This window comes from Neoluteolibacter marinus (genome assembly GCF_014904755.1).
Classification (GTDB): Bacteria; Verrucomicrobiota; Verrucomicrobiia; order Verrucomicrobiales; family Akkermansiaceae; genus Haloferula; species Haloferula marina.
Window position 1 is genome coordinate 1 of sequence record NZ_JACZFQ010000087.1, and the last position, 45,803, is coordinate 45,803.

Genomic DNA, 45,803 nt, shown 5'->3' on the forward strand with positions numbered 1-45,803 from the left:
GCAAGGTGATCGTCACCGACGACACCGCGTTCCCGCGCAAGGCGGCGATCTTTGCCGAGACGCCGCTGGACCTGCTCAAGGCCTGGGTGGTGTGCGGTTTGGCCGACGGTTCGGCGTCCTTCCTTTCGAAGGCCTTCGTCGACGCGGACTTCGAGTTCAACCAAAAGACGCTGTCCGGTCAGCCGGCGCCGGAAGACCGCTGGAAGACCGCGGTCGGGATGACCAACGGGGTGCTCGGCGAGGAGGTCGGCAAGGTCTACGTGGCCCGCTATTTCCCGGAGGAGTCGAAACGCCAGATGCTCGAGCTGGTGGACAACGTGAAGGGTGCCCTTTCGAAGCGTCTCGACCGCCTCGACTGGATGAGCGACGAGACCCGCAAGGCGGCGCACGAGAAGCTGTCGAAGTTTTCGGTCAAGATCGGCTACCCGGACGAGTGGCGCGACTACTCGGGCCTCGAGGTGAAGGCCGATGATCTCTACGGCAACATCGTCCGCAGCTCGGTCTTCTCGTGGAACCGCGACGTCGCGCGCCTGGACCAGCCGGTCGACCGCAGCGAGTGGGGCATGCCGCCGCAGAAAGTGAACGCCTACTACAATCCGACGATGAACGAGATCGTCTTCCCCGCGGCCATCCTGCAGCCGCCCTTCTTCGATCCCGACGCCGATCCGGCGATCAACTACGGCGGCATCGGCGGCGTGATCGGCCATGAAATCAGCCACGGCTTCGACGATCAGGGCCGCAAGTCGAACGGCGACGGCGTGCTCAAGGACTGGTGGACCGAGGAGGACAAGGCGAAGTTCAACCAGCGCGCCGAGCGGCTGGGCAAGCAGTACGAGCAGATCGAGGTGATGCCGGGCCAGCGCATCAACGCCCAGCTGACGATGGGCGAGAACATCGGCGACATGGGCGGGGTGAACCTCGCGCTTGAGGCTTACCTCGCCTTCCTCGATGGCAAGGAAGCGCCGGTCATTGACGGCACCACCGGCGTCCAGCGGGTGTTCCTCGGCTGGGCGCAGTTGTGGCGGCAGAAGATGCGCGACGAGGCGCTGCTGCGCCAGATTCACTCCGACCCGCACGCGCCGGCTTTGGCCCGCGTCAACGGCGTGGTGCGCAATATCGACGCCTGGTATGAAGCCTTTGACATCCAGCCCGGCGACAAGCTCTACGTGAAGCCGGAAGAGCGGGTGAAGATCTGGTGAGCCGCGGATTCCGGTCGCGGCGGCGTCCCGAAAAAGAATGTCCGATTCATTGGAATTGCGGACATATGGGATGAATGACGACGGCCACGGCAGATGATCGCCAGCTCCTCGACGCCTATGTGCGCGGCGGGGACGAGGCGGCCTTTGCCGAGTTGGTGCGGCGTCACCAGGCGATGATGCGTTCGGCGGCGCAACGCGTTTGCGGCGATCCCGAGGAAGCGCAGGATGCGATGCAGCGGGCGCTGATCGCTTTCGCCCGCCGGGCCGGCGAGATCCGCGCGGACCTGGGCGCGGGCCCGTGGCTGCATCGGGCGGCCACGCTGGAGGCGATGGCCTTGCGCCGCCAGCGGCTGAAGCGGCGCGCCCGCGAGCAGGATGCGGTGGCCCAAGGTCGGGCCGAAGCCGGAGGCATGCCGCCGGAGCTGGCGGCCGAGCTGGATGTGGCGATCGATCGCCTGGCGGCAAAGGACCGGACGGCGATCGTGCTGCACTACTTCGAGGGCCACAGCTTCCGCGCGATCGCGGACAAGCACGGCGGCACCGAGATGGCCTGGCAGAAGCGCGGCGTCCGTGCGGTGGCCAAGCTCGCCGCGATCTTGCGCCGTCGCGGAGTGGCTGCGAGCGCCACCGCGCTGGGCGGCTTGCTGGCCGCAGGTCGCGCCGAGGCCGGTGCCCTGCCGGCGGTGCTGCAGGAATCCCTGCGGCAACCCTGGTCCGCGGCCGCACCGATGCAGGGCCATTCCCTTGTTCTCCTGATCATGAAGACGAAACTCACCCTCGCGCTTTGTTTCCTCGGCGGGGCCATCCTGAGCTACGCCTGGACCGAGGGGCCGGCCCGGTCCGGTTCCCTTGCCGCGGCAAGTTCCGCCACGGCCCCGCAAGCCACCCGGATCGAGCGCGACGATCGCCGCGAGGTCCTGGTCTTCAATCTCGACGGGCTGGCCGCCGCGATCCGTCGCTTCGACGCGCTCGACGAGGATGATCCGTCCCGCGAGAGCCAGTTGCGGGCGCTGATGTTCAGCTTGCCGGCCGATTACCTGGCGGCGGTGCGCGAGCTGCTCGGCGGCGTCCGCCGGACCGAACGTTTCCAGGCCATCGCGGCCTCGTTCTATGCGCGCTGGGCGGAGCTCGATCCCGAGGCGGCCTGGCTCGCGGCGGGGGAAGAGGAGATCTTCAAGAAGGCAGCCCGCCGCGGGGTGCTGCTGACCTGGCTGAACGTCGCCCCGGACGTGGCGCTCGAGCGCTTGCTGGAAGCGCCGCAAGACGGGGACTTGGCGATCTTGCAGGAGTTCATCGGCGGCAAGTCGCAGCACGCGCCGCGGGACGCCGCCCGGCTGGTCGACCGCTTGACCGGAAGCTGGCCCGAGGCCGACCGGCGCCTGTTTCCCCAGGTCGCCCGCGCCTGGGCGCTAAAGGATCCCGCGGCCACCGGCGATTGGGTGGCGTCCTACGGCGACCGCGGCGTGCGCAACCAGTTGTTGCGCGAGCTTTCCCAAAATGTCGCCCGCTCGATGGGACGCCCGGGGATCGCGCTTGCCGACCGGATCGACGACCCGCCGATGCGCACGGCGGCGCGGCTCAATGCCGCCCGCTGGTGGGGCATCTCAAATGGCGCGCCCGCGCTTTCGGGCAAGACCCGCAACCCGGACGTCTGGCTGGACGGACGCTTCCCGGGCGACTGGAGCATCGACGAGATCCGCGCCTTCTCCCTCGGCACGATGGCGAACTTCGCCAAGTACTACCCGGAGCTGATCGCGATCGCCCGCGGCGGGGCGCAGCAGCAGGCAGTGTATGAAGGGGTGATCGGCGGCGCCAGCTTCAGCCAGCCGGCGCTGGTGGCGGATGCGGTGGAGAATGTCGACCCGGCCTTCGCCGCGACCGCCTCCGGGCGCAAGAGCCTGACCGCCTTCATCCTCCGCTGGACCGAAACCGAGCCCGCGGCCGCCGGTGAGTGGCTGGCCGCCCAACCCGCGAATGCCAAGACCGCGCTGATGCGCGAGGCCCTGAACCGATGACTCCCCGGATCCAACAAGCCTCCCTCTGGCTCGCTGCCGTTGCCCTCGGCGGGGGCTGCGGATGGATGTTCCATACTCTAACGGAGCGTGATCGCGCGGTGGATGTGGACGCGAAGCAAGAAGCAGGGACCAGCACCAGCCGGGCCGCCGCGGCCATGCTTTCACCCGCCGGCCGTTACCTGTGGCGGGAAACGGCCGCGCTGCGGGACGCGGAGCATTTCGACGACGAGGTCGAGAAGCTCCACCGCGAGTCGCGCAGCCCCCTGCGGGCGGAGTCGATGCTGAGCTACCGCATCCACGACAGCAGCTTCGACGAGTGGGAGTCGCTGATCGCCGCTGGCAAGGTGAAGCGGATCGAGTTTCTCGGCGAACTCGGCGAGCACCTTGCCCGGACCGACACCCGGCGGGCCCTGCAGTTGATGTTCCATGGCCGCTACGGCTTCGAGAATCTCGACCAACTTTATGCCTTCCGCGATCCGCTGCTGCGCACGGCGACGGAGATCGATGGCGAACTGGTGCTGGAGACCCTGCAGGCGATGAAACGTGGCGGCAGCCAGATGGATGCCTCGCTCTACTTCAGCGCCCACTGGGCGAAAACCGATCCCCGCGCCGCTGCCGGGCATTTCGCCGAGCTGGTCCGCCTGCGGAACATGAACATGGACGGATCCCCCGACATGCCCGACGCGACCTACGCGAACATGATCCTCAAGTCCTGGTGGCAGAAGGCGCCGGAAGAAGCCGAGGCCTACATCACGACCTTGGATAAGGGGCCGACCCGCGAGGCGCTGGAAGCGGCCCTGCGGCAGCTTGTCCCGGAGGGCTAGCGGTCAGGTGGCGGAGGATTGCTTCGCCAGTGCCAGCAATTCGTCGACCGACCACTTGTCATCGGCGAAGCGGCCGTATTTCACCACGGCGATGCTGCCATCGGGCCGGATCAGGAAATCCGCCGGCAGGCCGAGCGGCGACTCGCCTTTGCCTGGGACGGCGAAGCTGCCGCTGAGCATGCCCTTCAAGGCCGGCCACCAGGACCGCGGGTCGGCGACCGCGGCCAGCGAGGTCTCGACGCCGAATTCGCGGTAGAGCTTTTTTTCAGGATCCGGAACCAGCGCGAACGGCGCGCTGGCGTGGTGCTTGAGCAGGTCCTCGCGGGAAGAATGGAAGACCACCACCTCGGCCAGGCCGCTGCCGTCGATTTCCTGCCATCGCTGGATGAAGGAGCGCAGGTGCAGGTGGCAGATCGGGCAGCCGGCGAAGCGCCGGAATTGCAGGTGGGTCAGCTTTTCCGGGTGAGGGAGCAGGATCTCGGCGGCTTCCAGGGTGGGAAGGCTCCGCGCGGTGATGAGGTCGCCGGGTGACAGTTTCACGGGGTGGAAGGACGGTCGCGAGGTGGCGGCTCCTGGCCAATCCGCCCCGCAGGTGCGCACTGCGTCGCACGGGAATTTTCGGGAGCAACCGGAATCGGCGGGATTGTCAGCCAGATGCGTTGATTTCAAGCGGTGATCCCGCGATGATCTTCCTTCCGAGTGCGGGGATGCAGCCAGGAAATGTCGGCAGCCCACGCCTGCGGACCTTCCCGGATCCGTGGAAGAATGCTTGAGCTCGGTCTCAAAAAACGAGACTCAAGCCGTCAGGAAGAGATATTTTTGTCATTTAAAGACAAGAAATCAGTGTATTTCTGACGTATTGAGACCTCAATGGCTCGCCTTCGAATCACCATGAACGCCCGACGCCTTACCTGCTGCGGGGCTGCAAGCATCGTTGCAGCCGCGGCACCGCTCCTTCTCGTTTCCCCGTCCCGTGCGGCGACCGCCGGGGAAAGCCATCAGGCCGAGGCCGCGCTATCCGTGGTCGCGGCCCGGCGGGTCGGCCCGACTGGCATCGAGTTCGAGCTCAGCGGCCAACGTCACATGACCCTGGATTTCTACGGCGAGGGCATCTTCCGCTGGTTCCGGGATGACCAGGGCGGGGCGATCCGCGATCCGGAGGCCGATCCGGTCGCGAAGATCCTCGTCGACGAGCCGCGCGCGAAGGTCGCTGAACCGGGGCTTGAGGAGCAGGACGGGAGGTTCATCGTCACCACCGCCGCGCTGCGGGTCGAGATCGAGAAGGGCAGTGCGCGGCTGAAGGTGATCCGGACCGCCGACGGCAAGGTTCTCGTGGAGCAAGCCGGCGACCTCCGGATGGACAAGAACCAGGTCACCCTGACGCTGGCCGCGGAACCGGACGAATACTTCTACGGCGGCGGCGTCCAGAACGGGCACTTCTCCCACCGGGGACGGTCCATTGCGATCGAGAACCAGAACCGCTGGACCGACGGCGGCGTGGCTTCGCCGAATCCGTTCTACTGGTCGACCCGCGGCTACGGCCTAATGTGGCACACCTTCAAGAAGGGCCGCTATGACTTCGGCTCGGACGACCGCGGCCGCGTCGAGCTCAGCCATCAGACCGGTTATCTCGATGTCTTCATCATCGCCGGCAAATCGCCGGGCGAGCTGCTGGGCGGTTATTTCCAACTGACGGGCAAGCCGGTCCTGCTGCCGAAATTCGGTTTCTATCTCGGCCATTTGAACGCCTACAACCGCGACTACTGGAAGGAAGACGAGGAGGCGGGCGTGCTGTTCGAAGACGGCAAGCGCTACAAGGAAAGCCAGAAGGACAACGGCGGCATCAAGGAGTCGCTGAACGGCGAGAAGGACAACTATCCCTTCTCCGCGCGGGCGGTGATCGACCGCTACGCCGCGGCGGACATGCCGCTCGGCTGGTTGCTGCCCAACGACGGCTACGGTGCCGGCTACGGCCAGACCGACACCCTGGAAGGCAATGTCGCGAACCTCCGCGAGTTCGGCGACTACGCCCGCAAGCACGGGGTGGAGATCGGGCTGTGGACCCAGTCCGACTTGCATCCGGATCCGGAAGTCAGCGCGCTGCTGCAGCGGGACCTCGTCCGCGAGGTCCGCGATGCCGGGGTGCGCGTGCTCAAGACCGACGTCGCCTGGGTGGGTGCCGGCTATTCCTTCGGACTCAATGGCATCGCCGACGCGGCGGGGATGATGACCGACCACGGCGACAACAGCCGCCCCTTCATCATCACCCTCGACGGCTGGGCGGGAACGCAGCGCTACGCGGGCGTCTGGACCGGCGACCAGACCGGCGGGCAATGGGAATACATCCGCTTCCACCTGCCGACCTACATCGGTGCCGGCCTTTCCGGGATGTCGAACATCTGCTCGGACATGGACGGGATCTTCGGTGGCAAGAATCCGGTCATCAACACCCGCGACTACCAGTGGAAGACCTTCACCTCCATGCAACTCAACATGGACGGCTGGGGCGCCAACCCGAAATACCCGCAGGCGCTCGGCGAGCCGGCGACCTCGATCAACCGCTGGTACCTGAAGATGAAGTCCGAGCTGATGCCATATACCTACAGCATCGCCCGGCAGGCCGTCGACGGACTGCCGATGGTCCGCGCGATGTTCCTCGGCGAAGCCAATGCCTACACCCTCGGGACCGCGAGCCGCTACCAGTTCCTCTACGGGCCTTCCTTCCTGGTCGCCCCGATCTATCAGGACACCCGCTCCGACGAGGATGGCAACGACGTCCGCGACAACATCTACCTGCCGGAAGGCGAGTGGATCGACTGGTTCAGCGGCGACCGCTATCAGGGCGGCCGCGTCATCAACGGCTACGACAGCCCGCTGTGGAAGCTGCCGGTGTTCGTGAAGCGCGGCGCCATCATCCCGAAGGCGGCCCCGCACAACCACGTGGGCGAGATCGACCGTGCCGAGCGCCTCTACGAATTCTATCCGTCCGGGAAATCCTCGTTCACCGACTACGATGACGACGGCCGGACCGAGCGCTACAAGCAAGGCGCCGCGACGACCACCGCGATCGAGTCCGAACTCGACAGCGGCCGGGCGGTGATCCGCATCGAACCGACGCAGGGGAGCTTCGATGGATTCGTCAAAGACAAGTTCACCGGGCTGCAGGTCAACGTCACCGCGCGTCCCGCCGCGATCACCGCGAAAGTCAACGGCGAGACCGTCGCCCTGACGGAAGCGCCGTCGCTGGAAGCACTCCACACGGGGGAGAACGTCTATTTCTACGAGGCCGCGCCGAACCTCAACCGCTTCGCCACCCCGGGCAGCGGGATGGCGGACCTGGTCGTCACCCGGAACCCCGTGGTGCACCTCAGGCTGGGCAAGCTGGACACCACCCGGAGCCGGATCGAGGTGATCCTCGACGGCTACCGCTATGACCCGGCGCCGCCGCTCCTCGCCACCTCCGGTCCGCTCGCCGCACCGGTGGCGTCGATCCGCGACGAAGACCGCGGCCCCTACTCGCTGACGCCGGGATGGCAGGCCGTGAAGAATGCCGATTACTATGAGATCGAGTACGACGGCGTGCTCTACTCGACCATCCGGGAGCAGCGCTTCCTGATCGGCGACCTCGAACCGGAAACCGGCTACTCGTTCAAGGTCCGCGCGGTCAACAAGGACGGCGCCTCCGCGTGGACGGACTTCGCCGGGAGCACCCTCCCGAATCCCTACGAGTTCGCCATCGAAGGCATCGCCGGCAAGTCCAGCGCGCCCGACCAGGGGGGCTCCGCGATCAAGAACCTCTTCGATCACGACCCGTCCAACCTCTGGCACACCAAGTGGGGCCGGGAGGCGGTTCCGTTCGAGTTCGTCGTCGACCTGCGTTCGGTGAACACCCTCGACAAGCTCCAGTACCTGCCCCGCGAGGACGCGGCCAACGGCACGCTCTTGGAAGGCAGCATCTTCCATAGCATGGACGGCAGCGAATGGACCAAGGCCGGCGACTTCACCTGGGAGCGCAACGGCGACACCAAGGAGTTCGCGTTCCAGGACACCCCGCAGGCCGCCTACCTCAAGTTCGAGATCACCGCGGCGGTCGGCAATTTCGGCTCCGGCAGGGAACTCTACGTCTTCAAGGTGCCCGGATCCGAAAGCTACATTCCCGGCGACATCAACGAGGACAAGCGGATCGATGCCAACGACCTGACTTCCTACGACAACTACACCGGGCTGCGCAAAGGCGACGCCGATTTCGAAGGCTACATCAGCAAGGGGGACATCAACGGCAACGACCTGATCGACGCCTACGACATCTCACGGGTGGCGACCCGCCTCGAGGGCGGCGCCGAGCCGGATCCGGAGGCGAAGCCGCTGGCCGGCGAGCTGGTCCTCGACCTGGCGAAGCACGACTACAAGGCCGGCGAAAGCATCCGGATCACGGTCGCCGGAAAGGACCTGGAGTCGGTGAATGCCCTCAGCTTCGCGCTGCCCTACGACGCGGGCGATCTCAGCTTCGCGGGGATCGAGGCGCCCGGGATGAAGTCGATGCAGGAGTTCACCAAGGACCGCCTCCACACCGACGGCAGCAAGGCGCTCTACCCGACCTTCGTCAACGTGGGCGACCAGGAGACACTGGCGGGCAGCGGCGAGCTCTTCGTCATCAAGTTCACCGCCAACCGCGACCTGCATCTCGAGCTGAAACCACGGGACGGCCTGCTGGTCGGGAAGTCGCTGGCGTCGAAGGCGCTCTGGGCCGAGTGATGCGGCCACTTCGGGGCTTGGCCGGAGCGCCGTGCAGGTTCTATGTTTGCGACAAACCATGCACAGCAGCGAGTTCCGCAAGAGCATCGGGGATTTCAGCCGCGCCATCGAGCAGGGGCGCGCCGCGGTCTACCGGCGGAATTTCGACTCCCGCGCCTACGAGTACATGGGCCGCTACATCAAGGAGCTCACCGGTTATGACCAGACCGAGTTGACCCCGGAGCTGTGGGATTCGCTGATCGTCCACACCGAGCGCAAGGGCGAGCTGGCGGACCTCGGCCTGGAGGAGGCCAACCGCCGGGTGCGCTCCGGGCAGGTCGAGCGCTGGCAGGCCGATGTCCAGATCCGGACCCGCTCCGGGGAGACCCGCTGGGTCACCGACATGTCGACGGTGCTCCGCGACGCCGGCGGCCAGTGCTTCGGGTGCCTCGGGGTGCTGCAGGACATCACCGAGAGAAAGGCGGCCGAGCAGCGGCTGGCCCGGCTGAGCGAGGAACTCCGCCGGCGCAACGAGCAGATGGAGGCCGAACTCGCGATGGCGCGGGAGGTCCAGATGGCCCTGCTCCGCGGCATGCCGGAGCGCTTCCCCCAGGGCGCTGTTCCCGGCGCGCCGTGGCTGAGCTTCCTGAAGCGCTACATGCCCGCCGAGATGCTGGCAGGCGACTTCATGGAGATTCTCCCGACCAGCGGCCACGAGGTCGGGGTGTTCATCGGTGACGTGATGGGCCACGGGGTCCGGGCGGCGCTCGTGACCACCTTCCTGCGCGGCTTGATGGAGGAGCTGGTGCCCGTCATCAGCGATCCGGGCCGCCTGGTCTCGAAGATGAACCAGAGCTTCCGCTCGGTCTTCGGCAAGGGCGACGACCTGGTCTTCGCGACGGCGATCTATCTCGTGGTCGACGTGCAGACTGGGCGGACCCGCTTCGCCAACGCCGGCCACGCGAAGATGCTGCACCTGCGGCCGGGCGCTCCCGACTCGCCCATCCTGAAACATCCCGCGGGCTCGTCGCAACCCGCCCTGGGGCTCATCGACGACTACAGCTACCGGACTTCCGAGCTGTCGCTCGGCGGCGGGGAGTCGATCCTCCTCTACACCGACGGCCTGTTCGAGGCCTGCGATGGCGGGGGCGAGATGTATGGGCGCGAGCGCATGACCGATTTCCTGGAACAGCATCTCGGGCCGGACACCGATCCGCTGCTCGACGCGCTGATCGGGGACGTCCGGCGCTTCACCGGCACCGAGACATTCGAGGACGACGTGTGCCTGCTCAACATCCATCGCTGCCTGGCATGATCGCCGGCCGGTGAGATGGTTGGTCCGGAACGGGGGCGGCGGAATCAGGGTGACAGACGGGGGATCCCTTCCCAATCTGACGATACCGATGCAGCTTTGCATGAATCCCCCCACCACTCCCTGCGACGAGCCGCTGTTCATCCTGGCCTCCGCCCAGCGCTGCGGCAGCACCTTGTTGCAGCGGCTGCTGAACTCCCGCGCCGACACCTTGATCTGGGGCGAGCACCAGGGCGTGCTCAATGGCTTCGCCTCCCTCCACAAGGACCTGATGGCCTGGGAGTCGAGGTTCGCGGGGAACCGCAAGGAGTTCCTGATGACCGGCTGTGACCTGTTCCTCCCCAACATGGTGCCCGAGGACCACGAGCTGAGGAGCGCGGCGATCGCCTACGTGCTGAACCTGTTCGGCGTGCCGGCGGCCCGTCTCGGCAAGTCGCGGTGGGGCTTCAAGGAGGTCCGCTACGGGGCGGACGTGCTGGTGTTCCTGAAGGGCTTGTTCCCGAAGGCGCGGTTCATCCATCTCACCCGCGATCCGGCCGCCTGCTTCCGCTCGATGAAGCACTGGGAGCTGGGTGAGGACGACTGGGACCGCGCCCAGACCGAGCGCTCGATGTGGGATTGGCAGCGGATCAACTGCGGCCTGCTCGAAATGCGGGAGTACATCCCGCGGATGATGTTCGTGCGCTTCGAGGACATGGTCGGGGACCCCGCCGCCTTCATCGAACGGTTGGCCGGCTTCCTCGGGGCCTCGCCGGAGGAGTTCGATGCCGGGGTTTTCGAACGAAGGCTCGACGGCAACTTCGGCAAGCCGGTGGCGGACGGGCGGCTCGACTTGACCGCTGACGAGGCCGCCTTCCTGGCCGATCCCGCCATTGCCGGTGTGGCGGAGCAGCTGGGTTATCCGCCGGGCGCCGCCGGCCGGGCCTGACCGGCAGTTGCCGCCAGGATTCCGGAGCGCTGGAGCCCCCGGGGCGGGGGAGTTGGTGGGCTTCTTGCCCGCATGCCAAGTGTGGTCTACCTTCCCTACCCCACCACCCCACCCCGAGCGTGAAATGCGCCACGAACTGACGATCACCCGCGATATCGATGTCCCCCGCGAAAAGCTGTTTCGTTGCTGGACCGAAGTCGGGCTGTTCGACCGGTGGTTTTGCCCGAGGCCTTGCCACAGCCGCAATACCGTCCTCGAACCGTGGATCGGCGGACGATTCGAGACAGAATTGGTCGGACCCCAGGGCGAGCTTTACTCGAACGTCGCGGTCTTCCTCGATGTCATCCCCAACAAGCGGCTCGTGTGGAGTGATTCCTTTCGCGGCGGCGATGAACCGAGCCCCGGCCTGTGCTACCTCGGCATCGTCACCTTCAAGGACCTCGGCGACGGCCGGACGCGCTACACTGCCCGGGCGCGTCACTGGACGCGGGGCGCGCGGGACAAGCACCTCGCGCTGGGCTTCGAGGAAGGCGCGGCCAAGTCGCTGGATCAACTCGAGGAAGTCGCCGGAGCCCTGTGACCGGACCCGCGGGGAAGGGGGAAAGGAAGCCTCCTTCCCGCCGCGTAGAGCCATCCATGTTCGACCTCCGCCTCGTCCGGTCCGCCGGTGCCGCCGGTGCCGCCGTGTTGTCCTGTCTCTTCCCCGCGACCGCCGCTCGCGCGGCGGGTGATGAGGCACCGCCGAGTGCGGAGGTGACGGAAGCGCTGCAGCCCTATCTGGACGCGCACAAGTTCGCCGGCTACATCGGCCTGATCGCCGACCGCGAGGGCACGGTCCGCTACCGCAACCTCGCCGGCCACGCGGATGTCGAGGCAGGCAGGGCGATGGCCGGGGATGAGGTGTTCTGGGTGGCGTCGATGTCGAAGATGTTCGTCGGCGCGGCGGTGATGATGCTGGTGGACGAGGGCAAGCTGAACCTCGGCGATCCGGTGTCGAAGTTCATCCCGGAGCTCGGGAAGTGGATGGTGGTGGCGGAGAAGGATGAGGATCATGTCCAGCTGGTTCCGCCGTCCCGGCCCGTCACCCTGCGGCACCTGCTCAGCCACACCGGCGGGCTGGCACCGCTGTCGGAGGTCCAACAGGTGACCGGAGCGGATCGCATGCCGCTCCGCGCGCTCGCCCTGCCCTCGGTGACCGGGCCGCTCCAGTCGCAGCCCGGGGAGCGCTTCGCCTATGGCAACCAGGGGATGAATCTGGCCGCGAGGGTCGTCGAGATCGTCAGCGGCATGCCCTACCAGGAGTTCCTGCAGCAGCGCTTCTTCGACCCCCTGGGAATGGCGGAAACCACCTTCTGGCCGGGCGAAAGCCTGCTCTCCCGCCTTGCCGGTGCCTATGGCCCGGACGCCGGCGGTGAGTCGTGCGTCCGCGGCGAGATCACGTTCCTGACCCGGCCGTACGACGACCGGGACCATCGTCATCCGGAGGCGGGCGGCGGGCTTTTCTCCACCACCGCGGATGTCCTCCGCTACGGCCGGATGCTCGCCAACAACGGCGAACTCGACGGCAAGCGCTACCTGTCTCCCGCGGCGATGGACGAGTTGCGGAAGGAGCAGACGGGATCGACCAAGGTGAACTACAGCCTCGGCTATCACCTCCGCAACGGCATGTTCGGCCACGACGGGGCCTACGGCACCGACTTGTCGGTCAATCCCCGGACCGGCATGATCGCGATCTTCATGGTGCAGTGCACCAGCGGCGACCAGTGGCGGGCGCGTGACCTTTTCCTGCGCACGGCCACGGAAGTGTTCGGCACGGCGGAGTGAGCGCGGGCGGCCGCGGCAGCCGTCTCCGATCGATTTTCCGGTCAGCGGAGCCGCTTGAGTTCGAACTCCTTGCCGTCGAGCGCGTCCTTCACAAAGCGGCCCCAGAACGGGGTGGGGGTGTAGTTCCAGTCGACGAGGATGCGCGGCGAGGCCTTCGGGTGGAACGACCAGCCGGTCCAGTGCAGGTGACGCTTGCGGATCAATCCCAGCATGTCCGGCACCCAGGTATACGGATCCTCGTGCTGGTCCGGGCCGAGGAAGGACATCGGCTCCTCCTCGCCGCCGAGCTCGCCGATGAACAAAGGGTAGCGGTCGGCCAGGGCGAGGAACTTGCTCTTCCAGTCGCGCTTCCAGGGATAGACGTGCGACGAGTAGATGATGCCGCGCCCGTCCCGGTCGGCGAGCCCGTGGCCTTCCAGGATCCCGGAGAGGTCGTAGCCCCAGTCGAGTCCGCCGACGATCACCGGATTGCGCGCGCCGGTGCCGCGGACGGCGTTGAGCAGGGCCTGCATGCCGACCGACTGGAAACCTCGTAGTTCCTCGCCGTTCTCGGCGACGACGTTGCCGGGGCTCTTTTCATCGGCCACCGCGCCGCCCTTCTGCCAGACTTCCCAGGAGATGTCGTGCGGCTCGTTGAAGAGCTCGAAGAGCACGGCGGGATGGTTGGCGAATTTCTTGGCGGCATCGCGCCAGAAGCGGATGTCCTTTTCCTCCGGTGCGCGGAAGCGGTGAAGATCGAGCACCAGATAGACGCCCTTGGCGGCGCACAGGTTCACGGCATCCTCGACCAGCTGCCGGTAGCGGGCGCCGCCGTCGTTCTGGTAGGGGCCGGTTCCGGCCCAGAAGTGCTCGCGGACGGGGAGCCGGATGCAGTTGGCCTTCCAGCCGTCGATGGCGACGCCGACCGACTCGAGGATGTGCTCGCCGCCGGCCGACCATTCGAGGCTGGGGATCGAGATCCCCTGCAGCCAGATGTCGGTGCCGTCGTCGGTATGGATCCGGTTGCCGGCGACCCGCAGCGCCGGCGGCATCTTGTCGGCCGCCGGCACCGGCACCTGCGGCTTCACCTGGGCGGCGCGCCGCTCGACCTCGGCGGTGCGGGCGGCCTCGGCGGCCTTTTGTCGTTCGGTCACCGGCCCGGCGGGGATGGCGGTCAGGGTCAGGTCGTCGAGGTCGAGCGAACCGCCCTTCACCTGGAACAGCGCCGGGGTAATCTCGAGGCGGACCGCGCCGGCGGGAACCAGGAATTCCATCGATCGGGTGACCCAGCCTTTCGAGCTGCCTTTGAAATAGGGTGGCGACGGGCTCGCGAGGCGCTTCCCGGCGGAGTCCTTGAAGTCGAGGATGATCCGGCCGTCGTGCCAGGGCTTGTCGCCGGGTGCGATGTCCCGCCACCGCGCGCGGAACGAGAAGGAGTAGGCCTTCTGGTCGTCACCCACGGCGACTTGGCGCGGGGTGGAAAGGAATTGGTCCGGCCCGTTGAACTGCAGCCGGAGAAAATGATTTCCCTCCTCGTCCCCGATGCTTGCGCCGCCCGGCTGCGGCCAACCTTCCGCTCCACGTTCGAAATCACTGTTGGAAATCAGCGACTTGGAAGCTTGCTCCGCCGACGCGAGGGGGCCGAGGAGGAGGGCGAGGAACAGGCCGGTGGCGGGCGGGAACAGGCGCATGGTCCGGACCATACGACCGATCCGCCGGCTCGTTTCATGGCTCCGGGCGTTCTCGCGAGGTCGCCCAACGGCCATTGCCGCTGCGATGCGCCTGGTTTTGAGTTTGACTGAATCATTCATTCAGTAATGTTTTGCGGGTATCCGCCGGCAGCGATCGCGCTGCTTTCGGTGTGGTGACCCTTCTGGCATATTCCCCGATTCCCGATGAACGTATCTGCTCTCGTCCTCCACTTCTCCCCGGGTTTCATCGAACTGGCTGGCGGCATGAGCGTCGCGCTTGCCATTCGCTACGCCCTCACGGCGGGCCTCGCCTGGTGTCTCGGTTACTGGCTGTTCAAGAACCGCTGGTTTCACCGCAAAATCATCGCCCGCTTCCCGGCATCGTCCGATGTCCGCCGGGAAATGGCGTACTCCGCCTCCTCGGTGGTGATTTTCGCGATCATCGGTGCCCTCACCGTGCAGGCCGCGAGGGCCGGGTGGACGCAGATGTACTGGCGGATCGAGGACCGTGGCTGGCTCTGGTTCGGGGCGTCGATCCTCTTCGCGATCCTGCTCCACGACGCCTACTTCTACTGGACTCACCGCCTGATGCATCACCGGCGCCTGTTCAAGACCTTCCACCGGGTCCATCACCTGTCCCACAACCCGACGCCCTGGGCGGCCTACTCGTTTGCGCCCGCAGAAGCGGTCGTCGAGGCGGGGATCTTCCCCCTCGCGATGTTCGTGATGCCGATGCATCCCTTCGCCTTCGCCATCTTCATGGGCTGGCAGATCACCTTCAACGTGGTCGGGCACACCGGCTACGAGATCTACCCGCGCCGGATGATGGACACCTGGCTCGGCAAGATCCTGAACACGCCGACCAACCACGCCATGCACCACGAGTCGATGCGGGGAAACTACGGGCTCTACTTCAATTTCTGGGACCGCCTGATGGGCACCAACCACAAGGACTACGAGCCGAGGTTCCGCGAGGTCACCTCGCGCCAGAAGGCCGGACGCAAGGACCCGGCCGGAAAGGCGGTCGTCTCCTGAACGGCGGGCATTCCTGCCGTCAGTCCGTTTCCCGCGGAGGAACGGGCAACCGGATCCAGTCGTTGCGCCGGAGCGGACGGTAGGACGGATCGAGACGGGTGAAGTCGGGTAGGTAGAGGAGCGTCTGGGTTTCGGACTTGCGGTCGAGCTGTTGTTCCATCACGAGGGCAAGTCGGTCCGGGTGATAGCGCCGGACCAGCTCGCGGCCGTAGTGATAGTAGAGGTAGGGGTCGCCGCTGATCCGCATTCGCGCCAAGTTGAAGTAGTCCGGGTTGAAGATGATCTGGTCGCCGTCGAGGATCGGCCGCGTGACCTCGAATTGCTGGAGCGGCTGGTTTCCCTCCTGGAACACGCAGCTGATCCAGTTCTCGACCGGCGCGCCGCCGGGTTTGACGGGCCAGTCGCGGAACACCTGGATGATCCAGCGCTTGTCGCCCTTCTCGATCGTGCTTTCGAAGCGCACCGAGTGGCGGGCATCGAACATGAACAGCCCGAGGTAGCGCCCCTCCGCGGTGAACCGCACGTCCCCGGGGATGAGGAAGTGGAGGAGGCTGCCCAGCAGGGCGACCGCGCAGTGGGCGAAGGACGCCAGGTGGCGCCGAGTGTAGCGGTAGCCCGCGAGCAGGGGTTCGTCGAAGCCCTGGAAGGCGGCGAGCACCAGCGGCAGCATCAGGGTGGTGTACCAGAAGCCGACGATGACGCCGGAATAGAGGTGGAACAGCACGAAGGCCGCGAAGGTCAGCTGCCGGAGCCGTCGGAACTGGCTGAACCAGAACAGGGGACCGATCAATTCCAGCGCCGTGACCCCGATGCAGGCGGCGCTCACGACCCAGTCCTGCTTCGGCAGGAAAGGTAGCTTGCCCGGGAAGGAATTGAAGTAGTCGCCGGCCAGCCAGGACGGCGACAATTTCACCAGGCCGGACATCACGTACGAGACCGCCAGGGTCAGGCGGAAGAAGCGCAGCTTGTCGCGGGCCACCAGGAACGCGAGGCTGTAGAAAAGGTGGAAGTGGTGGAAGTTGGCGAACAGGCGGAAGTCGCAGAGGTAAAAGTAGAGCTTGTTGACGAACAGGAACGCGAGGGCCGCGAGCGGGAAGCGGCTGTCTCGCGAGACGACGAGGGAAAACAGCCCGGCGAGGCTCAAAAGGCCCAATCCGTAGAGGTAGGACTTCGTTTGGAGGAGATCCATGAAGACCACGCCGGTGAGATTCCCCAGTAGCGGTGCCGGCGCATTGAGAAACAAGCGGTCGCCCGCGGTGCAAAGCGACAAGGCCTGGTCCCACCACTCGTGGAAGGTCATGTGGAAAAACAGCAGCAGGCAGCCGCACAGGATCCTCAGGCGTGGATCGCGATCGACCTCGCCGCTCGCAAAGAGCCTGCCGAGGGCGTTCCAAGCGGAAGCAAGCCGGGAATCGGGCGATGGGTCCGCCAGCGGTAGCGACCCGTGCGCGGACCTTGGCTGCAGCTTCCAATGCACAGGGTGTTGTCTAGGGAGGGCGGTGGTACGGGTCAAGGATCCTGCGGAACCTCCGCGGGCACGACTCCGCGGCGATTTCCCAAAACCTCCCGGCATTTGCCGTGTTTCAGAACGGCCCCGTCCGGCCCGGGTCTCCCCCCAAATTCGGCCGTCCACTACACCGCGACCTCGCTTTCCGCGTTAATAATCCCCGATGTTCCCCAAAAACCTGCCTTACGGACTCACCGCCAGTCTCTTGCTTGCATTTGCCGCCGATGCTTTTGCAGTAAATTACCAGTATTACCGGTTCAGCACGGAGCGGACCCGGAGCGGCAGCTCGCGGAACCGGACGGTCCAGCTTTCGGAGTTCTCATTTTTCTCGTCAACGGGGCCGGTCGCAGCGGTTCCGGCGGTCAGCAATCCCGGTGGCAACAATCCGGACGGGGAAGGGCCGGCCAATCTGGTCGATGGGAACGTCAACACCAAGTGGCTCGATTTCAACCGCAGCCCGGTGGTCTTCAACTTCGGAACCCCCACGAACGTCCACCACTATGGCTTCACGACGGCCAACGACGCCTCCGGCCGCGACCCGGTCCGCTGGCTGTTCCAAGGCAGCAACGACGGCTCGAACTGGACGACCCTCGACGACCAGAGCCAGGCGACGGTGGACTACCCCGACACCCGCTTCGCGAGCTACGAGTTCTCGCTGAACCAGGTCACCGACGCGCCGGCGATGGCCTTCACCGTGACGGCGGGAACGGTGGAATCCGGGACGGCGGTCAACGTGTCCCCGGGTGGCAGTGCCACGCTGACCTGGCAAGTCACCGACGCCGACAGCGTGACGCTTACCAATGGCGGCAGCGTGATCCCGGTGGGGGCCAGCGCGTCGCTGGTGGTGTCGCCGACGTCAACGCGGACCTACACCCTGGACGGCACGAATTCGGGCGGAACGACCACGCAGTCCATCACGGTCTACGTCGGTGCCACCGTGGCGTCGCCGCGGCTCAATGAAATCCTCGCCAAGGCCGGCGACGACGACGTGGCCTATCTCGACGAAGATCACGATCTGTCGGACTGGATCGAAATCTACAATCCGAACCCCTTTGCGATCTCCCTCGACGGCTACGGGCTCACCGATGATGAGACTTTGGTCGCCCTCTGGCCCTTCCCGGCCGGCAGTTCCGTCGAGGCGGAGGGCTATCAGGTCGTCTTCGCGTCGGGCAAGAACCGCGGCGGTCCGGGGCAGGAGTTGCACAGCGACTTCTCGCTGTCGAAGGACGGGGAATACCTCGCCCTGACGGGGCCCGGCAACACCCCGGTCGACGCCTTCGCCCCGGTCTTTCCCGCGCAGTTCGATGACGTGTCCTACGGCCTGGTCCCCGGCGCCGGGCTCGATTATTTCACCGCCCCGACCCCCGGAAGCGCGAACGACACCAGCCCTGGCGCCCCGGGCGATCCGGTGCAATTCCTGACGGCTCCCGGCACCTTCACTTCCTCGGTTCAGGTGGCGCTGGCGGTGGAATCGGCCTCGGCACAGATCCGCTACACCCTCGATGGATCGGTTCCGGACGGCGCTTCATTGCTCTACACCGGGCCGATCACGGTGTCAGAGACCACGCAGGTCAAGGCGCGCTCCTTCGAGACGGGCAAGGCACCCGGCGATGTCGCGGCAGGGGCCTTCCTCAAGATCACCTCGGGCCTTGCCGCCCAGACCTCCGACCTGCCGGTGGTGGTGATCGAGAACTTCAACGCGGGCGACATTCCCAGCCAGCAAACCCTGCAAGCTTCGTACTTCACCCTGTTCGAGCCGGACGGCGTCACCGGCCGCACCTCGCTCGCCTCCGCGCCCACGGTCGCGAACCGGACCGGGATCAAGCGCCGCGGATCGTCGACCATCTTCGACGCGAAGGGCAGCTACCGGGTCGAGTTCTGGCAGGACGGCAGCGAGGAAGAGAAGGACGTCAACCTGCTCGGCATGTCGAACCACGACGAGTGGATCCTCTACGCCCCCTACAGCTACGACCGGGCGATGGTCCGCAACGCGTTCCTCTTCGGCGTCAGCAACGCGATCGGCGACTACGCCCCGCGCACGCGGTTTTGCGAAGTCTACCTGAACACCAACGGCGGCAGCCTCGACACCGCGGATTACCAGGGAGTCTACGTCCTGATGGAGCGGATCAGCCGTGACGGCGACCGGGTGGATGTCGAGAAACTCGATCCCTGGGACAACCAGGAGCCCGACGTCTCGGGCGGCTACATGCTGAGCATCGACCGCCTCGATCCCGGGGACCAGGGCTTCCGCAGCGCCCTGAACCATCCCTCCGACCCGCCCAACGCGAGCCCGCAACCTTATTTCACCTACGTCTATCCGAAGGAGCAGAACATCACCCCGGCCCAATCGGCCTACATCCGCGGCTACATCGACGACCTGGAAAGCGCGCTCTACGGGCCGAACTTCAAGGATCCGGCGAGCGGCTACGCGGCCTGGCTCGATGTCGACGCCTCGATCGACCACCACCTTATGGTGGCCTTCAGCAAGGACCCCGACGGCTTGCGCCTGAGCACCTATCTTTACAAGCCGCGGGGCGGGAAGCTGGCCTTCGGGCCGATCTGGGACTTCGACCGCGGGATGGGTCCGGACAATGACAACCGCGCGGCCAACCCGGTGGGCTGGCAGGACAACAACCAGGGCGAGACGCTCGCCTTCTTCGAATACGACTACTGGGGCCGCCTGTTCCAGGATCCGGACTTCATGCAGAAATGGATCGACCGCTGGCAAGAGCTCCGGCGCGGCGAGTTCAGCGATCTGGCGATGACCTCGCGCGTCGACGGGATGGTGTCGGAACTGCAGGAAAGCCAGGTGCGCAACCAGCAGCGCTGGTCCAACGTCGCGCCCAACGGCGGACCGCTTTCGGCGCTCAGCGGCTATGCGGGCGAGGTCGATCACCTTAAGAACTGGTTGATGCAACGGGCGGCCTGGATCGACACGCAGTTCGTCGCGCCGCCGATCGTGGAGGCCGGCGGCGCGGTCACCCCTGGCCAGACGGTCTCCCTCGTGCCGACCGCCGGAACGCTCTACTTCACCCTGGATGGCAGCGACCCCCGGTTGCCCGGAGGGGCCGTCAGCGGGGCGGCGGCCGCCTACGCCGGGACGGACCCGGTGATCGGTGACACCACGACCTTGATCGCGCGTTCCTACCAGGGCGGCCAGTGGAGCGGCCCGGTGGTGGCCCGCTACATCGTCAGCACGCCGGCCAGCGCCGCCTCGCTGGTGGTGTCGGAGATCATGTATCACCCCGCCAACCCGAGCCCCGCCGAGGAGGCGGCCGGCTACACCGAGGACGGCGTCTTCGAATACATCGAGCTCCAGAACGTGTCCGACGAGACGATCGATCTCACCGGCGTGGTGATCAGCAACAGCTTCGACTTCGACTTCACTGGCGCCGAGCTGACCGTGCTGGACCCCGGTCAGGTGGTGCTGGTGGTCCGGAATCGTGCCGCCTTCGAACTGCGCTACGGCAGCGGTCTCCCGGTCGCCGGCGAGTGGGGGGATCCGGCGTCGCCCGACGGCGGATCGAGCCTTTCCAACGGTGGCGAGCGGATCCTCATCACCGCGGCCGATACCAGCTTCATCCGTGACTTTGTCTACGACGACGGAGACGGCTGGCCGGTCGAGCCGGACGGCGACGGGCCTTCGCTCGAGCTGGTGAATTCCTTCGGCCTTCCGGATCACGCGCAAGGCTCCAACTGGAAGGCCAGCGCCGCCCCTGCCGGCACGCCCGGCACCGGTGGCGACTACTACGGCTACTGGGCGAGCCTGCATTTTTCGCCGGAAGAGCTGGATGACCCGACGGTCTCCGGACCGGAGGCCGATGCGGATCACGACGGACTCGCGAATGCCATCGAGCTCGCCTTCGGTACCGACCCGCGGGTGCTTTCCACCGGTGCCGCACCACAGGTCGGTATGCAAGTATTCGAGGTCGGCGGTGTGACCGACGACTACCTGACGATCACCTTCACGCGGGTGATCTCGGCACCCGGATACGCGATCCGGCCGCAATTCAGTGGCAATCTCCAGTCCTGGGCGACCTCCGCGGCGCTGGTGAATGCGACCGACCACGGCGACGGCTCGGAAACCGTCACCTACCGTGACGTGGTGCCTTCGACCGGCGCGCGACGCTTCGCGCGGGTGGAGGTGATCGCCGCCCCTTGATCCGGCAAGCGTCAGCCGTTCTGCAACTCGACCGTCCGTCCAATCGCCAGTTCATAGAGCTGGTGGAGGCGGGCGGTTTGCGGAGCTCCCAGTTTCCGGCCGATGCGGGCGAGCAGATAGAGCGCGACGATCAGGATCAGTGAGGTCCAGAAGATCCACAGCCCCCACGCGGTGCGGCCGAGCTGCCACTGCGCGAATCCGAGCGACCCGCCGAAAATCGCGAAGCTGGCGGTGATCAGGTAGCCATAGAGAAACAAGGACCAGACGTTCGCGTTGGGACCGTAGATGCCCTCGATCCGCGTCGAGCCATCGTCCTCGGGCTCCAGCGAGAGATTCAACCGGGGTGACCAGAAATGGCGTTCCTCCGTGGGAATGCGCACGCACACGAAACCTGGAAAGCTCTTCACCTCGAAGTCCTCACTCTCCGAACGCACCGTCCCGACAATACTCGCCTGTGCCTCGTCCGGTGGCAGGGGAAGGTGCTGTGTGAAATTGGGACGGATGCCGATGGTACTCACCGGGTGCCATGAAGCAGAAGGCGGGGCCGCGTGTCAAACCGGTGCCTTGAACCTTGACCCTCCTTTGGGGAGTCCGTTGAGTATAGCGCCCCCTCGGTGAAATTCCCTTTTTCCGCCTGTCCTTTCCTTGGTCAAGGGGCCGGCGGTTGATCCCCCGTCACGATCGTATCGTGGGATGATTGCAGAGGCCGGGTGAGTCTTGCCTGCACAGCCTCCAACGCCATCCCTCCTCCGATGAAAAGATCCCGGTTCCTTCTCGTCGCCTTCCTGCTGCTCGGCATCGCGTTCCTTCTTTTTCACCGGAAGCCATCGAGGGACAAAGAGCTGACGGAGTCGCAGGAGAACGCATCACGCGCCATCGCGGCCGATCACTCCGGGGAGGAAGAGTCGGCTCCGGTGGACGATGCCTCCCCGGTGACGAAATCGACGGCACGGCCCATGCCGGTCGCGGCCGGGGCCGTGGATGTCATCGAGCTACGTGATCCGCCGGTGCTTTCGGACGAGGAGAAGGCCCGTCGCGCGAAACTGGTGCCGAGGATCCCGTTCGAGAAGACGCCGGTGGTCAAGCCGGAGGGCAACGAGTTGCAGGTGATGGTGAAATTCATGGATCCCCTGCGCGCGAGGCCGCTGGACGATGGCCGGGTGAGCTTGATCGCGAAGCAAGCGCCGGCGGAACTGGTGAAGGTGATCGAGGAATTCGGTGTTCGTTTCGAGGATGCCTTCGGCGAGAACTCGGCGAAAATGGCGGCCCTCGTCGCCCGGGCGGAACAGGCTTCGGGCAACGCTCAGGCCGATTTGAACGGCACCTTGATCGCCACCGGCAGCGACCGGTCGCCCGATGGGGCCTTCGCGCTCGCGACCCGCCTGAACCGCCTCCCGCAGGTCGAGTACGCCTACCTGGAAGCGCTCGACCGCCGTCCGTTGCCGCCGGTCGATATCGCGCCGCCGACCGGCAGCTTCGTTGCGAACCAGAATTACCGCAACGCCACCTTCGGTACCCGCGTCGATCTGGCCGCGGGTGAGTACGGCGCGAGTGGCCGCGACATGCGCTTCGGCGATACCGAGTGGGCGGCCAATATCAACCACGAGGATCTGACGGATGCATCCGGCACTCCGCTCATCACCGATGTCACCGGTGGCGTGATGCTCCAGGTGCTGACTTCCAGCGGCGGCAATCCCGCCACACCCCTCGACCATCCCTTGGGCGGACAGCACGGCACCGCCGTGATGGGCATCATGGCGGCGGGCGACAACGGCTACGGGGTCACCGGGGTCGTGCCGGACACCAAGCTGTTCTTCGCCTCCGAGTTCGTGACCGGAGCCCGGCCGGTGGCGTTGGGCCTGCTGGTCGACGAGTGCCGGGCCGGCGACGTGATCCTGCTGGAGCAGCAAACCAATGGTCCGTTCCCGGCCAGCGAATTCAATACCGGCGGCAACGGCCCCGCCGACCTCGATCCGACGGTCTGGAACACCGTCAAGGCCGCCACCGACTGTGGCATCGTGGTGGTCATCACCGCCGGCAACGGCAACGCCGACCTCGACCGTGACACCTTCATCCCGTACCGCTCGCGGGGTGACAACGGGGCCATCATCAACGGCGCGGGAACCTCGAATAACACCCACTTCAAGCTGAACTTCAGCAGCCACGGCACGCCGGTGCACTTGCAGGGCTGGGGTCAAAACGTCGCCGCCACCGGCTACGGCAACCTTGCCAATGTCGATGGCTGGACGGAAACCAGCCTCATCGACGGCCAGATCGGCAACCAGCTCTACACCGGCACCTTCAATGGAACGAGCTCGGCCGGACCGATCGTCGCGTCGGCTTGCGTGGCGGTGCAATCGGTGGCCAAGGCGGAACTCAAGCGGACCCTCAGCCCGCGCGAGCTGCGCCAACTCCTGATCGACACCGGCACGCCGCAGACGCTCGGCGGGGGTGTTTCCAGCGGCATCGGCACGTACGAGGCGGAGTCGCTGACGGTGGCCTCGGTCAGCGGGACCGCAGTGACGACCAGCTCCGGCGGCGGTGCGAGCGGGGATTTCAAGCGGCTGGAAACGACCGCCGTCGGCAACTCGTTCGAGTTCACCCTTCCCAACATCAACCGCGGCTCCTACGTGGTGAAAGTCCGCCAGATCACTTCCAGCGACCTCGGGATCTACCAGCTTTCCCATGACGACAGCGGCGGTGGCTTCACCAATCTCGGCGCGACGGTCGATCAGTACCGGAGCTCCTGTTGCGCGGCCAACGTCGTCACGGTGGGCACCGCGTCGTTCACCAATTCCGGTCCCAAGAAAATCCGCTTCACGGTCACCGGGCAGAACGCCAACGCCGGCAGCAACCGGATCGCCGTCGACCAGATCATCATCGAGGACTCCGTCGGCTGGGGAAAAGTGGGGCCGCTCCCGGACATCGCCGCCGCGATCCGGGAATTGCTCGGCACCCCGGTGGCGCAGACCCTCGATGCCGCCGGCTCCTACACCCAGGCCTTCGACAGCGGCACGCCCGTCCCTGCGGGCGGATGGACCTTGCTCGACGGTGGCCAGCATGGTCGGACCCGGATCGTGGATGGTGCCTTGCGGATGGATACCACCGGGGACGCCACGACCAATGCCGCGATCCTCCACCTCGATCTCGCCGGCAAGTCCGGGGTCTTCCTTTCCTACGACTGGCGGGACAATGGGGATGAAACCAACGCGCTCACGATGGCCGCCCACACCGGCATCCGTCCGGGCGATGGCGTCTGCATCAGCGCCGACGGGCAGACCTGGTACGGCGTCACCGAGTGGTCTCCGCAAAGCCGCACGGACGGAGTCTGGCAGCGCGAGCAGCTCGACCTCGACGCCGCGATCGCCACGGCGGGAATCAGCTACAGCGATGACTTCCGCATCCGCTTCCAGCACCACGACGATTCCTCGTGGCCGTTCGACGGTATCGAGCTCGACAACGTGGTGGTGCGGACTTCTTCCACGGCGGAGCTCGCGCTTTCGGTCCGCAGTCTCGGACTCAGCACGATCGAGGGGGAAAGCCCCGCGCCGGTCACCTTCGCCGTGATCAACCGTGGCAATGCCAGCGCGCCGTTCACGATCAATGAATCGCTTCCCTGGGCGAGCGTCAGTCCCTCCAGCGGCACCGTCCCCGCCGGCGGCAGTGTCAACATCACCGCCACCTTCGACACCAGCGCGCTTTCCTTCGGACTGTTCTCCGGATCGATCGACCTCGCGGGCGTCGATTACATCTGGATCAACGGCGTCGTGCACGGCGCGAGCTCCGGCGATACTTACCGAAATTACGACTCGACACCCCTCGCCACGATCCCCGGTTCCGGACCCGCGGACCGCTATCCGATACCGATCACCGTCAACGGAATGGAGGGCCGGATCGTCAACCTCGACGTCCATCTGTGGGGAATCACCCACACCCACTTCGACGACCTGGACATCCTCCTGGTCGGTCCGGATGGACGGGAAGTGCTGTTGATGTCGGACGCGGGTGGTTCCGATGACCTGACGGACATTTCACTCCTGTTCGACGACGACGCGCCGGGACCCGTCGATAACGGTATCGCCCCGGTCTCGGGCAGCTACCAACCCTCGGATTACAACGGGAGCGGCGATCCCTTCCCTGGCCGGCCGGTTGTCGATTCGCGCAGCACCTCCCTTGCGACCTTCAACGACGCCGACCCCAACGGGACGTGGACCCTGTGGGTGGTGGACGATTTCGCCGGAGACTCGGGATCCATCAGAGGCTACACGCTCTACATCACCACAGACACCGGTCTCGGCGGGATCGTGGAGAATTTCAGCAATAGCAACCTGGACCCGTTCGATCTCGACGGGACGTCGATCCTTTTCACGCCGGACGATTCGGACGCGGGATTCTCCCACGTGCCGAGTGCCATCACGGCGCTGCCGACCACTCATGGTGCGGCCGCGAAGGAGATCGAGCTCACGGATGACAGTTCGGTCCCCTGGTTCACCGGAGCGCAGCCATTTCCGTTCCGCGGGGTGAACCATGAAACGGTGCAGGTTTGCTCGAACGGCTACATCGCGTTCGGCGAGGAATCCCCGGCGATCCCGTCAAACCTGTCCACGTTCCTCTCCCGGCAAGCCATCGCCGCATTGTCCCATGACTTGAATCCGACGGCAGGCGGCACGGTGAAGGCGGAGAATTTCCCCGACCGCTCGGTGATCACTTGGGAGGCCGTGCCGGTATTCAGCACCACCAACTCCAATACGTTCCAGATCGAATTGTTCTACGACGGCCGGATCCGCATCAGCTGGCTCGGCATCGACGCCACGACCGCGGTTGTCGGAATCTCCGCCGGATTCGGGGAAGCGGATATCACCGAGACCGACTTCGTGATCCCGCGCCGCCCGTTCACGCCGGGCCATGTTCCGCACGCGATTCCCGGCATGATCCAGGCCGAGGACTACGACGAGGCGACGTTGCCGCCGCTCGCTTACCTTGACTACGACGCGACCAACAACGGGGGTGCCTACCGTCCCGACGAGGGCGTCGATATCGAGAACTGCACCGATGTCGGCGGCGGCTACAATATCGCCTTCACCGAATACGGCGAGTGGATCGAGCACACCGTGGACGTGGCGAGCGCGGGCCGATACAGCGCCTACGTCCGCGTCGCCAATCCATCCATCGGTGGAGGCTTTAACCTGGAATTCGAAGGCGTCAGCAAGACCGGCGATTTCTACTTCGACCCCACCGGAGCCTTCCAGACCTTCCGCACCTATGTCGTGACCGGCATGTCGCTCGACGCCGGCGTGCAGACCCTTCGTACGAACTGGGCGGCTGCCAACGTGAATCTCAACCACATCACCTTCGTGAAAGAAGATGCGGGCAATGAGCCCGGTCTCGTCGCCCATTGGAAATTCGACGCGTCCTCCGGTGCCGCCGTGTCCGATGCCGCGGGCGATCATGACGGGGCCATCCACGGAGCGACCGGCTGGATGCCGACCGGTGGCGTGAACGGTGGCGCGCTCGACTTCTCGGGGAGTGACAACTGGATCACGGTGCCGACCGACGACCTTCTGAAGCTCCGTGCCCTCAACAATGCCTACACGGTGTCCACTTGGGTCAATCTCGATAGCGCGGCCAACCAGGCGATCCTCTATCACGGGCTCGGCTGTTCCAGTTGGGCGAGCTGGCACCTTGCTGTCGGCCAGTTGGAAGTTGTCGCGGTGGGATTCCCGGGCAGCCTCGTCTTCAGCAGCCGTTCGGCAAACAACTCGGTCGATTCCACTTGGCTGGTCGATCCCTCGCCGGTCGAGACCGGCCAGTGGGTTCACGCCGCCGCCACCTATGACGGCGCGACGCTGCGTTTCTACGTCAACGGCTCGGAAGTCGGGTCGACCCCTCATGCCAACGCGCTCCCCTTCGACAGCCCCGAGAGCAATTTCCACATCGGCGCCGACCCGGGCTGCTTGCCCACCGGCCGCACGCCGATGGATGGCCGGATCGATGACGTCCGCATCTACGTCCACGCCCTCACCGCGCAGGAAATCCAGGCACAGGCGTACGCCGGCCTCCCGCCGGGTGAGGACCGCGACCACGACGGCCAGTCGAACGAGGCCGAGATCGCCTTCGGCACCAATCCGTTCGATCGCACCTCGGTCTTCCTGCCGGAGGTGTCGAAGACCGCCGGAGGGGGCAACCTTGTCGAGTTCCCCGGAGTCACCGGGCATTCCTACCATGTCCAGTACTCGCCCGATCTCTCGGTGCCCTTCACCACCATCGCCAGCTTCAACCCGGTCGCCGACGGCCCCGTGAGTTTCACCGATACCGATTCGGTCCGGACCTCGGCAAGCAAGGGCTTCTACCGGATTCTCGCGCCGTGAAGCGTGATATGTCTCCATGAATCCCCGGATCAGTGCTCCAGGCCGGATAACGGCACATCCAATTAAGACTCATCTGAAATACGCTCAGGAATCCGGGTGCGAATTGGCTCCGAGGGCGTGAGGCATGATGACCAAATGTGTATTAATAAGAACTGACTAAGAATTATCTGTAATAATCAATTATTCTAATAGTTACCATTCGATGAGATTAGAGATTCTTCTTGGCATGAAGTGTCATATCACTAATCATCTCAAGCTACTGTAAGTGGCAATGGTTTCCAATTCTTCTCCCCAATTTGGAAAGCAATCACGAGAACTTGTTGGGTCTCGCGTAGCTGAACGACGAGTCCTTCATCGAGGAGACGGGGCCCGGCCGAAACCGGCGGCAGAACACCGTGGAATGGTTTCCATCTTCGTGATTCTTGCCGGTCTCTTGTCGTGTGGCTCGATTCTTCGTGCCTCCCCGAACATCTCGGAGGTCGATCGGTTCGGATATTTTTCGAACGCGGGATGGGTCGATTTTCGGGGACACCAAGATGAAGGTGTCGTGGCAAGCGACTTCTGTTTGGGTGGGTATGCCTACGCGGCCAATTTGGGTTGGATCAACTTTGGAGATCAAGACCCTGAGAATGGCTATGAATACGGCAATACGGACGGGATGGATTTTGGCGTCAACGTGGATCAGGACGGTGGGTTGACGGGGTATGCGTATGGCGGGAATATCGGGTGGCTTCTTTTCGAACAGTCGGAGGGGAAACCCCGGCTTGATTTTTCCACGGGGAAACTTCGGGGCTTCGTTTGGGCTCCGAATGTTGGATGGCTCAATTTTGAAGATGGCGACGTTCGGGTCACCGCTCTGGTTCGTGTGGATGGCGATGGTGACGGTATCTCGGATGCGTGGGAGTACCGACACTTCGGTTCCCGGAATGTCGCCAACTTCATTTCCGACTATGACCACGATGGTCAATCGGATCTCGCCGAATACCGCGCTGGAACAGATCCACGGTTGGCCCAGTCACGTTTCAGGATTCTGTCTCAGGCCATTGACCCGGCGGCAGGGTTGGCCTCGCTCACATTCCAGAGCAACCCCGGACGTCTCTACCGGATCTATCGGACGGATCATCCGGTGGCATCGTGGTCGCCGGTTTCGGCGGATTGGTCACCAGGGGATCCGGGAGAATCAAGTAGCAGAAGTTTTTCGTTTCCCCCGGGTTCACGGCACTTCTTCCGTGTCGAGTCGGCCCTTCCCCTCAGTCCCTGATTAACCTCATGAAAATCCCGTTCTTTCTCATCCCACTCATCTCGACGGTCCACGCCCAGGGTCCACTGGTGCCTTCTGGACCTCCCGGCCCGACCCAGAAGAGCTTGCAGGAAATCTGGGACCGAATCGGCGGTCTCGAAACCCTTGTCGTCGACCAGCAGCAACAGATTTCTCTTTTGCAACAGCAGAACACGCTGCTTCTTCAAGCTGGTAACGTGGAACTCGTCTGGAGGTACGAGACCGCTTCCACGGATAGCCCTGTTGGTCCCCTTTCGCTGGCGTTCAGTCCATCGGGTGTGCCCGCCATCGCCTACTGTGACGGAGCCTCGGGTCACTTGAAATACTGCTCACGATCCACAGGCGGTTGGATAGTGACTACCGTGGACACACTAGCTGGAAGCCTTGCTTATCCCTCGTTGGCTTTTGCTCCCTCCGGGAAGCCGGTGATTGCATTCCATCGGGATGGGGACGCTGGCTCAGGGAACGGATTGGCTGTTGCCACCTATGACGGTTCTGTTTGGCAAATCGCGAACGTGGATGAAGGCGACACTGGGTATCGGCCTTGCCTTGCCTTTTCGCCGGATGGTCTTCCGCACATCGCATATGACGATACCGAGGACAACGGGATTGGCTATGCGGTTGACGCAGGCGCGGGGAGTTGGACCGCGAGCACGATCCCGGCACCGGGGGGGAGGGCGCCGTCACTGGCTTTCGGTCCGGAAGGACAACCGGCGATTGCATTTCAGATCGGATCCTACTCCTTGTCTCTTCAGCTGGCGCGATACTCGGCCGGGATCTGGAACACAGAAGTCATCGTCGAGCGAGATCCGGAGGGGGAGGTGACAGACGAATTCGGAGCGGTGTGTCTTGGATTCGGTCCCGCCGGGCTGCCGGTGATAACCTATGACTATTATGACGCGGGTGGCTATTTGTTCTATTCAACGATGGACCAGAACGGCGTGTGGCATCCGACTTCGATCAGCACCGGTTCGGACTGGGGCTTTGTAAGCTCCTTTTCGTTTGGCCCAACTGGAGAGCCGATGATCGGATTCACTGTGGATAACGATGACGGGTATGAGTCGAACATTGCGTTTGCAGCTCTTCATGGAGGGCTGTGGACCTCCGAGTATCTGGGAATCACGTTGTCGGACAAAATTGATTCAAGTCGAGCTGTGTTGTCGCTGGCTCCAGGCGGGCAACCTGCCATCGCATTTTCGAACGGGTCCGTGAGGTTTGCCGAGAAAGGTCCATATCGATAGGGTCGCGAGCTTTTGAAGTTGCGGATCACTTCGTCTCGACGCGGAGGAACGCGGTGTTGTCGCCCAGGCTGAACTCGTATTCGAGTTCCCCGCTGGAATTCACGGAGAGTCCGGGAAGGGCGAAGGGAAACGGATCGAAGTCCACGAGGTCGGTGGATTTTCCGAGGCCAAGCGTGAGGGTGAAGTTCCCACTTGAGGCATCGCGCCGGAGCAGGGGCGTGTCGATGTGGAGCGCCTGGACCTGCTCCGCGGTGAAGAGACCGGCGGAATTTGCAGCGGCATAGTAGGTGTTCACGAGGTCGGGTTGGGAGACCTGCCAGTCGAAGCCGAGGTCGGCCATCAGCGCCTCGGCACCGTCGTTGAGGCCGTCGGAATCGGTGTCGTCGGCGGTCGACAGGCCCTGGCCGGTGAGGAGGATGTCATAGGAGGCGAGATCGGGATCGGTCGAGCTGCTGGCGATGTGGATGGCCGCGGTGCGGAGACCGGGAGTGGAGGTCGCGAAGGAAATCGTGAACGTGGTGGCGGCGCTGGCGGCGAGCGTGGTCGCGGGCGGGGTGGTGACCGAGAAGTCGGTGGCGTCCGTCCCGTCCTTGGTGATGCCGATGCCGGTGAGCTCGACCGCGCCGAGGTTGCGGATGGTGAATTCGAGCGAAGTCGCGGCACCGTCGATGGAGTTGCCGAGATCGACGGACGCGCCGTCATCCACGGGGGAATCGGCTGGCTGTTCCACGACGATGTCCTGGTCGCTGACGGGCGGGAAATTCCCGCCGCCGTTCTGGCCGGTCGAGGTGGCGGCAAGGGTCAGTCCGCTGGAGACCACCGTGTTTTCGAAGATGTCGGTGAGGCGGATGGTGAAGGGCTCCGCGATGGAGGAGCCGGGAGAAAACGTGAAATGATTGTCCGCGGTCCGGGTCATGGAGACGTAGCCACTGGCGTGGAAGATTTCCATCGTGTCCACCGGGTTCACGATGTTGGCCGCCTGGAGCTTGAGGTAGAAAGGATTGCTGCCTTCCGAGTAGAAATGCACGGGTCCGGGGGTGCCGGGGGCGGACACGAGACGCCATGAAATCGGGTGGATGCCATCCGGGGAGCCGGTGATTTCCGCGAAGGGCACCGGCCCGAGATCGAGGGCACCGGAGGGACATTCGGTGCAGAGATCGACGATCTGAACGACGGCGGTGCCGGCGGAACCGGTGACCTCCACCCAGGCACCACCCCACGCGGAGCCGTCCCACTGAGGCGCGTTCAAGGCGGCGTAATAATCCGACACTTCTCCGGCGGGCAGGCTCGCCGCGCCTCCGCCGGGAGTCATGGTGTAGGTGGTCGCATTGCCGTTGTAAGTGACACCGGGCGTGATCTGGCCGGAAGAGTTGACGGGAAAGGCGAAGGCGCATGGAAATGCCAGCCGGAGCAGGAGCGAGACGGTGTGGAAGCAGGAGCGGGGTTTCATGGCGGTAGGGTATTCCCTCTAGCACGCCGCCGCGGCCTGCGCGAGGTGGAAGCTGGCGCGGCGGTTGCGAGCCGGCATCCGGCCTGCTTTTGATGGTGGCGTGTCCGGGCTTTCCAAACTGGGTGAAGCGATGTTCGACGAGGCGATCGCCTCGGGGAGCCTCGTGCCACCGGCGGCGGGCACGACGATGGACCTGGAGAGCTACTTCCAGTCTCCCGAGGAGTGGCGGGCTGGTTTCGCGATGCTCCGGGGACAAGGATTCACGCCTCCGGTGATAGGCCTGCTCAAGGAGGCGGAGGAGCTCGAGGCATCGCTCGCGAATTGCAACGATGCCGCGGAACGCATCCGTCTCCGTCGCAGCGTCTCGGAGCTTCGCGCGCGATTCCAGATGGCGCTCGAACGGTTGAGGGGCGGGTAAGCGGTCGGACCCGTGGGTGTTTGACGTTTCTGGATATTTCGGATACGTGACCTGCCGTGGAAGCTCCGCCATCGCGTCCTGGATCTGCCGAGCCGTCGGAAGACGAGCTGCGCGGCATGATCGAAGAACGGGAGCGCGAGAAGTCGGCGGTCTCCAACGAATGGCGCCGGCTCTCCACGCGGGTGTTGCTGGGTGGTCTGGCCTTCGTGATCCTGGCGTTCGTGTCCATTCCCGCGGGTCGGGATCTGATCGGCATGATGTTCCGCGAAACGTCCGAGCCCCCTCCGGCCGCGCCGCCATCGGCACCCGCGTTGTTTTCGCTTCCCGTGCCGGCGGAAGATCCCGATGCCGTGGCCTTGAAACGCGCCGCGGGGATTCCTCTGAATTCGGAGCTCCACGAGGACGGCAAGGTCGTCGATCAGGAGGACATCCGTTTCGCCATGGAGCTGATGAATTTCATGCAGGGCGCGCCACCTTCCGGCAAGCGGAAGGCTGAGGGTGCCCCTGCCAAAGCGGCGGGAGACTGAGCGCCGGGCGATCGTTCCAGCCGGATCCCCGTTGCGGGGAGTAATTCACGAACCAAGCAATCCCGGGGATTGTTGCGTGCTTGTTAGATGAGGGGTCTTGTGCCGGTGATAAACCGGATCGAATCCCGTCCGGCTTCGAATTCATGGGGGTGGTTGCTTCTACTCAGTTGGGGAGCTGTGCGGAGCTTCCTGTTTTCGCAGCGTTGCGAGTATGGGATGGCGAACTTTTTCCTTCGTCTCCCGTGTTTGCAATACATTGACAAAACCACTATGAAGAAATCCAAGGTAGATATCATGGAGTCGGGCGTGTCGGAAGTTCGCGATCGACGGAGGGCGGGGCGTTATGTGCCGGCTCTCGCGGTGCTGTGTTTGATCCCGGTCGGCATCGGGCTTTTCGGGGGCGCTGGAACCGGTCGTCCGGGCGAGCCGGGTCCTGCTGCCGCCCCCGGGCGGGTGAAGGCTGGATCCGATGCGGCAGCGGCCGCCCCGCGGGTTCCTGCGGGAGAGCCCGTCATGTTCCTGCCCGCTCCGGCGGACGAGGCGGGTGCCGTGGCCGCCTTGCCCGAGCGACGGTTGCTCGGATCGGCGTGGGACCTCGATCCCGATCCCGATCTCGCGGCCTTCGCCGGTTGGACCAAGCGCTTTCTCGAGGCCGCGACGGAGGAGCGGATGGAGATGGAAGCCGAAGGGATCGAGCTGGCGGAGCAACGTCGCGGGGCTCTTGCCCTGCATATCATGCGGGATCCCCGCCGTGCCCTGGCCGCGGCACTGCCGCTTGAGATCCGCGACGTCCTGCCGGAAGGAATGGCAGGCCTGTTGGAGGAACGTGTCGATGCGATCGGCGACACCGGCCACGTCTGCGCGCTGCCCCGGCCGGGCGAACCGGTGATCGATCATCCCGATTTCGCGGCCATCAACGATCGCTACTACGATGCCTATCGTTACGGGCAAAGTGCCGGGATCGATTTTATCGACGACGGGTCGATCCACGGCATCGCCATCGGCGACCGAATCGCCATCCTCGATAGTCCGCTGCGGCAGCTGGAGCCGGGGGAATCCCCCGTCGGAAAGGTCTCCGACCTGAGCCAGCTCGATCCGTCGCATGGAGATCATCCCGTGGAGACCGACACGGAGCATACGGTCTATCAGTTCGGCGGCGATCAGTATGGCTCCACCTGTTGCGAGTCTCACATCCGCGCCTTGGAGGGGAATCTGCTGACGGCCGCTTCCGAGCGGCGGAAGACGGACGACCTCACCGCGGGCTGGGATCCCGGCTCGGAGGTGCATTACCTCTCTGCCGACGGCGGCGGTGCGGGGGAGAGCGGATACCTGAACCGGCCTTCGGTGGGCCACACCCACGGGACGAAGAAGGTCCTCGTCTTCCGCGCCAACACCCCGGGGCATCCGCTTGCGTCGAGCGTGACCAACGACAGCAGCTTCAGCACGGCCCTGAGCGCCGCGGTCGCCCGCTATCCCCTGATGTCCTACAACAAGATGTCACTGCAGTCGACCTACACGCCGGTCTACAACCTCTCGTCGAGCTTCGATGCCACTTACGACATCCAGGCGATCACCACCGAGTGCCAGTCGATCGCCGCGGCGAACGGCTACAACCTCTCCGACTACGACTGCTTCACCACCGTCGTCGCTCCGGTGGGTGTCGGTTGGGCTGGCTTGGCTTCGGGGAACCGGATCCACATGAACAACAGCATGGGGCAGGACATCTTCATCCATGAGTTCGGCCATTTCCTCGGCCTCGGCCACGCCAATTCCTGGGGCAGCAGCGACGGGGATTCCGCCTCGCCGAACCACGTCCATTACGAATATGGCGACCGCTCCTGCTGGATGGGGATCGGCTATGGCAACGTGGCTCCCACCCGCACCTACAGCATCAACTCCCTCAACCGCCTGCGCTGGATCCCGGACGCACGCATCCAGTCGGTCACGGCTTCCGGGACCTACACGGTGTATCAGAATGATGGCAGCATCGACCCGAACTCACAGGTCCGCGGCCTGAAGTTCTCCCGCGATGACGAACACACCTACTGGCTCGGCCTCATTTCGAACAACGTGGTGTCCCCGCTGGACGCCTTCGGGAACGGCCTCTCCGTCCGGCTCCAGCGATACGACCAGAGCTCGACGACGCTGCTGGATCTCAACGACCCGTCTGGCGGCATCTACAACTCGCCGCTGACGGTGGGCCAGACCTTCTACGATCCGACCGCGGATCTCTCGATCAAGCTGGTGTCGCTGAACGGCACCAACCCGAACCGCTCCGCGCAGGTGCAGATCACCTTCGGCCCGCGCTACTCCGGCGGGATCCGGCCGTTGACCCACGGCGGGATCTACCGCTTCGCCAACGGCTACAACACGGGCATCTGCCTGGGCACGACGAACGCATCCTCGAACGGACTGCCGGTTTCCATGCTCACCGCGAGCGACACGGACGCGAACCAGCAATGGGTGGCCGTGTGGAACGGCAGCGACGGGACCTACAGCTTCAACCTGCGGGGCACCGACAAGTGGTTGACCGTGCAGAACAATGGCACCGGCAACGGGACCAACATCCTCCAGTCGACGGCCACCTCGGGCGACTCGCAGCGCTTCAAGGTTTTCCCGCGCAATGGCGGGGCGGAGATCATCCTCGGCAAGTCGACGGGATCGGGCGATGGCACGACTTCCGTGGTCGACATGGCGCAGGGGAACAGCGACGTGCTGCTGTGGAGCTACAACGGCGGTGTCGCCCAGGGCTGGGTGGCCGAGATGGTGGGCATCACCACCAGCCAGTCCTACCGCATCCTCTGCGACGTGGCGGATCGGCAGGCGATCGAGACCGACGGTGGCAATCCCGCCAACGGTGGGGTCGTGCGCATGTGGGAGTGGGGCGGCGGCACCCATCAGAAGTGGAATGCCGAAGCCAATTCCTCGGGCACGCTCCGCTTCACCAGCGCCTCGTTTCCCGCGAAATCGCTGGATCTGAACGTCGGTGCCGGCAGCCTTACCACCTGGCATAGCGGTGCGGGCTCGAACCAGCGCTGGAACATCCAGCGCCTCGGCGGCTCGTGGTTCCGGATGATCTCCGACGCTGAGCCGACGAAGAGCGTGGACGTCACCGCCAACGGTGCGAACGGTGCCGGGGTTGTCGTCTGGCAGCATCACAGCGGCAGCAACCAGCGCCTGCGCTTCGCCGACTCCGCGAACTGACCTGGTCCCGGACCGCACACCGGTGACGGTCCGGGATCACAAAACATGCCTCCCGCGTTTCCACGGGAGGCATGTGACGGGGCGAAGGGTCTCACCGGGACCTCAGGCGAGGTCGAAGCGGTCGAGGTTCATGACCTTGGTCCAGGCCGCGACGAAGTCGGCGACGAATTTCTCCCCGCTGTCCGAGCAGGCGTAGACCTCGGCGAGGGAACGCAGGACCGAGTTCGAGCCGAAGACGAGATCGACGCGGGTGGCCGACCATTTCGGCTGGCCGGTCTTGCGGTCGACGCCGGCGAAGGCGTTGCCGCAGGGCGAGACCTGCTTCCACTCCGTGGCCATGTCGAGGAGGTTGACGAAGAAGTCATTCGTCAGCTTTCCGGGCCGGTTGGTGAAGACGCCGTAGTTGCCGCCGTCGGCATTGGTGCCGAGGACGCGCATGCCTCCGATGAGCGCGGTCATCTCGGGTGCGGTGAGCGTGAGGAGTTGGGCCTTGTCGATCAGCAGGGCCTCGGCGGGGACGGCGTACTTGCCCTTGAGGTAGTTGCGGAAGCCGTCGGCGATGGGTTCAAGCACCGCGAAGCTTTCGGCATCGGTCTGCTCGTCGGTGGCGTCGGTGCGGCCCGGGGCGAAGGGCACGGTGACGGCGTGTCCGGCGTCCTTGGCGGCCTTTTCCACCGCGGCGGAACCGGCGAGTACGATGAGGTCGGCCATGGAGATTTTCTTGCCGGTGATGCCGCTGTTGAAGTCGCCCTGGATGGCCTCGAGGACTTCGAGGACATGGGCGAGCTGCGAGGGCTGGTTGACCTCCCAGTCTTTTTGCGGGGCCAAGCGGATGCGCGCGCCGTTGGCCCCGCCGCGCTTGTCGGAACCGCGGAAGGTGGACGCGGATGCCCAGGCGGTGGAGACGAGTTGGGAAACGGTGAGACCGCTTCCAAGCACCTTCGACTTCAGGGTGGCGATGTCGGTTTCATCGACCTGCGGATCCTCGGCGGCGGGAACCGGATCCTGCCAGATGAGGTCCTCGGCGGGCACCTCGGGGCCGAGGTAGCGGGACTTCGGGCCCATGTCGCGGTGGGTCAGCTTGAACCAGGCGCGGGCGAAGGCATCAGCGAACTCGTCCGGGTTTTCGAGGAAGCGGCGCGAGATCTTTTCATACGCCGGATCGGTGCGCAGGGCGATGTCGCTGGTCAGCATCGTGGGCAGGCGCAGCTTGTCCGGGTTGGTCGGATCGGCCGGGTCGGGGATGCACGGCTTGGCATCCTTGGCGACCCACTGGTGGGCGCCGGCAGGGCTCTTGGAGAGTTCCCATTCGTAGCCGAAGAGGTTCTCGAAAAAGTAGTGGCTCCACTGCGCGGGCGTCTGCGTCCAGGTGACCTCAAGGCCGCTGGTGATGGTGTCGGCGCCCTTGCCCGAGCCGTAGCTGCTTTTCCAGCCGAAGCCCTGTTCCTCGAGCGGCGCGGCCTCGGCATCGGGGCCGACGTGATCCGCGGGCCCGGCGCCGTGGGTTTTTCCAAAGGAGTGGCCGCCGGCGATGAGGGCGACGGTTTCCTCGTCGTTCATGGCCATGCGCCCGAAGGTGTCGCGGATGTCGTAGGCGGACTTTAGCGGGTCGGGATTGCCATCGGGGCCCTCGGGATTGACGTAGATGAGCCCCATCTGCACCGCGGCGAGCGGGTTCTCGAGGTTGCGGCTGTGATCGACGCCGCTGTCGTCCTCGCCGACGAGGACGCCTTCCCCTCCGACGCCGGGAGAACCTTTCGCGTAGCGCTCATCGCCGCCGAGCCAGGTGGTTTCGCGACCCCAGTAGACGTCCTGGTCGGGCTCCCAGGTGTCGGCGCGGCCGCCGGCGAAGCCGAAGGTTTTGAAGCCCATCGTTTCGAGCGCGACGTTGCCGGCGAGGATCATCAGGTCGGCCCAGGAGATCTTGCGGCCGTACTTCTGCTTGATCGGCCAGAGGAGGCGGCGGGCCTTGTCGAGACTGACGTTGTCGGGCCACGAGTTGAGCGGGGCGAAGCGCTGCTGGCCGCGGCCGCCGCCGCCGCGGCCGTCCCCGGTGCGGTAGGTGCCGGCGCTGTGCCAGGCCATGCGGATGAAGAGCGGGCCGTAATGGCCGAAGTCGGCGGGCCACCAGTCCTGCGAGTCGGTCATCAGCGCGGCGAGGTCGGCCTTCAAAGCGGCGAAGTCGAGGGACTTGAAGGCTTCCGCGTAGTTGAAGTCCGGGGCCATCGGGTCGGACTTGGCGGAGTGCTGGCTGAGGAGTTCGATCTTGAGTCGGTTCGGCCACCAATCCTGGTTGGAGGTGCCGCCGCCGGCGGTGGCGGAGTTGTGGCCGAAGGGGCATTTGGATTCGTCTGACATGGCTTTGTCTCGCTGGGAGGAATGAGGTTTCTGTGGATGCTCCGGAGATTCCCGGATCGTTCGGGTAGCCCGGATCCGGCGGGAATCAAGGGATATCAGCCAAGCAGATCCGGCCGGTGGCATGAAGGATTTGTTTGCTTGCCGGAACGATGGCGGGGACGGGAGCCGGCGCAATCGGGGATGCCTGCCGTTCACGGCGTCACTTCGGCGCGTAGCCGGGCGAAGCCCTTGTCGCCGGTGGCGGGCACGATGGAGACCGTGCCGTCCGCGGCCGTGTCGATCCGTTCCCCGGGCACCGGCGTCCATTCCGTGAGATCCGGCGATTCCTCGGGGACCAGCACGCCGTATGCGGCGGCGGTCGCGGAGGGTTTCCAGGCGAGGGTTCCGCCCGGGACGAAGCTGCCGGACAAGGGTTGACCGGCGGTGCCCGGCGGAGTGTCTAACAGGAACTCCGCGAGGTTGGGGATGCCGTCGCCGTCCGGGTCCTCGTCCGGGCCGGAGCCGGCCAATCCCGCGGCCGCGACATAGTCGAGATAAGGCTGGTCGGGATCGAGGCCGAGGACGTCCTCGAGGATCTCGCGATTGCCGAAGGGTGTCAGTTCGTTGCCGGTGGCGTCCGCGAGGGCCGCGAGGATTTCGTTGGCCACCAGCGCTTGGCCGACGGTCGATACGTGGAACCCGTCGCGGCAGAACACCTGGTCGGGTGGATTGTCATCGTCGCCGGAGAGGGTGAATCCGGTGCCGTTCAGTGAAAACGGGGTTTCGTCGAAGATGCGGTCGGTCAACAGGTCGAGGCGGGCGATCGACGGCGGGTAGTTCTTGCCCGCGGCCCAGGTGAGGATCGACTGGTTGAAAACCGCGATCTTCGCCCGCGCCGCCTCCTGTTTGTCGGGGTCGTCGTAGGTATCGGCGATCTCGGGCGCGGCGCCGATGTCGGGCACGGTGCAGACCACGATCTTCGGTCGTGCGGTGCCGCGGCTGGTATTGACCCAAGCATAGACCGAGTTCAGCCGGTTGAGCATTCCCGTGAAGAAATTGCTGCCCTCGGTGTTGTTGAAGACATCGTCATAGTCCTGCTTCAGGTCATTGGCACCCAGCAGGATCACCACGGCTTGCACCGACCAGATCTCGTCTTCGAGCGCGTCCTTAGTGATCCCGTAGAGCGGCCCGAGTTCGTCCGATCCCGGCTGCCGGTTGAGCAGGTTGACCCAGTTCCTCAGGGTCGTGCCGGGGATGCCGAAGTTCCATTCGTGCCCGCTGTTCCGGAGGTCGGCGTAGGATGCGAGGGTGTTCTCGTAGGGCCCCAGCGAGACTTCCGCGCCACGGAAGGTACGGAGCAGTTCCGTCCAGCTGCGGGTATTCGGATCATCGGGATCCGATGCCGGTGCGGAGAAGGTGGGCTCGAAGGCGTATTCTTCGGTCAAGCTGTCGCCGATCGCCAGCACGCGGAGCGGTGCGGCACTCAGGGATCCCGCGAGAATGGTTGATAGAACGGCGGTTGGCAGGGGGGAGGGATCAGAGATCATTTCGTGAGTGCGGGCACCATAGGGAGTGAGCGGCGGATGCCAACCGATTGTGACTCTGACAGGCGAAGTATCGCCGCCGGCAGGTATGGATGTTAGGCCGTCGCCCTGGCTTTCATTCGGCGATCCGAAAGACTTGGGCCGCTCTCCCGTATGACGGGTGGTGAAGGCGTATCCATGGGCACTTCCGGGACTGGCCGCTGTCATGTGCAGCGGTTGCGTCCGGGAGGTGGTGAGTGAATCCGTCTCCGAACACGCCGTGGTCGAGGGGCTCCGCTATGCGAAGGAGGTCGAGGCGCAGTCGCCGTTCGAGACCGTGGAGATGAGCTGGAGCGAGGCCGACAAGTTGATGCAAGAGCGGAACCGTGACTACATCGTTGCCAAGACCGCCTATCAGCAGGCGGTCGAGGAAAGGCCGGTGGTCCGCAACCTCACGGATGAGGTCAAGAACGCGGTGAGCTTCTCGCTGGGCGATGTGCTCAAGCCGCAGGAGCTGCTGAAAACGCTCAACGAGCCGGTCACCCAGCTGCCCAAGCAGCTCGCGTCTATCGGCAAGCTCAAGGACCTGTCCCACAACATCGAGGGCAGCGCCTGGAAGCACACCGCGGAGTCCGTCGATGCGGAGCTGAAGATGCGCGGGGAAAAGGTCAAGCTGCAGCAACTCCTGCGGACGGGTGAACTCATCGACGCCGAGATGGCAAAGCTGGATGCGGCGCCTCCGCTACCGGCCGATGCCGACCCGAAGTTGTCGAAGGCGCTGCAGGGGTGGCGCGGGGTGCTGCGCGACGAGCGCAGGAAGTGGCTGGGCGAGGTGCGGGATTTCTTCGATGCGGAGTACCGCGACGTCCGCTTCGTCAAGGACGGCTCGGGATTGCCGAACTATCGCGACGCCAATCGCCCGGATCTGACCGAGTGGGACCGTTGGGGATGGCTGCAGCGCTCGAAGGAGCTGGTGGCCGCGCTCCGCAAGGCGCACGACGCCAGCAAGCCGGCGCTGCCGGGCACCCGCGCGGTGACGGAAACGCTCGCGGATATGGTTCATCCCGGCGACAAGGAACCCGAGCCGGTCCTCAAGACCGAGGCCGTCCGCAGCGAGGTGCGGACCCTGATCCAGCATTGGCGTGAGATGAAGCTGGCCCAGGAACAGGCGCTGGGGCTGGAGGCGCAGGAAGATCCGTCGTCATTCGACAGCATCGCGCGCGTCGACAAGCGCCAGGCCATCTTCAAGCTGCGCCAGCAGGAGATCCAGCACTCGGTCGTCATCTGGATGATGGACGAGCAGTGCTGGCAGTAATCCAGGCCGTCGCGGATGCGGCTACTTCTCCGGATAGATGACCGGTGCGGACGCGGTGTCGCCGGACGCATCCAGGCAGGGGTTCGAGCGGTCGGTGTAGCCGATCAGGCAGCCCGCGCGGGTGAAGCAGAGCTCCCGCTCGGTACCGGGCACCAACCGGATGCCCTTGAAGCTCGGAAAGTCGGAGCGGTCGAACTGGCCGGCCCGGACCTTCCAGGTGACGCGCAGGTCGCCCGGCACCTCCTTGACGACGATGTAGGCGGTGTCGGACCAGGATTCGCGCAACGAGATCTCGTGCTTCGATTGTTCGAGGATCCGGTACTGCGGGGCCTGCTGGCCACAGCTCGCGAGCAGGACGGGGAGGAGGAAAAGGAGAGCGCGCATGAGGTTGGTTCTTGAGTGAATGTCGTTGTTCGGGACGAGGGACCTGCCGTTTCCCAGCTTCGGCATGCTAGATCGGAATCGTTCCCACGGCAAATCGAATGACAGCCCTCCGGGTCATCCCGCCACTATCCGCTATTCACCCCGCGGCCCGCGGTACATCCTCGCCGCGACATGGAATGGAACGCCCTCGCCATCCTCATCATCGTGGCCCTGTTCGCGCTGTGGAACCTGGATCTCATCGCGACCCTGCTCAATTTGAAAGCACTCTCGCCGGAGCTGCCCGCGGAGTTCGCCGATGTCTTCGATGCCGAACGCTACGCCCGTTCGCAGGCCTACACCCGCGAGTCCGCCCGTTTTGAAATCATCCACTCGACCTTCTCGCTCGCCGTCGTGCTGGGCTTCTGGATTCTCGGCGGATTCGGCTGGCTCGATGGAGTCGCCCGCAGCCTGGTCCCGGCCGGGATCCCGGCCGGCCTGGTGTTTCTCGGGTTGCTGTTCGTCGGCCACACGCTGGTCCATCTCCCGTTCTCGATCTACGACACCTTCGTGATCGAGGAGAAGTTCGGCTTCAACAAGACCACGCCGCGGACCTTCGTGATCGACCAGTTCAAGGGGCTCCTGCTCGCCGCCCTGCTCGGCCTGCCGCTTGCCGCCGGCATCCTCTGGATCTTCATCCACGTCGGCCACGCCTGGCTGTGGGCCTGGGGCTTCTTTGTCACCTTCCAGCTCTTCCTCACCTGGTTGGCCCCGACCTTGATCCTGCCCTTGTTCAACAAGTTCACCCCGATGGCCGACGGTCCGCTGCGCCAGGCGATCGAGCGCATGGCGGAGAAGTGCGGCTTCCCGCTCGGCGAGATCTCGGTGATGGACGGCTCGAAGCGCTCCACCAAGGCCAACGCCTTCTTCACCGGCTTCGGCAAGACCAAGAAGATCGCCCTCTACGACACGCTGGTCGAGGAACAGACGCAGGACGAGCTGGTCGCCGTGCTCGCCCATGAAATCGGCCACTTCAAGTTGCGCCACATCGTCCAGCGGCTCGCGGTGTCGGTCGTGCAGGCCGCCGCGCTGTTCTTCCTGCTCGGCCTCGTTGTTGACGGCGGCACCTTTTCCCGCGCGCTCTTCGATGCCTTCGGGGTGGCGGAGGTTTCCCCGCACGTCGGCCTGGTGCTGTTCGGGTTGCTCTTCGCGCCCGCGAGCCGGCTGTTGGGCATCGCCGGCAACGCCTGGTCGCGCAAGCACGAGTTCGAGGCCGATGCCTTCGCCGCCGGCGCCACCGGCAAGCCGGAGTCCCTGGTGAGCGCCCTGAAAAAGCTCTCCGCGAAGAATCTCTCCAACTTGACCCCGCACCCGTTCCGGGTCTTCCTCGACCACTCCCATCCGCCGACACTGACGCGGATCCAGGCGCTCCGATCCCTTTGATTCCATGTACACTTCCGATCCTTCCCGCTACGACGGCCGCATGCCCTACCGCCGCTGCGGCGACTCCGGCCTCAAGCTTCCCGAGATCTCGCTCGGCTGCTGGCACAACTTCGGCCACGTCGACGACCAGAACGAAGCCCGCGCCATCCTGCGCCGTGCCTTCGACCGCGGCATCACCCATTTCGACCTCGCGAACAACTACGGCCCGCCCTACGGCAGCGCCGAGGAAAACGTCGGCCGGATGTTGTCCGAGGACTTCGCGTCGCACCGCGATGAGCTGATCATTTCCTCGAAGGCCGGCCACGACATGTGGGAGGGACCGTACGGCGAATGGGGATCGCGCAAGCACGTGCTGGCGTCGCTCGACCAGTCGCTCAAGCGGCTGCGCCTCGACTACGTCGACATCTTCTACTCGCACCGGCCCGACCCCGACACCCGGCTGGAGGAGACGATGTCGGCCCTCGCCACCGCAGTGAGCTCCGGCCGCGCGCTCTACGTCGGCCTGTCGAAGTACCCGCTCAAGATGCTCAAGCAAGCGGTCAAGATCCTCAAGGGGATGGGCGTCCGGCCGATCATCTATCAGCCGCCTTATTCCATCCTCAACCGCTGGCCGGAGACCGAAGGGATCCACGACTGGCTGCAGGAAAAGGGGATCGGCTCGATCGTCTTCAGCCCGCTCGCGCAGGGAATGCTCACCGGCAAGTACGTCGATGGCGTTCCGTCCGGCTCCCGGGCAGCCCGGTCCGACGGCTTCCTCCAGCAGTCGCAGGTCGAGGATCAGCTCGAGAAGATTCGTGCCCTGCACCGCTTCGCTTCCGACCGCGGCCTCAGCCTCCAGCACCTCGCCTTGCGCTGGGTGCTCGGCCAGGGCGCGGTGACCTCGGCGATCATCGGCGCCCGCACGGTCGCCCAGCTCGACGATTCGCTCGCCGCCCTCGAGGCCCCGCCGCTCGACGACGAGGCGCTGGATGTCATCGATCTGATCGCGCCCAAGGTAAAACAGAAGACCGCGGAAGGCTGATTGGGACGATCCGGGCCGGATCATCGCGCCAATTCTCATCGCCGGTGCCTGCTGCCATTCGTGGCAGCAGGCGCCTTTGCTTCAGCCGGGAATTCCGCCGGTCAGGCGGCCGGCGGGCCGAGATAGCGGGCATCCCCGAAGCCGAGGATCGGGTAGAAGATCATCGGCAGGAATGACAGGCCGAGTCCGAAGCCCACGCCCTTGCCGAACCGCTCCGCGAGGCTGATCGCCACCAGGATCCCGATGACGACGTTCACCAGCGGGATGAACATCAGGATGATCCACCACATCGGCTTGCCGGTGATCTTGAGCAGGATCACGGCGTTGTAGATCGGCACGATCGCCGCCCAGCCGGGCTGGCCGGCCTTGACGAACACTTTCCACAAGGCGGCGATGACCAGGATGATGATCAGCAGGCCGATGATGCCCGGGATCGGGGATCCGCTGCCGGCATTGTTGAACTGCTCGAGCTGTTGGAGTTGGTCGGGGTCCATGGTTGGGAGAGGTTGGTTTGAAACGATTTTTGGATCGTTAGATAGAAGACGGCAAACACCGCCGGATGTCGATGAAGAACAGGCGCCGGGAGCTCAGGAGAAGTTTTCCACGGAGATCTGAAACCGGGGCAGCGGGTTCGCGAATGAGGCGCAACCGGATCACCAGCCCGACCTGTTGGAGGGGGCTTGGACCGGGCAAGACACACCATGAAACGAACCATCCTATCATTCGTGCTGCTCAGCGGCGTCGCCCTCGCGGGTTCCAGTTCCAAGGAAGTGATCCCTCCGCCACCCGCGCCCGAGCCGGCGCTGTGGAACTGGTTTGCCGGTGCCAGCGCCGGCTATCTCGTCGACTACGAGGAAGACATGTATCATCTCCACCTCGGGATCGACTTGCCGTCGCGCTGTGAATGGCAGCATTCGGTCTTCCTTGAATGCGGCTGGACCTCGGCGGACGACTCCTTCGTCACGCCGCCGGTCACCGTGGGTGACTCGCAGTTCTCGCTCTATCTCGATTCGGAAGTCGAGATCGTGCCCCTCACCTTGAATTACAAGATCGAGCGCAAGTTCAAAGAGAAGCTGTCGGCCTACGTCGGGGCCGGGATCGGTGTCGCCTTCGTCGACTACGAGGCCACCGCGGCGGCCCTCGGCGGCGGTGGACCGACTGCGAACTTCAGCGACAGCGACACCGTGTTCGCGGCGCAGGTTTTCGCCGGGTTGGCGTATCAGGTCACCGAATCCTTCGACCTCTACGGGGGTGCCCGCTGGATCTACCTCGACGACAGCGACATCAGCGTGGCGCCGGTGGGCGTCGGGATCCTCGAGGACGACGTGCTGGTGGAAGCCGGGTTCCGGGTCAACTTCTGATCCGGATTGGAACATCCCCGATGGCCGCCACGGGACCGCAGGCTTGCGGCGGGCCTGAGGGTTGAGTAGCCGTCGTGGATGTTTCGTCGCCTCCTCCCCCTGCTGTTGATTTCCAGCTCCCTCGACGCAGCCACTGTGTGGGCTTTCGGTGAGCCTGGGATCACCTCGGTGAGCTTCTCCAAGGTGGCCTTCTCCGACTGGACCCTGACGGAAAATCAGGACCTGGTCTCGACCTCGGTCGCGATCACGCGCCAGAACCTGAAAGGCATCTACAACGCGAACGTCGATGCCGGCACCCAGTTGCTCAACGGCACGGCGGCGGACGTGGCGGGAACCCTCTGGGCGTTCGAGGGGCTCAACGGCAACCCCGGCAGCGGCAGCTTCGGCGGCGCCGCCAACCACGCGGCGCTCAGTTTCAACAACTGGGGCCGCGCGGTGGAGGGCAGTCCGCCATCGTCGGTCGGGGTGCCCGGTGTCCTCTACTTGGTCGCGGAGGACGTTTACCTCGACATCATCTTCGACGGCTGGGGCGGCGCGGGATCGGGTGGCACCTTCTCCTACACCCGGGCGGCCGCGGTGCCGGAACCCGCGGCGGCATTGCCATGGGTCGCGGCCGCGGTGCTCGCCTGCCGGCGCCGGAGGATCCGCCGCTAGGGGATCTCGGCGCGGAAGGTCCGGAGGTCGAAGGCGCGGAAGTCGAGCGGATCCGTGGCGCTGCTGCCGGCAGCCGGCTGCTCCAGCAGACC

Annotated in this window: 30 protein-coding genes; 21 read left to right on the forward strand and 9 right to left on the reverse strand. The window is 65.1% G+C overall.

Annotation, left to right across the window (positions count from 1 at the left end):
* The 3 genes from IG178_RS16480 to IG178_RS16490 all read left to right on the forward strand — a co-directional run.
* On the forward strand, positions 1-1,199 hold a 1,199-nt coding region (locus IG178_RS16480), incomplete at its 5' end, for a M13 family metallopeptidase (protein WP_305067829.1).
* Between the two features lie 74 nt (positions 1,200-1,273).
* Positions 1,274-3,214 carry a sigma-70 family RNA polymerase sigma factor gene (locus IG178_RS16485; RefSeq protein ID WP_193213671.1) on the forward strand — a complete coding sequence of 647 codons (1,941 nt, stop codon included), beginning with the start codon at positions 1,274-1,276 and terminating at the stop codon, positions 3,212-3,214.
* The gene (locus IG178_RS16490; protein WP_193213672.1) at positions 3,211-4,038 is read left to right on the forward strand and encodes a hypothetical protein; all 828 of its coding nucleotides are present in this window, start codon (positions 3,211-3,213) and stop codon (positions 4,036-4,038) included. Before IG178_RS16485 ends, IG178_RS16490 begins: the two co-directional genes overlap by 4 nt.
* A gap of 3 nt (positions 4,039-4,041) precedes the next feature.
* On the opposite strand, the gene IG178_RS16495 is transcribed toward IG178_RS16490, so the two are convergent.
* Entirely contained in the window at positions 4,042-4,578 is a 537-nt protein-coding gene (locus IG178_RS16495; RefSeq protein ID WP_343225997.1) for a peroxiredoxin-like family protein, read from the reverse strand.
* Between the two features lie 351 nt (positions 4,579-4,929).
* Here IG178_RS16495 and IG178_RS16500 point away from each other — a divergent pair, with 351 nt between their 5' ends.
* The 5 genes from IG178_RS16500 to IG178_RS16520 all read left to right on the forward strand — a co-directional run bounded on the left by IG178_RS16500 (position 4,930) and on the right by IG178_RS16520 (position 12,836).
* Positions 4,930-8,793 carry a TIM-barrel domain-containing protein gene (locus tag IG178_RS16500; RefSeq protein WP_193213673.1) on the forward strand — a complete coding sequence of 1,288 codons (3,864 nt, stop codon included), beginning with the start codon at positions 4,930-4,932 and terminating at the stop codon, positions 8,791-8,793.
* Positions 8,794-8,851: 58 nt separating this feature from the next.
* A complete protein-coding gene (locus tag IG178_RS16505; RefSeq protein WP_193213674.1) occupies positions 8,852-10,087 on the forward strand; it encodes a PP2C family protein-serine/threonine phosphatase in 1,236 nt (411 codons plus the stop codon).
* A 100-nt stretch (positions 10,088-10,187) separates the two neighbouring features.
* Complete coding sequence (locus tag IG178_RS16510) at positions 10,188-11,012, forward strand: sulfotransferase family protein (RefSeq protein ID WP_193213675.1); 825 nt, start codon at positions 10,188-10,190, stop codon at positions 11,010-11,012.
* Between the two features lie 124 nt (positions 11,013-11,136).
* Positions 11,137-11,592 (forward strand): SRPBCC domain-containing protein, encoded by a 456-nt coding sequence (locus tag IG178_RS16515; protein ID WP_193213676.1) that lies wholly within the window; start codon positions 11,137-11,139, stop codon positions 11,590-11,592.
* A 56-nt stretch (positions 11,593-11,648) separates the two neighbouring features.
* Positions 11,649-12,836, forward strand: a complete 1,188-nt coding sequence (locus IG178_RS16520; RefSeq protein ID WP_193213677.1) for a serine hydrolase domain-containing protein — start codon at positions 11,649-11,651, stop codon at positions 12,834-12,836.
* A 41-nt stretch (positions 12,837-12,877) separates the two neighbouring features.
* On the opposite strand, the gene IG178_RS16525 is transcribed toward IG178_RS16520, so the two are convergent.
* Positions 12,878-14,506, reverse strand: a complete 1,629-nt coding sequence (locus IG178_RS16525) for a glycoside hydrolase family 5 protein (RefSeq protein WP_193213678.1) — start codon at positions 14,504-14,506, stop codon at positions 12,878-12,880.
* A 204-nt stretch (positions 14,507-14,710) separates the two neighbouring features.
* On the opposite strand from IG178_RS16525, the gene IG178_RS16530 reads away from it, so the two are divergent.
* Complete coding sequence (locus IG178_RS16530; RefSeq protein WP_193213679.1) at positions 14,711-15,541, forward strand: sterol desaturase family protein; 831 nt, start codon at positions 14,711-14,713, stop codon at positions 15,539-15,541.
* A 19-nt stretch (positions 15,542-15,560) separates the two neighbouring features.
* Here IG178_RS16530 and IG178_RS16535 read toward each other — a convergent pair whose 3' ends face one another.
* Entirely contained in the window at positions 15,561-17,018 is a 1,458-nt protein-coding gene (locus IG178_RS16535) for a hypothetical protein (RefSeq protein ID WP_193213680.1), read from the reverse strand.
* 193 nt (positions 17,019-17,211) lie between these two features.
* Between IG178_RS16535 and IG178_RS16540 the strand changes: the two genes are divergently transcribed.
* Positions 17,212-21,210, forward strand: a complete 3,999-nt coding sequence (locus IG178_RS16540) for a CotH kinase family protein (RefSeq protein ID WP_193213681.1) — start codon at positions 17,212-17,214, stop codon at positions 21,208-21,210.
* Positions 21,211-21,221: 11 nt separating this feature from the next.
* Here IG178_RS16540 and IG178_RS16545 read toward each other — a convergent pair whose 3' ends face one another.
* Positions 21,222-21,728, reverse strand: a complete 507-nt coding sequence (locus IG178_RS16545) for a hypothetical protein (protein WP_193213682.1) — start codon at positions 21,726-21,728, stop codon at positions 21,222-21,224.
* Positions 21,729-21,962: 234 nt separating this feature from the next.
* On the opposite strand from IG178_RS16545, the gene IG178_RS16550 reads away from it, so the two are divergent.
* From IG178_RS16550 to IG178_RS16560, 3 genes are all read left to right on the forward strand, one after another.
* The gene (locus tag IG178_RS16550; RefSeq protein ID WP_193213683.1) at positions 21,963-27,578 is read left to right on the forward strand and encodes a LamG-like jellyroll fold domain-containing protein; all 5,616 of its coding nucleotides are present in this window, start codon (positions 21,963-21,965) and stop codon (positions 27,576-27,578) included.
* A gap of 400 nt (positions 27,579-27,978) precedes the next feature.
* A complete protein-coding gene (locus tag IG178_RS16555) occupies positions 27,979-28,839 on the forward strand; it encodes a hypothetical protein (protein ID WP_193213684.1) in 861 nt (286 codons plus the stop codon).
* Between the two features lie 8 nt (positions 28,840-28,847).
* Entirely contained in the window at positions 28,848-30,098 is a 1,251-nt protein-coding gene (locus tag IG178_RS16560) for a hypothetical protein (RefSeq protein WP_193213685.1), read from the forward strand.
* Positions 30,099-30,123: 25 nt separating this feature from the next.
* Here IG178_RS16560 and IG178_RS16565 read toward each other — a convergent pair whose 3' ends face one another.
* Positions 30,124-31,548: an expansin EXLX1 family cellulose-binding protein gene (locus IG178_RS16565; protein ID WP_193213686.1), complete on the reverse strand. Its 1,425-nt coding sequence runs from the start codon at positions 31,546-31,548 to the stop codon at positions 30,124-30,126.
* A gap of 100 nt (positions 31,549-31,648) precedes the next feature.
* Between IG178_RS16565 and IG178_RS16570 the strand changes: the two genes are divergently transcribed.
* The 3 genes from IG178_RS16570 (at position 31,649) to IG178_RS16580 (ending at position 35,697) form a co-directional block, all read left to right on the forward strand.
* Positions 31,649-31,966 (forward strand): DnaJ family domain-containing protein, encoded by a 318-nt coding sequence (locus IG178_RS16570; protein ID WP_193213687.1) that lies wholly within the window; start codon positions 31,649-31,651, stop codon positions 31,964-31,966.
* A 116-nt stretch (positions 31,967-32,082) separates the two neighbouring features.
* A complete protein-coding gene (locus IG178_RS16575; protein WP_226895513.1) occupies positions 32,083-32,493 on the forward strand; it encodes a hypothetical protein in 411 nt (136 codons plus the stop codon).
* A gap of 513 nt (positions 32,494-33,006) precedes the next feature.
* Entirely contained in the window at positions 33,007-35,697 is a 2,691-nt protein-coding gene (locus tag IG178_RS16580; protein WP_193213689.1) for an RICIN domain-containing protein, read from the forward strand.
* 102 nt (positions 35,698-35,799) lie between these two features.
* Here IG178_RS16580 and katG read toward each other — a convergent pair whose 3' ends face one another.
* Complete coding sequence (gene katG, locus IG178_RS16585) at positions 35,800-38,055, reverse strand: catalase/peroxidase HPI (RefSeq protein ID WP_193213690.1); 2,256 nt, start codon at positions 38,053-38,055, stop codon at positions 35,800-35,802.
* 191 nt (positions 38,056-38,246) lie between these two features.
* Entirely contained in the window at positions 38,247-39,581 is a 1,335-nt protein-coding gene (locus tag IG178_RS16590; RefSeq protein WP_193213691.1) for an SGNH/GDSL hydrolase family protein, read from the reverse strand.
* Between the two features lie 229 nt (positions 39,582-39,810).
* Here IG178_RS16590 and IG178_RS16595 point away from each other — a divergent pair, with 229 nt between their 5' ends.
* Complete coding sequence (locus IG178_RS16595) at positions 39,811-40,872, forward strand: hypothetical protein (protein ID WP_193213692.1); 1,062 nt, start codon at positions 39,811-39,813, stop codon at positions 40,870-40,872.
* A gap of 21 nt (positions 40,873-40,893) precedes the next feature.
* Here IG178_RS16595 and IG178_RS16600 read toward each other — a convergent pair whose 3' ends face one another.
* On the reverse strand, positions 40,894-41,256 hold the full coding sequence (locus IG178_RS16600) for a hypothetical protein (RefSeq protein WP_193213693.1): 363 nt from the start codon (positions 41,254-41,256) through the stop codon (positions 40,894-40,896).
* Between the two features lie 171 nt (positions 41,257-41,427).
* On the opposite strand from IG178_RS16600, the gene IG178_RS16605 reads away from it, so the two are divergent.
* Together IG178_RS16605 and IG178_RS16610 are read left to right on the forward strand one after the other, a co-directional pair.
* Entirely contained in the window at positions 41,428-42,675 is a 1,248-nt protein-coding gene (locus IG178_RS16605; RefSeq protein ID WP_193213694.1) for a M48 family metallopeptidase, read from the forward strand.
* Between the two features lie 4 nt (positions 42,676-42,679).
* Positions 42,680-43,696, forward strand: coding sequence for an aldo/keto reductase (locus IG178_RS16610; RefSeq protein ID WP_193213695.1), 1,017 nt, complete (start codon positions 42,680-42,682; stop codon positions 43,694-43,696).
* A 101-nt stretch (positions 43,697-43,797) separates the two neighbouring features.
* On the opposite strand, the gene IG178_RS16615 is transcribed toward IG178_RS16610, so the two are convergent.
* Complete coding sequence (locus tag IG178_RS16615; protein ID WP_226895514.1) at positions 43,798-44,190, reverse strand: DUF5684 domain-containing protein; 393 nt, start codon at positions 44,188-44,190, stop codon at positions 43,798-43,800.
* Positions 44,191-44,397: 207 nt separating this feature from the next.
* Between IG178_RS16615 and IG178_RS16620 the strand changes: the two genes are divergently transcribed.
* Together IG178_RS16620 and IG178_RS16625 are read left to right on the forward strand one after the other, a co-directional pair.
* Positions 44,398-45,057 (forward strand): outer membrane beta-barrel protein, encoded by a 660-nt coding sequence (locus IG178_RS16620; RefSeq protein WP_193213696.1) that lies wholly within the window; start codon positions 44,398-44,400, stop codon positions 45,055-45,057.
* Positions 45,058-45,135: 78 nt separating this feature from the next.
* A complete protein-coding gene (locus IG178_RS16625) occupies positions 45,136-45,711 on the forward strand; it encodes a hypothetical protein (protein WP_193213697.1) in 576 nt (191 codons plus the stop codon).
* Positions 45,712-45,803 lie beyond the last annotated feature (92 nt).

Bases quoted from the DNA above. Each gene is read 5' to 3' on its own strand.
- IG178_RS16485 (WP_193213671.1), top strand. From the start codon at position 1,274: ATGACGACGGCCACGGCAGATGATCGCCAGCTCCTCGACGCCTATGTG.
- IG178_RS16490 (WP_193213672.1), top strand. From the start codon at position 3,211: ATGACTCCCCGGATCCAACAAGCCTCCCTCTGGCTCGCTGCCGTTGCC.
- IG178_RS16500 (WP_193213673.1), top strand. From the start codon at position 4,930: ATGAACGCCCGACGCCTTACCTGCTGCGGGGCTGCAAGCATCGTTGCA.
- IG178_RS16505 (WP_193213674.1), top strand. From the start codon at position 8,852: ATGCACAGCAGCGAGTTCCGCAAGAGCATCGGGGATTTCAGCCGCGCC.
- IG178_RS16510 (WP_193213675.1), top strand. From the start codon at position 10,188: ATGAATCCCCCCACCACTCCCTGCGACGAGCCGCTGTTCATCCTGGCC.
- IG178_RS16515 (WP_193213676.1), top strand. From the start codon at position 11,137: ATGCGCCACGAACTGACGATCACCCGCGATATCGATGTCCCCCGCGAA.
- IG178_RS16520 (WP_193213677.1), top strand. From the start codon at position 11,649: ATGTTCGACCTCCGCCTCGTCCGGTCCGCCGGTGCCGCCGGTGCCGCC.
- IG178_RS16525 (WP_193213678.1), bottom strand. From the start codon at position 14,506: ATGCGCCTGTTCCCGCCCGCCACCGGCCTGTTCCTCGCCCTCCTCCTC.
- IG178_RS16530 (WP_193213679.1), top strand. From the start codon at position 14,711: ATGAACGTATCTGCTCTCGTCCTCCACTTCTCCCCGGGTTTCATCGAA.
- IG178_RS16540 (WP_193213681.1), top strand. From the start codon at position 17,212: ATGTTCCCCAAAAACCTGCCTTACGGACTCACCGCCAGTCTCTTGCTT.
- IG178_RS16550 (WP_193213683.1), top strand. From the start codon at position 21,963: ATGAAAAGATCCCGGTTCCTTCTCGTCGCCTTCCTGCTGCTCGGCATC.
- IG178_RS16555 (WP_193213684.1), top strand. From the start codon at position 27,979: ATGGTTTCCATCTTCGTGATTCTTGCCGGTCTCTTGTCGTGTGGCTCG.
- IG178_RS16560 (WP_193213685.1), top strand. From the start codon at position 28,848: ATGAAAATCCCGTTCTTTCTCATCCCACTCATCTCGACGGTCCACGCC.
- IG178_RS16565 (WP_193213686.1), bottom strand. From the start codon at position 31,548: ATGAAACCCCGCTCCTGCTTCCACACCGTCTCGCTCCTGCTCCGGCTG.
- IG178_RS16575 (WP_226895513.1), top strand. From the start codon at position 32,083: ATGATCGAAGAACGGGAGCGCGAGAAGTCGGCGGTCTCCAACGAATGG.
- IG178_RS16580 (WP_193213689.1), top strand. From the start codon at position 33,007: ATGTTCCTGCCCGCTCCGGCGGACGAGGCGGGTGCCGTGGCCGCCTTG.
- katG (WP_193213690.1), bottom strand. From the start codon at position 38,055: ATGTCAGACGAATCCAAATGCCCCTTCGGCCACAACTCCGCCACCGCC.
- IG178_RS16590 (WP_193213691.1), bottom strand. From the start codon at position 39,581: ATGATCTCTGATCCCTCCCCCCTGCCAACCGCCGTTCTATCAACCATT.
- IG178_RS16600 (WP_193213693.1), bottom strand. From the start codon at position 41,256: ATGCGCGCTCTCCTTTTCCTCCTCCCCGTCCTGCTCGCGAGCTGTGGC.
- IG178_RS16605 (WP_193213694.1), top strand. From the start codon at position 41,428: ATGGAATGGAACGCCCTCGCCATCCTCATCATCGTGGCCCTGTTCGCG.
- IG178_RS16610 (WP_193213695.1), top strand. From the start codon at position 42,680: ATGTACACTTCCGATCCTTCCCGCTACGACGGCCGCATGCCCTACCGC.
- IG178_RS16615 (WP_226895514.1), bottom strand. From the start codon at position 44,190: ATGGACCCCGACCAACTCCAACAGCTCGAGCAGTTCAACAATGCCGGC.
- IG178_RS16620 (WP_193213696.1), top strand. From the start codon at position 44,398: ATGAAACGAACCATCCTATCATTCGTGCTGCTCAGCGGCGTCGCCCTC.
- IG178_RS16625 (WP_193213697.1), top strand. From the start codon at position 45,136: ATGTTTCGTCGCCTCCTCCCCCTGCTGTTGATTTCCAGCTCCCTCGAC.